Annotated in this window: 46 protein-coding genes (1 of these 46 cut by a window edge); 24 read left to right on the top strand and 22 right to left on the bottom strand. The window is 72.3% G+C overall.

Translation table 11 applies throughout. The annotated features are described in order from the left end of the window. The 3 genes in view from ACH4S8_RS03425 to ACH4S8_RS03415 are tightly spaced (each overlapping or abutting the next) and all read left to right on the top strand, a layout consistent with a single transcriptional unit that may run on beyond the window. Positions 1 to 225: the final stretch of a sugar ABC transporter ATP-binding protein gene (locus ACH4S8_RS03425; protein ID WP_398390450.1), read on the top strand. 1,362 nt of this gene lie to the left of the window's left edge; the window shows 225 of its 1,587 coding nt (coding positions 1,363-1,587); its start codon lies off the left edge, out of view; the stop codon is at positions 223 to 225. Then, entirely contained in the window at positions 218 to 1,180 is a 963-nt protein-coding gene (locus ACH4S8_RS03420; RefSeq protein ID WP_398390448.1) for an ABC transporter permease, read from the top strand. The genes ACH4S8_RS03425 and ACH4S8_RS03420 overlap by 8 nt, the downstream gene beginning before the upstream one ends. After that, positions 1,177 to 2,199 carry an ABC transporter permease gene (locus ACH4S8_RS03415; RefSeq protein ID WP_398390447.1) on the top strand — a complete coding sequence of 341 codons (1,023 nt, stop codon included), beginning with the start codon at positions 1,177 to 1,179 and terminating at the stop codon, positions 2,197 to 2,199. Before ACH4S8_RS03420 ends, ACH4S8_RS03415 begins: the two co-directional genes overlap by 4 nt. A gap of 192 nt (positions 2,200 to 2,391) precedes the next feature. On the opposite strand, the gene ACH4S8_RS03410 is transcribed toward ACH4S8_RS03415, so the two are convergent. From ACH4S8_RS03410 to ACH4S8_RS03400, 3 genes are all read right to left on the bottom strand, one after another. Further along, the gene (locus ACH4S8_RS03410; protein ID WP_398390445.1) at positions 2,392 to 3,294 is read right to left on the bottom strand and encodes a lamin tail domain-containing protein; all 903 of its coding nucleotides are present in this window, start codon (positions 3,292 to 3,294) and stop codon (positions 2,392 to 2,394) included. A gap of 485 nt (positions 3,295 to 3,779) precedes the next feature. Continuing rightward, positions 3,780 to 4,862, bottom strand: coding sequence for a MerR family transcriptional regulator (locus ACH4S8_RS03405; protein WP_398390443.1), 1,083 nt, complete (start codon positions 4,860 to 4,862; stop codon positions 3,780 to 3,782). Positions 4,863 to 5,010: 148 nt separating this feature from the next. Then, positions 5,011 to 7,062, bottom strand: a complete 2,052-nt coding sequence (locus ACH4S8_RS03400) for a serine/threonine-protein kinase (protein WP_398390441.1) — start codon at positions 7,060 to 7,062, stop codon at positions 5,011 to 5,013. 763 nt (positions 7,063 to 7,825) lie between these two features. Here ACH4S8_RS03400 and ACH4S8_RS03395 point away from each other — a divergent pair. Continuing rightward, positions 7,826 to 10,078, top strand: a complete 2,253-nt coding sequence (locus ACH4S8_RS03395) for an FUSC family protein (protein WP_398390439.1) — start codon at positions 7,826 to 7,828, stop codon at positions 10,076 to 10,078. A gap of 48 nt (positions 10,079 to 10,126) precedes the next feature. On the opposite strand, the gene ACH4S8_RS03390 is transcribed toward ACH4S8_RS03395, so the two are convergent. The 4 genes from ACH4S8_RS03390 to ACH4S8_RS03375 all read right to left on the bottom strand — a co-directional run bounded on the left by ACH4S8_RS03390 (position 10,127) and on the right by ACH4S8_RS03375 (position 12,255). Continuing rightward, positions 10,127 to 10,681, bottom strand: a complete 555-nt coding sequence (locus tag ACH4S8_RS03390) for a TIGR03086 family metal-binding protein (RefSeq protein WP_398390437.1) — start codon at positions 10,679 to 10,681, stop codon at positions 10,127 to 10,129. Positions 10,682 to 10,709: 28 nt separating this feature from the next. Beyond that, positions 10,710 to 11,219 carry an SRPBCC family protein gene (locus ACH4S8_RS03385; protein ID WP_398390436.1) on the bottom strand — a complete coding sequence of 170 codons (510 nt, stop codon included), beginning with the start codon at positions 11,217 to 11,219 and terminating at the stop codon, positions 10,710 to 10,712. Continuing rightward, positions 11,216 to 11,578, bottom strand: a complete 363-nt coding sequence (locus ACH4S8_RS03380; RefSeq protein ID WP_398390435.1) for an ArsR/SmtB family transcription factor — start codon at positions 11,576 to 11,578, stop codon at positions 11,216 to 11,218. Before ACH4S8_RS03380 ends, ACH4S8_RS03385 begins: the two co-directional genes overlap by 4 nt. Positions 11,579 to 11,745: 167 nt before the next feature. Then, positions 11,746 to 12,255, bottom strand: a complete 510-nt coding sequence (locus tag ACH4S8_RS03375; protein WP_398390433.1) for a molybdenum cofactor biosysynthesis protein — start codon at positions 12,253 to 12,255, stop codon at positions 11,746 to 11,748. A 157-nt stretch (positions 12,256 to 12,412) separates the two neighbouring features. Here ACH4S8_RS03375 and ACH4S8_RS03370 point away from each other — a divergent pair, with 157 nt between their 5' ends. Continuing rightward, positions 12,413 to 12,991 carry a hypothetical protein gene (locus tag ACH4S8_RS03370; protein ID WP_398390431.1) on the top strand — a complete coding sequence of 193 codons (579 nt, stop codon included), beginning with the start codon at positions 12,413 to 12,415 and terminating at the stop codon, positions 12,989 to 12,991. Positions 12,992 to 13,099: 108 nt separating this feature from the next. Continuing rightward, on the top strand, positions 13,100 to 13,546 hold the full coding sequence (locus tag ACH4S8_RS03365; protein WP_398390429.1) for an SRPBCC family protein: 447 nt from the start codon (positions 13,100 to 13,102) through the stop codon (positions 13,544 to 13,546). Between the two features lie 61 nt (positions 13,547 to 13,607). Here ACH4S8_RS03365 and ACH4S8_RS03360 read toward each other — a convergent pair whose 3' ends face one another. Continuing rightward, a complete protein-coding gene (locus ACH4S8_RS03360) occupies positions 13,608 to 14,840 on the bottom strand; it encodes an AI-2E family transporter (RefSeq protein WP_398390427.1) in 1,233 nt (410 codons plus the stop codon). A 315-nt stretch (positions 14,841 to 15,155) separates the two neighbouring features. Between ACH4S8_RS03360 and ACH4S8_RS03355 the strand changes: the two genes are divergently transcribed. Further along, positions 15,156 to 17,993: a SpoIIE family protein phosphatase gene (locus ACH4S8_RS03355; protein WP_398390425.1), complete on the top strand. Its 2,838-nt coding sequence runs from the start codon at positions 15,156 to 15,158 to the stop codon at positions 17,991 to 17,993. Positions 17,994 to 18,052: 59 nt separating this feature from the next. Here ACH4S8_RS03355 and ACH4S8_RS03350 read toward each other — a convergent pair whose 3' ends face one another. After that, positions 18,053 to 18,880, bottom strand: coding sequence for an alpha/beta fold hydrolase (locus ACH4S8_RS03350; protein ID WP_398390424.1), 828 nt, complete (start codon positions 18,878 to 18,880; stop codon positions 18,053 to 18,055). Between the two features lie 432 nt (positions 18,881 to 19,312). Between ACH4S8_RS03350 and ACH4S8_RS03345 the strand changes: the two genes are divergently transcribed. Further along, on the top strand, positions 19,313 to 20,521 hold the full coding sequence (locus tag ACH4S8_RS03345; protein WP_398390422.1) for a cytochrome P450: 1,209 nt from the start codon (positions 19,313 to 19,315) through the stop codon (positions 20,519 to 20,521). A gap of 72 nt (positions 20,522 to 20,593) precedes the next feature. Beyond that, the gene (locus ACH4S8_RS03340; RefSeq protein ID WP_398390420.1) at positions 20,594 to 21,367 is read left to right on the top strand and encodes a crotonase/enoyl-CoA hydratase family protein; all 774 of its coding nucleotides are present in this window, start codon (positions 20,594 to 20,596) and stop codon (positions 21,365 to 21,367) included. Positions 21,368 to 21,388: 21 nt separating this feature from the next. Here ACH4S8_RS03340 and ACH4S8_RS03335 read toward each other — a convergent pair whose 3' ends face one another. Further along, positions 21,389 to 22,276, bottom strand: a complete 888-nt coding sequence (locus ACH4S8_RS03335) for a GntR family transcriptional regulator (protein ID WP_398390418.1) — start codon at positions 22,274 to 22,276, stop codon at positions 21,389 to 21,391. Positions 22,277 to 22,578: 302 nt separating this feature from the next. Here ACH4S8_RS03335 and ACH4S8_RS03330 point away from each other — a divergent pair, with 302 nt between their 5' ends. Together ACH4S8_RS03330 and ACH4S8_RS03325 are read left to right on the top strand one after the other, a co-directional pair. Next, positions 22,579 to 24,012 carry a cellulose binding domain-containing protein gene (locus ACH4S8_RS03330; RefSeq protein WP_398390416.1) on the top strand — a complete coding sequence of 478 codons (1,434 nt, stop codon included), beginning with the start codon at positions 22,579 to 22,581 and terminating at the stop codon, positions 24,010 to 24,012. Between the two features lie 139 nt (positions 24,013 to 24,151). Further along, a complete protein-coding gene (locus tag ACH4S8_RS03325; RefSeq protein WP_398390414.1) occupies positions 24,152 to 24,604 on the top strand; it encodes a hypothetical protein in 453 nt (150 codons plus the stop codon). 135 nt (positions 24,605 to 24,739) lie between these two features. Here the strand turns inward: ACH4S8_RS03325 and ACH4S8_RS03320 are convergent, their stop codons facing one another. From ACH4S8_RS03320 to ACH4S8_RS03305, 4 genes are all read right to left on the bottom strand, one after another. Beyond that, a complete protein-coding gene (locus tag ACH4S8_RS03320) occupies positions 24,740 to 25,666 on the bottom strand; it encodes an SGNH/GDSL hydrolase family protein (protein WP_398390412.1) in 927 nt (308 codons plus the stop codon). Between the two features lie 177 nt (positions 25,667 to 25,843). Continuing rightward, positions 25,844 to 26,509, bottom strand: coding sequence for an acetoacetate decarboxylase family protein (locus ACH4S8_RS03315; protein WP_398390411.1), 666 nt, complete (start codon positions 26,507 to 26,509; stop codon positions 25,844 to 25,846). Continuing rightward, the gene (locus ACH4S8_RS03310) at positions 26,506 to 28,218 is read right to left on the bottom strand and encodes a GMC oxidoreductase (RefSeq protein WP_398390409.1); all 1,713 of its coding nucleotides are present in this window, start codon (positions 28,216 to 28,218) and stop codon (positions 26,506 to 26,508) included. The genes ACH4S8_RS03315 and ACH4S8_RS03310 overlap by 4 nt, the downstream gene beginning before the upstream one ends. Next, on the bottom strand, positions 28,218 to 28,868 hold the full coding sequence (locus ACH4S8_RS03305) for a TetR/AcrR family transcriptional regulator (protein WP_398390407.1): 651 nt from the start codon (positions 28,866 to 28,868) through the stop codon (positions 28,218 to 28,220). The genes ACH4S8_RS03310 and ACH4S8_RS03305 overlap by 1 nt, the downstream gene beginning before the upstream one ends. A gap of 268 nt (positions 28,869 to 29,136) precedes the next feature. On the opposite strand from ACH4S8_RS03305, the gene ACH4S8_RS03300 reads away from it, so the two are divergent. The 6 genes from ACH4S8_RS03300 (at position 29,137) to ACH4S8_RS03275 (ending at position 35,296) form a co-directional block, all read left to right on the top strand. After that, the gene (locus ACH4S8_RS03300; RefSeq protein WP_398390405.1) at positions 29,137 to 30,474 is read left to right on the top strand and encodes a flavin-containing monooxygenase; all 1,338 of its coding nucleotides are present in this window, start codon (positions 29,137 to 29,139) and stop codon (positions 30,472 to 30,474) included. An 86-nt stretch (positions 30,475 to 30,560) separates the two neighbouring features. Then, the gene (locus ACH4S8_RS03295; protein WP_398390404.1) at positions 30,561 to 31,145 is read left to right on the top strand and encodes a hypothetical protein; all 585 of its coding nucleotides are present in this window, start codon (positions 30,561 to 30,563) and stop codon (positions 31,143 to 31,145) included. Between the two features lie 221 nt (positions 31,146 to 31,366). Beyond that, positions 31,367 to 31,882 (top strand): SigE family RNA polymerase sigma factor, encoded by a 516-nt coding sequence (locus ACH4S8_RS03290; RefSeq protein WP_398390402.1) that lies wholly within the window; start codon positions 31,367 to 31,369, stop codon positions 31,880 to 31,882. Between the two features lie 8 nt (positions 31,883 to 31,890). Continuing rightward, positions 31,891 to 32,424, top strand: a complete 534-nt coding sequence (locus ACH4S8_RS03285; protein ID WP_398390400.1) for a cellulase — start codon at positions 31,891 to 31,893, stop codon at positions 32,422 to 32,424. A gap of 251 nt (positions 32,425 to 32,675) precedes the next feature. After that, on the top strand, positions 32,676 to 33,938 hold the full coding sequence (locus ACH4S8_RS03280; protein WP_398390714.1) for a glycosyltransferase: 1,263 nt from the start codon (positions 32,676 to 32,678) through the stop codon (positions 33,936 to 33,938). Beyond that, positions 33,935 to 35,296, top strand: coding sequence for a hypothetical protein (locus ACH4S8_RS03275; RefSeq protein ID WP_398390398.1), 1,362 nt, complete (start codon positions 33,935 to 33,937; stop codon positions 35,294 to 35,296). Before ACH4S8_RS03280 ends, ACH4S8_RS03275 begins: the two co-directional genes overlap by 4 nt. A 72-nt stretch (positions 35,297 to 35,368) precedes the next feature. Here ACH4S8_RS03275 and ACH4S8_RS03270 read toward each other — a convergent pair whose 3' ends face one another. The 3 genes from ACH4S8_RS03270 to ACH4S8_RS03260 all read right to left on the bottom strand — a co-directional run bounded on the left by ACH4S8_RS03270 (position 35,369) and on the right by ACH4S8_RS03260 (position 37,867). Further along, positions 35,369 to 35,686: an antibiotic biosynthesis monooxygenase family protein gene (locus ACH4S8_RS03270; protein WP_398390396.1), complete on the bottom strand. Its 318-nt coding sequence runs from the start codon at positions 35,684 to 35,686 to the stop codon at positions 35,369 to 35,371. A gap of 89 nt (positions 35,687 to 35,775) precedes the next feature. Further along, complete coding sequence (gap, locus tag ACH4S8_RS03265; RefSeq protein ID WP_398390394.1) at positions 35,776 to 36,774, bottom strand: type I glyceraldehyde-3-phosphate dehydrogenase; 999 nt, start codon at positions 36,772 to 36,774, stop codon at positions 35,776 to 35,778. Between the two features lie 136 nt (positions 36,775 to 36,910). After that, positions 36,911 to 37,867: a GlxA family transcriptional regulator gene (locus ACH4S8_RS03260; protein WP_398390393.1), complete on the bottom strand. Its 957-nt coding sequence runs from the start codon at positions 37,865 to 37,867 to the stop codon at positions 36,911 to 36,913. A 307-nt stretch (positions 37,868 to 38,174) separates the two neighbouring features. Here ACH4S8_RS03260 and ACH4S8_RS03255 point away from each other — a divergent pair, with 307 nt between their 5' ends. Then, complete coding sequence (locus ACH4S8_RS03255) at positions 38,175 to 39,344, top strand: amidase domain-containing protein (protein ID WP_398390392.1); 1,170 nt, start codon at positions 38,175 to 38,177, stop codon at positions 39,342 to 39,344. A gap of 104 nt (positions 39,345 to 39,448) precedes the next feature. Here the strand turns inward: ACH4S8_RS03255 and ACH4S8_RS03250 are convergent, their stop codons facing one another. Next, entirely contained in the window at positions 39,449 to 40,846 is a 1,398-nt protein-coding gene (locus tag ACH4S8_RS03250; RefSeq protein ID WP_398390391.1) for an FG-GAP-like repeat-containing protein, read from the bottom strand. 392 nt (positions 40,847 to 41,238) lie between these two features. On the opposite strand from ACH4S8_RS03250, the gene ACH4S8_RS03245 reads away from it, so the two are divergent. The 5 genes from ACH4S8_RS03245 to ACH4S8_RS03225 all read left to right on the top strand — a co-directional run bounded on the left by ACH4S8_RS03245 (position 41,239) and on the right by ACH4S8_RS03225 (position 50,557). Next, positions 41,239 to 44,814, top strand: a complete 3,576-nt coding sequence (locus tag ACH4S8_RS03245) for an ATP-binding protein (protein WP_398390389.1) — start codon at positions 41,239 to 41,241, stop codon at positions 44,812 to 44,814. A gap of 140 nt (positions 44,815 to 44,954) precedes the next feature. Next, entirely contained in the window at positions 44,955 to 45,329 is a 375-nt protein-coding gene (locus tag ACH4S8_RS03240) for a hypothetical protein (RefSeq protein WP_398390387.1), read from the top strand. Then, complete coding sequence (locus ACH4S8_RS03235; protein ID WP_398390385.1) at positions 45,326 to 45,739, top strand: hypothetical protein; 414 nt, start codon at positions 45,326 to 45,328, stop codon at positions 45,737 to 45,739. The genes ACH4S8_RS03240 and ACH4S8_RS03235 overlap by 4 nt, the downstream gene beginning before the upstream one ends. An 878-nt stretch (positions 45,740 to 46,617) precedes the next feature. Beyond that, positions 46,618 to 49,797 (top strand): hypothetical protein, encoded by a 3,180-nt coding sequence (locus ACH4S8_RS03230; protein WP_398390384.1) that lies wholly within the window; start codon positions 46,618 to 46,620, stop codon positions 49,795 to 49,797. A 277-nt stretch (positions 49,798 to 50,074) separates the two neighbouring features. Beyond that, positions 50,075 to 50,557 (top strand): potassium channel family protein, encoded by a 483-nt coding sequence (locus ACH4S8_RS03225; protein WP_398390382.1) that lies wholly within the window; start codon positions 50,075 to 50,077, stop codon positions 50,555 to 50,557. A gap of 31 nt (positions 50,558 to 50,588) precedes the next feature. On the opposite strand, the gene ACH4S8_RS03220 is transcribed toward ACH4S8_RS03225, so the two are convergent. Beyond that, positions 50,589 to 50,915 carry a carboxymuconolactone decarboxylase gene (locus tag ACH4S8_RS03220; RefSeq protein ID WP_398390380.1) on the bottom strand — a complete coding sequence of 109 codons (327 nt, stop codon included), beginning with the start codon at positions 50,913 to 50,915 and terminating at the stop codon, positions 50,589 to 50,591. 361 nt (positions 50,916 to 51,276) lie between these two features. Then, entirely contained in the window at positions 51,277 to 53,664 is a 2,388-nt protein-coding gene (locus tag ACH4S8_RS03215) for an ATP-binding cassette domain-containing protein (protein ID WP_398390378.1), read from the bottom strand. 191 nt (positions 53,665 to 53,855) lie between these two features. Here ACH4S8_RS03215 and nhaA point away from each other — a divergent pair, with 191 nt between their 5' ends. Then, a complete protein-coding gene (gene nhaA, locus ACH4S8_RS03210; RefSeq protein WP_398390377.1) occupies positions 53,856 to 55,757 on the top strand; it encodes a Na+/H+ antiporter NhaA in 1,902 nt (633 codons plus the stop codon). A gap of 2 nt (positions 55,758 to 55,759) precedes the next feature. Here the strand turns inward: nhaA and ACH4S8_RS03205 are convergent, their stop codons facing one another. Together ACH4S8_RS03205 and ACH4S8_RS03200 are read right to left on the bottom strand one after the other, a co-directional pair. Beyond that, the gene (locus ACH4S8_RS03205; RefSeq protein ID WP_398390376.1) at positions 55,760 to 56,671 is read right to left on the bottom strand and encodes a GlxA family transcriptional regulator; all 912 of its coding nucleotides are present in this window, start codon (positions 56,669 to 56,671) and stop codon (positions 55,760 to 55,762) included. 10 nt (positions 56,672 to 56,681) lie between these two features. Further along, a complete protein-coding gene (locus ACH4S8_RS03200; RefSeq protein WP_398390374.1) occupies positions 56,682 to 57,281 on the bottom strand; it encodes an isochorismatase family protein in 600 nt (199 codons plus the stop codon). Between the last annotated feature and the right edge of the window lie 390 nt (positions 57,282 to 57,671).

Below are 57,671 nucleotides of genomic sequence, written 5' to 3'. Positions count from 1 at the left end.
ATCTCCTCCGACCCCGAGGAGCTGATCGAGGGCAGCGACCGGGTGATCGTCCTCAAGGACGGCGCGGTCGTGGAGGAACTGACCGGCGACGCCGTCACCGAGGACCGGCTGATGCGCGCCATCGCCACCGCACCCGCCGCACCCGCCGCCACGGCCGAGGCCGCCGGCGCGGGCACCGGCGGAGCCGCCGGCACGGCCACCGGCCCGGGAGGCCACGATGACTGACCTGACACTCGGCCGGGTGACCGCCGACCGCGACCGTCTGCTGGCCCTGCTCCAGGAGTACGGCGTGTACCTGGGCGTCGTGGTCCTCCTCCTGGTGAACACCGTCTTCACCCCGCACTTCCTGTCCACCGAGAACTTCCGCACCCAGGCGGTCCAGGTCGCCCCGGTCCTGATCGTGGCGCTCGGCATGGCGCTGGCGATCGGCAGCGAGGGCGTCGACCTGGCGGTGGGGTCGGTGATGGCCCTGTCCACCTCGCTCCTGTCCCTCTATCTCGGCTACGGGCCCGGGATCGCCGTGCCGATCGCGCTCGTGGGCGGTGCCGTGGTCGGCCTCGCGAACGGATCGCTCATCGCGTTCGTCGGCGTCCAGCCGATCGTGGCGACGCTCGCCCTGATGGTGGCCGGGCGCGGGCTGGCCCTGGTGCTCCTCCCCCAGCTCAAGGACGTCCACGACCCGGCCATGGCGGAACTGGGCTCCGGGGACGTCCTGGGCGTCCCGTACGTCGTGCTGATCGCGGCCGCCCTCGCGCTGCTCGTCGGCTTCGCCGTACGCCGCACGACCTTCGGCCGCAGTCTCCTCGCCATCGGGGACAGCCGCCCCGCGGCCCGGCTCGCCGGACTGCCCGTACGCCGGGTGCTCGTCCTCGTGTACGTCTGCTCGGGCGTCCTCGCCGCCGTCGCGGGCGTCCTGGCCACCGCGCGCCTCACCGCGAGCGACCCCTCCTCGCTCGGCAACCTGATGGAACTGTCCGCCATCACCGCGGTCGTCGTCGGCGGCACACCGCTGAGCGGCGGCCGGATCCGGATCGGCGGCACGGTCGCCGGCGCCGTGCTCATCCAACTGCTCACCACCACGCTCATCAAGCACGATCTGCCGCCGTCGTGGACCCAGATCGCCCAGGCCGTGGTGATCGTCCTCGCCGTCTACGCGGCCCGGGAACGAGGAAAGCGATGACGACCGACGTGGACATCCCGGTGCACGCGCAGGACACGGCCGAGGAGGAGACGACCGGCCCCGGCCGCTCCGACCGGCTCAGCGCCCTCGCCCAGCAGCACGGCGCGCTCGTCACGCTGATCGTCGCGATGATCGCGGCGTCGATCGGCTTCGACACCTTCCTGACCGGCGACAACCTGGAGAACATGGCGCTCTCCTCGGCGTTCCTCGCCGTGGTCGCGCTCGGCATGACCTACGTCATCATCACCGGCGGCATCGATCTGTCGGTGGGCTCGCTCTTCGCGCTCGGCGGTGTGCTCGCGGCCTGGGCGTCCCGGTACGGAGTGGTCGCCGCGCTGGTGCTGCCCCTGTTCGTCTGCGGACTGATCGGCTTCGTCAACGGCCTGCTGATCGCCCGTTCCCGCCTCGCTCCGTTCATCGTCACGCTGGCCTCGATGCTGGGAGCCCGGGGCATCCTGCTCTCCATCACCGACGAGGGGTCGAAGACCTACCTCGTGGGCAAGGGGTCGTTCTTCGCGAAGATCGGCCAGGGCTCGCTGCTCGGTGTGGGCGTGCCCGTGTGGATCACCGTCGCGCTGTTCGTGCTCGGCGCGGTGGTCCTTCGCCGCACCAGGTTCGGGCAGTACGTGTACGCGGTCGGCGGGAACGAGGACGCGGCGGCTCTGATGGGCGCCCCCGTGGCCCGTACGAAAATCTCCGTCTACACGCTCTCCGGGCTGTGCGCGGGACTCGCCGGAGCGCTCAACGCGGCATGGCTCGCGTCGGGCGTGACGATCCTCGGCTCGGGCATGGAACTGGACGCGATCTCCGCGGTCGTCATCGGCGGCACCCTGCTCACCGGCGGGTTCGGCTTCATCAGCGGATCGCTCGTCGGAGTCCTGCTCCTGAAGGTCATCCAGAACGTCATCAACCAGATCGGCTCCCTGGACTCCGCCTACCAACAGGTCGTCAGCGGTGCCTTCCTGGCCGTCGTCGTCATCGCGCAGACCTGGCTGGGACGCCGGCGCCGGGTGCTGTGAAGACCGGAACTCCGTTCGTACCCGGAAGCGGAAGACCCGCACCGGTCGGTGCGGGTCTTCCGTGGGCATGCTGTCCTGCGGGCTTCCTGGTTTCACCGGGTCCGGTCGGGCCCGGGACTGCATCCGGTCATCCCACGTGCTGACCGGATGCCACCCGCGCACACCCCGAACGGGTGCGACTGCGGTCGCTGTTCAGTGGCCCTGACCGTGTCCCTGACCCTGACCCTGGCCCTGACCGTGTCCCTGGCCCTGACCCTGGCCCTGCTGGCCCTGGCCCTGACCCTGCTGGCCCTGGCCCTGGCCCTGGCCCTGACCCTGACCCTGCTGGCCCTGGCCCTGGCCCTGCTGACCCTGACCCTGACCCTGGCCCTGGCCCTGGCCGCGCCCGCGGTCGTCACCGCGGTGGTCGCCGCGGTGGTCGCCGCGGTCGTCACCCCGGTGGTCGCCGCGGTCGTCACCCCGGTGGTCACCCCGGTGGTCGCCGCGGTGGTCGCCGCGGTCGTCACCCCGGTGGTCACCCCGGTGGTCGCCGCGGTGGTCGTCACGGCCGTGGCCGCGGTCGTCGCCGTGGCCCCGGTGGTCGCGGTGGTCGTCACGGCCGTGGCCCCAGTGACCCCAGTGGCCGTCACGGTCGTGGTGCCGGCCCCAGGAGACGCTGTCGACGAAGCGGCCGCGCTCGGTGCGCAGGGTGGCCACGTCGGAGTGGTTGTCCCAGACCTCGTTGCGGCGGTCCTGGTACAGGTCACGGCTGGTGTCGCGACCGAGCCCGGTGTGGACGCGGACGCTGGAATGTGCGGCCAGGCCGAAGTGCCTGAAGGTGTAGCGGTTGCCGTCCTCGTCCGACAGCGTCCAGCCGCTCAGGTTCACGCCGTGGCGACCCGAGTTGGTGATTTCCACCCACTCCGCGTTCAGGGAACGGGCGGAGCGGTCCTCAAAGCCCGGCGCGTCGGCCTGCACCCTGCTGATCTCGACGTGCGTGCGCTCGAAGCGGGGCTCCGCGGCCGAGGCCGACACGGAGGCCGAACCGACCAGAGCGCCGGCCGCGATGGCCGCGGCCGCCACGCGGCGGACAGTGACGGACGTGGAAAGGGACATGAAAGCTCCTCAAGGTTCGAGAGCCGGCACACCCCGTGCGGGCGCCCCTTTCGGGGAGCCCGCACGGTGCGACCCTGTGCGAGTCCCGGCCCGGTGGCCGAGGAGTCATAACTTGCTGCACGTCCCCGCCCAGGACGGGTGACACCCGTCCGCTGTTACCAATTACGGACATATCAGTTACAGGCACCTGTATATGGCCTTTAACTACGGAAAGCTGAAAAGTGATGGACTGCCATCCTCAACTCCCTTACTCCTACTGGTTCCAGGCCGAATCGGGGCATCTTCCGCGTCAGCACACGTCACTCGCGGGTCACTCGAAAGTGAGTAACACCGTTCCGGTCCGATCGGGGTGTGCGGGAGTGTGTCGCGTCTTCTCGACACGGAATTCCGGTCGCAGCGAGCACCCGTACGACAGGAACCGCCCCGAGCGGGTCCGTCCGCGTTGCACCGGACCGCTGGTCCACGTGGGGCCGGACTCCGGGCGCTCAGTTCTCCAGGCGGACCGGCATCAGCAGCGTGAACGTGTGCTCGTCGTCCGGCCGTCGGATCACGACGGGCACGGTGGGCGCACCGATCTCCAGGGTCAGCCGGTCACGGGCCCCGGCGTCGAGCGCGTGCAGCAGGTACGCACGGTTGACGGCGACCTGGTTCCGGTCGCTCCCGCGGTCGTCGCCGAGGGCCACCGCCGCGTCGCCCGTCACCTGGAGCAGGGTGAGCTCGGCGGCCGGCTCGCCCGGTCCGCTCGCGTCGTCCGTGACGACGGGACCCTTCACCACCGCTTCCCGGAAGGCCGCCGTGTCGACCTCGGCCCGGGAGCCGTCCGGCGTGCGGACAAGGCGGCGGTAGTCGGGGAAGTCGTGGTCGAGGCAGGGGCCGGCGGTCTGCCCGGCACCGCTCTCCAGCGTCACACGGTCACCGTCGACGGCGAGCCGGACCGGCTCCTCTCCGCTCAGCAGGGCCCGCATCGCGTCCACGAGCGGGGTCGGCACGACGAGCTGCACGCGGGTCCCGTCGTACCCGCTGGTGCCCGTCCGTGCGACGGCCATCCGGTACCGGTCGGTGGCCACGACGTCGAGTGTCCCGCCCTCGATGTCGAACAGGACCCCGGCGAGCATCGGCAGTTCCGGGTCCCTGCCTGCGGCGAAGCGGACCGCGTCCAGGGCGTCGGCGAGTTCCGGCGCGGGCACGGAGAGACGGACGGCGGCGGTACGGGGCGAAGGCATGGGTTTCTCCCTGTTGTCGAGAAGTGCTCGGAGCGCGGAGAACTCCTCGCGGGCATCGGACAGACCCGCCTCGAGACGGCACAGGTGCGCCTGCAGCAGCCGGCGCACCAGGCCGGTGTCCGTGCCGGACCAGCCCGCGAGCACCAGGCGGATGTCCGCCAGCGGCATGGCGGCCCGGCGCAACCGGGCCAGCAGCCGTGCCTCTTCCACCTGCTCGGGGCCGTACCAGCGGTAGCCGCTCACCGGATCCACCCAGGCGGGGACCAGCACGCCAACACGGTCGTAGAACCGCAGGGCGCTCACACTCAGTCCGCTGTCACGGGCCATCTCGCCGATGCTGCGCATCTCGTTCTCCACACCCGAACCCTGTGCCCTCGACCAGGTCGAGGGTCAACCCGGTCGCGGCCGGGTGACCTGCGACCGGGCCCTGCCACGCCCCGGTGACCCGCGACCGGCCTCCGTCACGCTCGTACGCTCCCCGGCCGGGTCCGGGTCAGGCCGGACAGTCGGCCGGCTCCGCGGCCGTGCCCCAACGGATCATCAGATAGCCGGAACCGCCCCACTCCGCCACGGCGTAACGGGAGTAGGGCCACGCGTCGCCCGCTCTGTCCCGCTGCCGCACCAGAGCCCGGCATGCCTCGCCCGCCGCCATGTCCGCCCAGGCCGCGGCCTGCCGCTGGTTCCACATGCCGTAGTCCGACCACACGTACATCGCCGAGTGGCCCGGATCGAAGCCCACCTTGAGTTCCGCGTTGCCCAGCGTGCGATCCGTGCCGAGCGTCGTACGCATCCCGTTGGTCCGCTGGATGATCTTCCGGGTCGCGCGGCCGGCGACGCCGATCTCGTCGCTGTCGGTGCTGGGAACCATGGCCTGCCCGAGGCCCTGTTCGTCCGGCTCCCAGCCCGCGTCGGCGACGGACGTGTTCAGGGTGCCGTCGTCCGCCGGCGCGCACCGCGCGTCGGTGAGGAAGTCGTCGTCCCAGGTCACCTGCGGGCCACGGCCCGCGGTTTCCCTCACCATGACGAAGGTGCGGTACGGCAGGTCCGGGTGCAGGCGCACGACGACGTCCCGCAGTGTGCGGCACATCCGGCCGGCGACCTCCGTCTCCGCGTACAGCGTCCCCGACTCGTCGGCGGTGAGCCGGTACGAGAGGTAGACCTCCCCGCGCGACGCGTGGAACCGCACGGTGCGCGGGGCGAGATCGATGCCGTCGCCGAATTCCTGGACGAGAACACCCTGGTCGTGCAGGACGGCGCGCGCGATGTCGTGCTCGCCCTCGCCCCGTGCCGGCCGGGCTTCGGCCCAGCTCCGCGCACTCGCCGGCCGGACGCTCCCGGCCTGCTTCGGCGTCGCCGACGTGCTCACCGTCGTGCCCGTACCCGGGGCGGACGGCTGCGGGAATCCGGCCGGGGAGGAGGCCGGTGCGGAGGAGGCGGAGGGGACGGGGGCCGAAGAGGCGGGGACGGAGGACGCGTTCGAGGTCCCGTGCCGGCCGCCCTCGGGCTTGCCGGGCATCAGGGCCACCACTCCGCCCGCCAGTCCTCCGATGACCGCCGCCGCGACCACGGCCATGCCCGCCCATGGCCTTCGTCCGCGTCTCGCGGGCTTCGGCCACGCCGGATCGTCCACGGGAGGCATGTCCCAGACGGCCGTGATCATGTCTTCGGCCCGCGTGAACATCGTGTCGGCGCGCATCGCCTGGACGAGCTGCGCGGCCAGGAGTTCGAAGCACTCCTCGGCGGCGTCGGCGGCCGAGGGACGCTCCTCCGGCTCCTTGGCCAACGCCCTCCCCACGATCTCGCGCAGGGGCATCGGGACGCCGTCCAGGTCGGGCTGACCCGATGTCACGCGGAACGCGACCGCGTCGGGCGCGCCGGTCCCGAACGGTGACCTTCCGGTGGCCGCGTAGGCCACGAGCGCTCCCCAGGCGAACACGTCGCCCTCGGACCCGGTGGCCCCCGTCCGGTACTGCTCGGGGCTGATCCAGCCCGGGGTGCCGGTGGTGGCTCCGGGCCGGGTGACGCGGGTGTCGTCGTCACCGTGTGCGATGCCGAAGTCCAGGACGCGGGGGCCGGAAGGAGTGAGGATGACGTTCTGCGGTTTCACGTCGCGGTGCACCACACCCGCGGCGTGAACGGCGGACAACGCCTGCGCGGTGGCGGCCGCAAAAGCGTACAGACCGGGTCCGGTGAGCCGTCCTTGGGCGAGCACCTGCTGGTTCAGTGTCGGTCCCGCGACGTACTCGGTGGCCAGCCACGGGTTCACGGCGTCCGCGTCGGCGGAGAGCAGAGGGATCAGATACGGGCCGGTGACACGGGAGGACATGTCCACTTCGCGCCTGAAACGGGCCCTGAATTCGGGCTCTTGGGCCTGCGAGGGGTGAATCACCTTCACCGCCACACGCATTCCGTCGGAGGCGACACCGGCATGGACGGTACCCATGCCTCCGGCGCCGAGACGACCGACGATCCGGTACGGACCTATTCGGGAGGGATCGCCGGCTTGAGCCGGCTGGACTCTTCCGGAGGATCCGGATTCGCTCACTGATGGTTCCTTCGTGCGGCACTGAACGGTTGAGCAGGCGGAGATGTGACGGTTGGTCGGGAGCGGGACCGGGTCCCAGCAGATTGCCCCAGCATGCCTTTTGGGTGACTTCCCGTCCGGATGTTATGCGCTCGCCCGCCTCCTGGGTAGAGAAACCCCTGATCAGACGGCACACTCTCGCCCGCCGGGTGACGGCACGCTTGCGGACCGTGTCGCGGGCCCCACGGGCAAGAGGCCTCCACCTGGCCCCTTTCCGCTTAACTTCCTTACCGTGACGCTCTGTTACGGCGGCCTCGGGCGGCGGACCCCTGGCCGCCCGGGTCGGAGCCGTCGACCGGCCGGAGCGAGGCGGGCGACCGGACGTGCCGCGCGGCAAGGCCCCGGCCCTCGGTCCCGGATGCGACCACAGCCACGGCGACCCCGACGGCGACAGCGACCCCGACGGCGACTACGACTACGACTACGACTACAGCGACAGCGACAGCGACAGCGACAGCGACAGCGACAGCGACAGCGACAGCCTGGCCGCAAGGGACCGGCCCGCGGGGCCTCGGCCCTTCTCCCTCCCTCACGAGCCCGGCCCTTCCCCGGCGCGCGAACTCACCGAGCGGGCCGTCGGCCTCGGGCGACCGGCGGGCGATGCCCGGTCGGTCGCGCGGATCCGGGACCGGCCGGGCCGCTGCCCGTGCCCCCGTCCCGATCCCGGCCGACAATGGGCGTACGGCGGGGACGGACCCGGGGAGGCGCCGGGGAAGGAACGCCCATGCCGAAGCGGCCCCCCTCCCCCGGTCGCGTACGGGCCGTGCGGCAGTCCGCACGGGTCACGGTCGCGTCCGCCGCGGGCTTCTACTCGGCCCTCTACGCCCTGGACCAGCCGGTCGTCGCCGTCTACGCCCTGTTCGCGCCGATCGCGCTCGGCATCCTCTCCCCGATCCCGGGCGGCGGCCGGGACCGGGCGCGAACCGTCCTGTGCGCGCTGCCGGTGGCGGTGGCGCTGACGGCCCTCGGTACCGCTCTCGCCGTGACGACCGCCTCGGCCGTCGCGGGAATGCTGGTGATCGGCTTCACCATCCTTTTCGCCTCCGCGTACGGGCCGGCCGCGGCGAGTGCCGTCCCGGGGCTCCTGCTCTTCTACGTGCTGGCCTGCTTCCCGCCGTACGCGCCGGACACCCTGCCGCAGCGGCTCGGTGGTCTGCTCGCCGGTGTCGCCCTGCTGGTCCTGTGCGAGCTGCTGCTCCTGCCCGCCCCGCCCGTTCAGCCTTATCGCGTACGGATCACCGCCGCCCTGGACCTCGCGGCCGCTTCCGCGCTCGCGTTCGCCCAGGGCCACCGTCACAGCCCCGAGCGGGCACGGCGTCTGCACGAGGCGGGACTGGCGCTGCGCCTGTCGCAGGCGCCACCGGCCTCGCGCCCGACCGGGGCGGGCCGCAGGGACCGCGGACTGGCGCAGGCCGGGGCCGCGACACGGCGGGTGCTGGGCCAACTGGCCCGGATGTCCGAGCGGCCGGACTCCGCGACGGCCGCCGATCCGCTCTCCGAAGCGCTGCTGCGCGGTGTCGCGGCCGGCTGCACCGCGACGGCGGGCGCTCTGCGGGGCGCACGCGCCGTTCCGGGGCCCGAGGCCCTGGAGGAGATGGTCGCCGACTTCGTCGCCGTGCGCGGACGCCCGTCCGGCACCGGGCTCGACACGGACGCCAAGGCGTCGCAGCGGCTGCTGGAATGCCGGTCCGACCTGCTGGTCACGGCGGTCTCGGCGCTGACCGTCCAGGCGGCGGTGGCCGTGGCGGTCGGTGGGCGCCGTGACGCGGCGGGACTGCCGCCCGAGCAGTTCTGGTACGCGGGGCCCTCCGCTCCGCGGCTCCTGGTGCTGCGTCTGACCGGCAACCTCACCCTGCGTTCGGTGCTGTTCCAGAACGCCGTACGCACGGCCCTGGGGCTCGGTGCGGCCCGTCTCGTGGCCGGGGTCCTGGGCCTCGAGCACGGTTTCTGGGTGCTGCTGGCCGTGCTGACGCTGGGGCGCACGACCGCGGGGGCGACCTGGTCCACGGTGCGCTCGGCGGCGGTGGGCACGCTGGTGGGTGCGCTGGCCGCCGGAGCGCTGATCTTCGAGGCCGGCGGCACCGTCGAGGTGTACGCCGCCGTGCTGGTGCCGGCGATGTTCGTGGCGTTCTCGGTGGGGCCGATCGCCGGCCCGGCCTGGGCGCAGGGTCTGTTCACCCTGGTCGTCGCCGCCGCTTTCAGCCAGCTCGCTCCGGCGAACTGGCGGCTGGCGGAGACACGGCTGCTCGACGTCCTGGCGGGCTGCACGATCGGACTGATCTGCGGGGTGCTCGCCTGGCCGGCCGGGGCCCACGCGGAGGTCCGGCGCGGTGTGGCGGACGTGTTGCGCGCGGCGGCGCCCCTGGTGCAGGTCACCGTGTCCGCCGTGGTCCGCGCGTCCGGGACGTCCGACTGGCCCGACGCACCCGGCACGTCCGGCGCGTCCGGCGACCACGGGCCTCGGCCTCGGTCTCGGCGTGGCACGACCGAGGAGGCGCTCCGGCTGACCCGGCACCGGCTCCGCATCGCCGAGGGTGCCTACGCGCAGTACCGGACGGAGGGCGGCAGGGATCCCGTCGACAGCGGACCGGACTGGCACCTGGCACTCAACTGCGCCTCCCACACGGTGACCGGATCCCATTGGCTGCCGCGGCAGGCGTACGGTCCGGCGCCTCCCGAAGCGGTCCGGTGGGCGCGGGAGTCGGCCGCTCGACTGGCCACGGCGATGGACAGCGCGGCGGACTTCCCGCCCGGTGGCGTACGGGCGACGCCGATGCCGCTTCCGCACGAGGTCGTCTCCGCCGCCCCGGCCCCCGTGCTGCCCGCGCTGGTCGACATCGACAGCTGGCTGCGGACCCTCGCGGCGGAGCTGTCGGCGATCGGCGGAAGCGGTCCGGACGAACCGCCGCCTCCGGTCCGGGGCGACGGAACGCGTCCGGCGACCGTCCGCGATGCCGCGGCACGCCCAGGAGGGTGAAGCGGCCGGACGGTCGGCCCGCGGCCGGTGATCCTCCGGCCGGGTTCCTCAGGGCGTGCGCCCGATGAAGGCGAGCAGGCGGGTCTGTACGTCGGCGGTCTCCGGGACGTCCACCCGCGGCCCGTACTGCCCGCTCGCGCGCAGCACGTCGTCGAGCGGGAGCATGCCGTCGAGCAGCCGGGCGCATCTGCCGGGGTCGAGGCGCTCGTCCTGGCCGCTGGCCCGCGCCAGGTCCCAGGTGTGCATGAAGACGTCGGCGGTGTAGAAGCGGTCGACCGCCTGGTCCAGCGGGACCTCGCCGATGTGCGGGTTCGACAGCGTCCTGTGCTGCGTGGCGGGATCGTCGAGGAGTGCCTGCACCCCGTCGCTGTGCACCGTCCAGGCCTTCACCGGGTCCTCGTCCACCGGCGGCCCTTTGGGCAGTTCGACCCCGGCGCCCGCCTCGAGGAAGCCGGGGAACCACTCGACCAGGTGGCGCACCACGTCCCGGGCGACCCAGCCGTCGACCGGCGCGGGGTCGTCCCATGCCCCGGGGCGCACTCCGCGCACCCGTTCCGTGAAAGCCCCGGCGACGGTGCGGTGTTCATCGGCCGCGCTTGTCATGATCTCCAGCCTTCCGTTCGGTCCTTCGTCACTCGTTTCCGGTCCGCCCGCTGCCGAGCAGTTCGTCCAGGCGCTCGTGACCCTCGCGCACGCCCCTCTGCATGCCGCTTCTGACCATCGCGTCGCGGGCCTCGACGGACCCCATGAGGGAGGTGGTGGTGACCCGGGTCCGGCCGCCGAGGTCCTCGAAGACGGTGGTCTCCAGGCTGACGCCGTCCGGGAACCCGTCGTAGGCGAAGGTCTGCACGATGCGCTCGTCACGGCGCACCTCGTGGAACACGCCGCGGAAGCCGTACTCCGTCCCGTCGTCCTCGCGATGCGCATAGCGGTACGAGCCGCCGGTGCGCGCCTCGTACACGTCGATCCGCATGGTCAGCCGGCGCGGGCCGAGCCACCGCACGACGAGTTCGGGATCGGTGTACGCCCTGAAGACACGCTCCGCGGGGGCGTCGAACTCCCGGGTGATGAGGATCGTGGGCAGCGCCGGGTCGGCCTCGATCCGGGTCTCGTGCCGGTCGCTCCGGTTCGCCGTGCTCATGATGCCGCCCTCTTCGCCGGGGAGCCTTCCTCCGGCCGGTCCGCCATCTCTTCGAGGACGGTGTCGAGCCGGCGGAAACGGTCCTCCGCCTCGCGGCGGTAGCGCTCGATCCAGCGCGTCATGAGGTCGAGGACCTCGCCCTCGAGGTGGCAGGGCCGGCGTTGGGCGTCCCTGCTGCGGCTGACCAGACCGGCGTCCTCCAGCACCCTGATGTGCTTGGACACGGCCTGGACCGTCACGTCGTAGGGCTCGGCCAGTTCGTTGACCGTGGCGTCCCCCGTGGCGAGCCTGGCCACGATGTCGCGCCGCGTCGGGTCGGCCAGGGCCGAGAACACCCGGGACAGCCGGTCGTCGGACACTTCGAGCCTCCATCCGCTCAACCAGACGATTGATCAATCAGCCGGTTGATCAACCATCTGGTTTAACAACCGTACGCGCGTCCCGCCGTTTGTTCAACCATCTGGTTGAACAAACGGCGGGACGATTCGACTCCTCGCGAACGCCGGCCCACGCTCCGCCCCGCGGGTCAGTCCTTCGCGGGCGGAGGCTCCACCACCGCGAACTCGGCGGGCCCGACCGTGAGGACACCGTCGGTCAGCGGGCGGCAGCGGACACCCCCGCCGTCGCGCAGCGCCCGGCGCGCGCCGGGGCCGAGCGTGGCGTCCATCCACCCGCAGGGCCTGGCCGCGCTGCGCACGGCGAGCACCACGGGTCCGGTGCCGCAGTCCAGGGAGATCGTCGCGCCGACGAAGGCGTCGATGTCCACACCCCGCAGCAGAACATTGCGCCGGGTCTGCCGGAGACCGGCTTCCGGGGCCGTCCCCGGCTGGAGACGCTCGGCGGCCATGACGGTGACCGACGCGTTGCGATGGGCCGGACGGTTGAAGTAGCGGTCGCCCACGATCCCGAGCCCGGCACGCACCCGGGCGGTCGTCACCAGGTCCGCCTCGGGCAGCGGGGGCACCCCGTCGCCCGGGCGGCCCTCGAACCGGTGCACGGCCGAGACCAGCAGCTGAAGGACTTCCACACGCCCCATGCCGCCGAGCCTAAGGGGCGACCGCGCGGACGGTCCGCGCGAGCGTTCCGGCGCGGGACACCGAAGGGGTCGCGTGCCGGGCATCCCGCTGACACGGGGACGCCCCGCGTGGCAGGGTCGGTGATGATCGAAGACAACAGCGGCAAAGGGGGCTCGGGTGGACACACGGACGTGGGACGACCTGGTCGGCTCGATGAAGGGCACGTACGCCAAGGAAGTGCGCGAGGGTGTGGTGCCCCGGCCGGTCATCATGCCGCTCGTACGGGGCGAGCTGATCGGGCTGATCTGGGCGCGCCCGACCGATCCCGGGGCCGACGCGCTCACGGCCGTCGCGGCGCTGTCGAACATCGCCGCCGCGGCCCACGCCGACGAGGTCGTCCTGGCCTGGGAGACGCAGCAGGTCGCCACCGCCTGCGAACTGCCCGCCGTCGGCCCCGCCCCGTGTCTGAACATGGTCCGGGCCACCGCGGACGGTCATGTGCTGTACCGGTTCCCCTACAGCGAGGGATCCTCGTCCGCCGGCTCCGGGGAGACGGAGGGGTCCACGGCCACCCTGGACTGGAAGCAGGCCCCCGCGCCGCTGCCGGACGGCGAACTTCCACCGCCGGTCGGGGCCGCCGTCGAGTACTCCTTCACGCCCCTGGAACTCGACCATCCCAACCCGTTCGGCGTCACCGTCGTCCTGATGGAGGAGGACGGCTACACCGTGCGCCTGACCGACGCCCTGGACGACTGAACAATCCCGCGCGACGCGCCGGGCAGGCCCCTGCCCCCTAGGCTGAACGGGCGCGGCGAGGCCGCGCGCCCTCAGCGGGCGGTCCGTGATCGCATCCCAGGAGGCACCGTGTCCGGTCAGTTCGAGGCGACAACCGAGATCAACCGCCCCATCGAGGAGGTCTTCGCCTACCTCGCCGCCGGTACGAACGACCCCGAGTTCAGTCCTCGGGTGCAGGCGATCACCAAGACTCCGGAGGGTCCGACGGGCGTGGGCACCGTCTTCACCAGCACGGTCAAGGACGCCGGGATGAAGACGGGGCGGAAGTTCCGGATCACCGAGTTCGAGCCGTCCCGCCGGATCCGCTGGGCGGAGATCTCGAAGAACGTCGTCATGGCGGCCGAGGGCGGCTACGACCTGGAGTCCACCGGTGCCAAGACGACCCGCGTGAGGATCTTCAACGTCCTCGAGGGCCATGGCATCGGCAAGCTCCTGGTGGGCTTCGCGCTGAGCGCGGCCCGCAAGGACGCGGACGCCTTCGGCAAGCGGATCAAGGCGGCCGTCGAAGCTTCCTGAGGGATACGGGAACGTACTCCCCGAGCGGTGCGGGGATACGCCGTCACGGCACCGCCCGCCGCTACGGTTCCCCGGCCCGGGCACTCCCCGGCGGCTCGGCGTGCGGGCCGGAACGCCGGCCGGGCGGGTCGGACCGGTGCCCCGGTGAGCGCCCCGCGGGTTCCGGTCCGGGGCCCGCCCGCAGCTCGGTGATCACGGACCAGGCGACCGACACCATCGGAACCGCCACGACGGCACCGGTCACGCCGGCCAGGATGCTCCCCGCGATGACGGAGACGGCCACGACCACGGGATGCAGCCGGACGGCCCAGCTCAGGACGAGCGGATGCAGGACGTGTCCCTCCAGCTGGCCGATGACGACGATCAGCGCGAGCACGATGATCGCGACGACCGGTCCCCGGGTGGCCAGCGCGACGACGGTGGCCACGCCGAGCGCGACGGGCGAACCCACCAGCGGGATGAACGCGGCGAAGAACTCCAGCAGCGTGAGCGGCAGCGCGAGCGGGACGCCGAGCACGAAGAGGGCGATGCCGACGAGGATCGCGTTGGTGGCCGCCACGATGATGATGCCGCGCGTGTAGCCGGCGAAGGTCCGCCAGGCCGCCCGCCCGCCGCGGTCCCACGGGTCCCGCGCGCTCTGCGGCATCAGCTCCTGGAACCACCGCCAGAACCTGTCACCGGAACGGATGAAGAACAGCGAGCAGAACAGCGCGAGCACCAGGCCGGTGACGAACTCCACCACGCGGCCGGCGCCGCTGAGGGCGCTGCTGATCAGCACGGAACGGTGCTCGGAGACGAAGGTGACCACCTTGCCCTGGAGACCCGACAACACCGCGTGGCTCAGATGGAAGGGGGAGCCCTCCAGCCATCGTTCGATCCGGCCGAGGCCCCCGGCGAACTCGTGGCCCAGCCGTCCCGACTCCCCCGCGACGACACGACCGACCAGCGCCATCACGCCGAGCACCAGCAGGATGCTCCCGATGATGGTCACGATCACCGCCGGGGTCCTCGGCATGCGCCGTGCCAGCAGGTCGGCGAGCGGGCGCAGAACCGCCGTGACGACCAGGGCGAGGAACAGGGCCACGGCGACGAGCTGCAGTTTGCCCAGGAGGGCGAAGACCACGTAGGCGACGACTCCGACGACGAGCAGCCGCCACGCGTACGCCGCGGCGACCCGCAGCCCGCGGCTGACCGGGACCCGCCGGTGGTCTCCGGCGCGGCGCCGCGCATCGGTACGCGCCCGGGCCACCGACCGGGCGCCACGGGAGGAGCGGTTCCCCACGACGTAGCGCATCCGGCCCCCGCCGTGCCCCTCACCGGGCTCACCCGGCCGCCGGCGAGGACGACGCGATCCGGCGTTCACCTGTGTGCCACCGTCCTCCCGTCGTCGCGCCCGCCCGCCACGCGTGCCCGGACGCGGACCGCCGCGCGACCCCGCGAGGACCGGGCGACCGGCCCCGGGCCGTCGATCACGCGGGCGTCCCGGCCAGCGTGGTGTCGCGCACCGCACCCCGCAACCCGGGGAACCCGCGGTCACCGGCCGGGGGCACGGTCACCAGCACACCCTTCCTTTAATGTGATTTACGGCATTCGCCCCTATATTGGGTCTGTGATCAGGCGGCTGGACCTACTCGACACCGCTGACGACGGCATCACGGAAAGCGAGGTCTTCCGGCTCGCCCTTCAGCACTCCATCGCGGAGCTGGGCTGCGTCGGCGGGGCCGTCTACCTGCGGGGCCCCATGTCGGCCCTGCGTCTGGTGTCCTCGACCGGACTGCCGTCGTCGGTCACCCGCGCCTGGGAGATCGTCGACCAGGACGGGCCCACGGCGACCGCGCGGGCCGTGCGCTCCGGTGAGCGCATGTGGGTGGCCGCGCTCCCCTCCGACCTGACCGAACCCACCGCGCCGCTGCTGTCGCGGTCCGGCTGGTGCTCCGTACCCCTGGCCTATGAGGGCCGCGTCATCGGCGCGATCACCTGTCTCACCGGTGACAACGAGGAGCCCACGCCCGAACAGTGGACGTTCCTCGGCGCGGTGGCCGAATGGACCATGAACCGGCTGAAGAAGATGCCGGCGCCCGTGCGCCTGGGCACCGACCTCGACACGACTCCGGTCGGCTCCTGGGAGTGGGACGTACGCACCGGCGAGCTGGCATGGGACCGGACGGCCATGAAGGTCTACCAGACCGAGCCGAGGGATTTCACGCCCGGTGTCGAGACCTGGATGAAGGTGGTGCACCCCGACGACCTCGCGAGCACCCTGGCCGCCGTCGAACGCACCATCCGCACCCACACGCCGTTCGAGGCCGAGTACCGGGTCCGGCGCAGCGACGGGGGCTACACCTGGACCCGCGCGTCCGGTCATGTCGTGCTCGACGACGAGGGTCAGGTCACGCGCATCGTCGGCAAGGGCTGGGCCAGCGACGCGGCGCGCTCCACCCGTAACGCGCTCAGCCGTGCCCTGCGGCACATGAGTGACGCCTTCCTGTCCGTGGACGACGACTGGCGGATCACCTTCGCCAATCTGGAGGCGGAACGCGTTCTCGGTCCGGGTGACGAGCCGCTCCTCGGCCGGAACCTGTGGGACCTGCCCGCCCTGAGCCAGGTCCCGGACATGGAGGAGCGGTGCCGCAGCGGCACCGCGCGGTCCACGGCCACGGCCTTCGACATCACGCTGGCCGACACCGGACGCTGTTACGACCTGCGGATCGTCCCCGTACCCGGCGGTCTCACGGTGTACTTCACCGATGTCACCGATCGCCGCCGCCGTGAGGCCGAACAGGAGGCGGCCGTACGCGTGGCCGCCGAGCGCGCGAGCCGGACGGCGGAACTGACCACGCAGCTCGCGGCGGCGACCACCTCCGAGGACGTGGTGACGGCCGTCGCGCGGCGCGTCCTGCCCCCGTTCGGCGCCCAGGGCCTGCTCGTGCTCGTCCTCGAGGACGAGCACCTGGTGGACATCGGGTCCGTCGGTTATCCGAGCTCCTTCATGGAGCCGACGCGGGGAGCGCACGGCATGGAACCGGCGGACGCCGGTCCCGCCGGGGAGGTGGTCCTGACCGGCGAACCCCGTTTCGTCTCGTCGCGCGAGGAATGGGCCGCGGCCTTCCCCGACCCCGGAATTCGGCCCCGGTCCGACATGGAGGCCTGGGCGTTCCTCCCGCTGACGGCCTCCGACCACACCTTCGGCGTGTGCGTCATCGCCTTCGACACCGCACGGCGTCTCACGTCCGAGGAACGCACGCTCCTCATCACCATCAGCGCCCTGGTGGCGCACGCGCTGGAGCGGGCCCGGCTCTACGAGGCCGAGATCACCCGCTCCGAGGAGCTCCAGCAGGCACTGCTGCCCCGGGAGCTCCCCGCCCTGCCCGAGACCACCGCGGCGGCCCGCTATCTGCCGGCCGGACAGACCTCCGACGTGGGCGGGGACTGGTACGACCTGATCCCGCTGTCAGCGGGTCAGGTGGCCCTGGTCGTCGGTGACGTGATGGGCCACGGTCTGTCCGAGGCGGCGACCATGGGGCGTCTGCGCACCGCGCTGCACACACTGGCCGCCCTGGAGTTTCCTCCCGACGAGATCATGGGCCACCTCAACGACATCGTGAGCGGCCTCGGCGAGCACGCGTACGCGACCTGCCTGTTCGCGCTGTACGACTCCACCGACGGATCGTGCACCGTGGTGCGGGCGGGTCATCCGCCGCCGCTCGTCGTCCGGCCGGACGGAAGCGCCCACTTCCCCGAGGTCGCCGTCAACCCTCCGCTGGGCGCCGCGTTCCCGCCGTTCGAGACGACGGAACTGGAGCTGCCGGCGGAGAGCCTTCTCGTCCTGTTCACCGACGGGCTCGTGACGTCACCGCGGCGGGAGATCGACCAGGGCATGACCCAGCTCGCCGGTCTGCTCGCCGGCGAGGCGGGATGTCCCGATCTGGAGGAACTGTGCGACTCCGTGACCGCGGGGCTGCTGCCGGGCGGGCCCACCACCGACGACGCCGCGCTGCTGATCGCGCGCCTGCACCACGTGGCCGACCGTCAAGTGGCTTCCTGGGCACTGCAGGAGGGTCCGGAGGCGGCGGGTGAGGCCCGTCGCCATGTACGGGAGCAGCTCGCCCAGTGGCATCTGGACGATCTGGTCATGACGACGGAACTGCTGGCCAGCGAGCTCGTCGGCAACGTCGTCCGGCACGCCAGCGGCCCCATCGGGCTCCGGCTCCTGTGCAGCGGAACGCTCGTCTGCGAGGTGTCCGACGCGAGTCCGACGATGCCCCGCATCCGGCGTGCGACGGACACCGACGAGGGGGGCCGCGGCCTCCAGCTCGTCAACGCCCTCTGCGAGCGCTGGGGCAGCCGCTACACCCCGGAGGGCAAGGCGATCTGGACCGAACAGGCGCTCCCCGACACGGCGGAGGGGGCGGAGGGGGACGCCGAGCCCCCCGGCCTTCCGTTCTGAGGCAGCCCCCGGCAGTGCCCGTCCGGGCCGTCGCGCGGCGCCCTGCCGGGGCAGCCGGTTCAACCGCGCGCGAACTCCAGCAGGTCGGCGTTGAACACCTCGGCGAACTTCGGCACCATGGCGAGGCCGTGGGGAGCCCCCGGGTACACCTTGTAGACCGCGTCCCTGACGAGTTTCGACGACTTGTCGCCGGAGGCCACGATGGGGACGATCTGGTCGTCGTCGCCGTGCACGATGAGCGTGGGGACGTCGATCTTCTTGAGGTCTTCGGTGAGGTCGGTCTCGGAGAACGCCTTGACGCAGTCGTAGGCGCCCTTGAGGCCCACGGTCATTCCCCAGAGCCAGAACTGGTCCCGCGTTCCCTGGGTGACGGTCGATCCGTCCCGGTTGGCGCCGTAGAACGGTGCGCTGAGGTCCTGGTAGTACTGCGACCGGTCGGTCTCGACACCCTTGCGGATCTCGTCGAACACGTCGATCGGCAGCCCTTCGGGATTCTCCGCCGTCTTGAGCATGAGAGGCGGGATCGCACCGACGAGGACCGCCTTGGCCACCCTGCCGGAGCCGTGCCGGCCGATGTAGCGGGTGACCTCGCCGCCGCCGGTCGAATGGCCGACCAGGATGACGTCCCGGAGGTCGAGGGCTTCGATGACCGCCGCCAGGTCGTCGGCGTAGGTGTCGAGGTCGTTGCCGTCCCAGGGCTGGCCGGAGCGTCCGCCACCGCGGCGGTCGTGGGCGACGGCCCGGAAGCCGTTGTCCACCATCACCTTCATCTGGGCGTCCCAGGCGTCCGCGGTGAGCGGCCAGCCGTGCGAGAAGACGACCGGCTGACCGGATCCCCAGTCCTTGTAGAAGATCTGTGTGCCGTCCTTGGCGGTGGCGAAGGGCATGTACGGGTCCTCTCGAATCTGGTCCGGATGTGCGTGCTCCGCGCGATGGCCGCGTCCGCTTCGGGGCTGCCGGCGTCACCGTCGGGCCATGCGTTCCCGGTGGCACGTACGGCAGTTGCTCCGCGCGGCGGCCCTCGGGTCCTCCCCGCCGCGGGACTTCCGTGCGACGCCGCGCATCGGCGGCGGACGCACGGGGCGGAGGGACGACCGGCAGCACGAATGGCCGGAATGAGAACGTTGTCCACATCACCCTAGCCCAGGCGACACGCCGCGTCGCGGCGGAGGACACCACCTCCGTGTCCATGGGCCGGACTGAGCCGTCGGAGCGATCCTGCCTCTCCTGTCGCACGCGATCGCGACGGTTTCCGTATCTTTCGGCCGCGTCCTGGCGTTGGCGCGGTGTCCGAGCCGATCACCGATTCCGGAGCCAGCGTGTCCGCTCCTCCCGTACTGTCCCCGCCCTCTCGCCTCCTGGCCGAACGGGTGCGGAATCCGTATCCGTACTTCGCCTGGCTGCGCCGGCATGCGCCCGTCCACGCGGACCGCAGACCCGACCGGCCGACCGTGTGGCAGATCTCCCGCTACGCGGACGTCCGGGCCCTGTTGACCGACGAACGGCTGAGCAAGGACCCCGATCGGGTGCCCGGTTATGTTCCCGGACCGGCCGGGTTGAACCGGCATCTGGTCCACTCCGATCCCCCGGACCACACCCGTCTGCGGACCCTGGTGAACGCCGCGTTCGTACCCCGCCGTATCGCCCGCCTCGAGCCCTTCATCGCGGACACCGCCGACCGGCTGCTGGACCGGATCGAGCACGACACCCACGTCGACGTGATCGGGGCCTTCGCGGCTCCTCTCACCTTCCGGATGATCTGCATGATCCTCGGTGTCCCCGGGGAACTCGACAACGCGGCGACCCGGGACACGCTCACGGCCACGATCACACCCGGTCCGGGCCGGGACCCGGCCCGGACCGCACAGGATCTGCGCACCCTCCTCGATCGCCTGATCGCGGGCAAACGAACGAGCGGTGAGAACAGCGGAGTCGACCTGCTGGGCGCTCTCGTACGGGCCGGCGACCACAGCGGGTCGATGACCGAGGAGGAACTGCGCTCGACCGCCTACCTCCTGCTGCTGGTCGGCCACGACACCACCATGAACCTCATCGGCAACGGCATGCTCGCGCTGCTCCGAAACCCGGACCAGGCCGCCCGGTTGACCGCATCGAAAGCCGGCCCGGAGCTCGTCGGCACAGCGGTCGAGGAACTGCTGCGCTACGACTCCCCTGTGCGGGACGCGACCTTCCGGTGCGCCGCCGAACCGATCGACCTGCACGGTCAGTTGATCGGCAAGGGGGACATCGTCAGCCTCCTGATCGGTTCCGCCAACCGGGACGAGGCCCGCTTCCCGGACGCCGACCGGCTCGACGTGGGCCGAACCCCCAATGACCATCTCGCCTTCGGCCACGGCCCCCATTTCTGCATCGGAGCCGCCCTCGCCCGTCTCGAGGGCGCGGTCGCCTTCCCCCGGCTGCTCGAACGTCTGGGCCCGGTGCGGCTGGCCGAACCCGACCGCAAACTTCCCTGGCGCCCGGCCCGGGTCATGCGCGGGCTGGCCGAACTGCCTGTCGTACGGGTCTGACCCGGCCTTTCCCGAGAGCGCACGTACCCACGCGCCCGCCTTCCGAACGTCCGTCGACCAGGAGCACACCTCATGGACAGCCGTGAACCCGTAGTGACGACAGCCGAACCACGCCCCGGTGTCCTGCTCATCACCCTGAACAGGCCCCGCGTCCGCAACGCCGTCGACCAGACCCTGGCCGACGCCCTGGACTCGGCCCTCACCCGGCTGGAGTCCGATCCCTCGCTCTGCGTCGGCGTCCTTTCCGGGGCGGGCGGCCACTTCTGTTCGGGGATGGACCTCAAGGCCTTTCCCGACCAGGGCGTTCCGCTCGTCGCCGACCGCGGGCTCGGCGGACTGACCCGCGCCCGCATCCGCACGCCGCTCATCGCCGCCGTCGAGGGCGCGGCCGTCGCCGGCGGCTTCGAACTCGCCCTCGCCTGCGACCTCGTCACCGCTTCCGACACCGCGTTCTTCGCCCTGCCCGAGGTCGCCCGCGGGCTGATCGCCGCCGAGGGCGGTGCCATCCGGCTACCGGGCCGGCTCCCCTACCACGTGGCCATGGAGATGCTGCTGACCGCTGCTCCCCTACCCGCCGCGGACGCGGCACGGTACGGGCTCGTCAACCGGCTCACGCCCGAGGGCGGAGCCCTCGACGCGGCGCTCGATCTGGCCGAACGCGTCCAGGCCCATTCCGGCGACGCCGTCCGCATCACCAAGCGCATCGTCCAGGACACCCGCGGCCTCGACGACCACACCGCCTACACCGTCCAGGATCCGCTGAGCGCGCCGGTCTTCACCACCCGTGCCGCCACCGAGGGTGCGCGGGCGTTCACCGAGAAGCGGCCGCCGGCCTGGAACCGGTGAGCGGCGGCACGCCCGCCGCTCTCACCTCGCGGGGCCACCCTCCCCTCGTCCGCCATCGGGTCCGAAGAGCCCGCCTGCCACCACGCCCCGGGTGGAGAACGTGACGGGTTCGCCCGGCAGGAAGTCTCCCGGCGGGATCCCGGGGTGGTGGCCGTCGCGCGGCGAAGGGTGCCCGGAGCGGGGACCGAGGGCCAGCCGGGAGACGATGCGGTAGCGGTCTCCGCGGTAGATGGAGTGGACGTACTCCACCGGCCGGCCCGAGGCGTCCGAGGTGAGGCGTTCGAACAGCAGGGCCGGGGACAGTTCCGGCACGTCGAGCAGGCCCGCCTCGTCGCGGGTCAGGACCGTGGGCTCGATCGACTGGACCGCCTCGCCGACCTCGATCCCGTGCCGTTCGCCGAGGTGCTCGTACAGGTCGCCGTTCTCCAGTTCGTCACGGGTCAGGTCGGGCACGAGTACGGCGGGGACGTGCAGGTACTCGATGGCCATGGGTGAGCCGTCGACGAGGCGGAGCCGTGCCACGTACCGGATGTCCGCCGCGGGAGAGATGCGCAGCCTGCGGCCCACCCGGGCACCCGCGGGCACCGTGCTGAACTCCAGGAGCCGGCTGGTCCAGGTGCCCGCGGCCCGGGGCAGGCTGAAGGTCCGCCGGTCCGGCACGAGTTCCTGGGTGATCTTCTCGGCGGCCACGAACATGCCCCGCCCGTGTTCGCGAACCAGCAGTCCGGCGAGGACGAGTTGGTCCACGGCCGCCCTCAAAGTGGGCCGGGACACCCCGAGTTGCGCGCAGAGCGTGCGCTCCGAGGGGATGGCGTCGCCGGGGCGGCGTTCCTCGATGAGTTCGAGGATCGTGTCTCGGACCCTCTCCCGCTTGAGTACCGCGCGGGAGGCGGCGGGATCGATCTCCATGCGGGACCCTCACTCGTCGTCGGTGCCGGCCGGCCGGTACGACCTCCGACCCTAACTGGTCAGCTGGTCAAAGGGATTGCTTCCGGGTCTCTTCGCCTCATCGATGACGCGGGAACACCGCTCCGGTCAACTACCGCTTAATCCAAGGGGGTTGACGGACACATTGGTCTATGCCACTTTCAGGCGACGCCAACTGGTAAGCCCGATGGGCCAACTGGTCAAGCACGGCATGTCTCCTCGCGTTCCTGAGCACCCCCACCTCCCGCGGCCTGCCCGGCGGGAGCCCACCGAAGGGAACCAGCATGAGCAACCGCCCCCTCTCCGGCCGCCGCCGCGTGGCCCTCGCCCTGTCCGCGCTCCTGGGCGGCACCGCCCTGGTCGCCGTTCCGATGTCCGCCCCCGCCGCCGCGGCCGGAGGCCTCGCCGTGCAGTACCGCACCAGCGCGAGCGGGGCCACCGCCGACCAGAGCGAGCCCTGGTTCAAGGTGCGCAACACCGGTTCCGCGGCGGTGCAGTTGAGCCAGGTGAAGATCCGCTACTACTTCAAGGCGGACTCCGCGAGCGCCACGTACCGTTTCGCCTGTTCCTGGGCGGTCAAGGGATGCGCGAACGTCACCGGCACGTTCGGCACACCCGCACACCCCACCGGAACCGCGGACAGGTACCTGGAGATCGGCTTCACCTCCGGGGCCGGCACACTGGCACCGGGCGCGGACACCGGTGACATGCAGTTGCGCTTCTACCAGTCCAGCTGGCAGCCCGTGAACCAGGCGGACGACTACTCCTTCGGCGGGGCGCAGACCTCGTACGCGGACTGGGACAAGGTCACCGCCCAGCTCGCCGGAACCACCGTGTGGGGCACGGCGCCCGAGGGCAACGGCCCCACGGACCCGACCGACCCCACCGATCCGACCGACCCGCCCGGCGGCGGCCAGGCCCTGTTCGACGACTTCAGCTACACGTCGTACAGCGACCCCGCGATCTCCGCGCACGGCTGGAACGTCCGCTCGAACTCCGGCGGCCCCGGGGTCCCCGGCGCGACCTGGGACCCGTCCAAGGTCACCTTCCCCACCGTGTCCGGCAACAAGGTCATGAACCTGGAGACCTCGACCGCGGGCACCGCCGAGTCCACCCGGCAGACCGAAGTCGTCTCCAAGAGCATGAAGTTCAAGAACGGCACCTACGCGGCGCGGGTGAAATTCGCCGACGCGCCGAAGTCCGGCCCCGACAGCGACCACCTGGTGCAGACGTTCTTCACCATCAACGACCTCACGGCGCCGATGGCCGACGACTACGCCGAGTACGACTTCGAGTACCTGCCCAACGGCGGCTGGGGCGAGTCGGGCGACATCCTCTACACGACCTCCTGGGAGACGTACAACCCCGACCCCTGGCAGGCCGTCAACCAGCACACCGAGGCCCGCCAGAGCTACGCCGGCTGGCACGACCTGGTGCTCACCATCGACAGCAGCGGCATCAAGTACTACATCGACGGGCAGCTGTTCGGGACCCACGACGCCCAGTACCTGCCCGAGCGGCCGATGTCGATCAACTTCAACCAGTGGCTGATCGACCTCGCCGGACAGACCTCGACCACGGCCCGCGCGTACGACGAACAGGTCGACTACGTCCTGCACGTCAAGGACCAGGTCCTCACCCCGGCCCAGGTCGCCGCGAAGGTGGCCGCCTACCGCGGCGCCGGCACCGCGTTCGTGGACGAGGTACCGGCTCCCTGACACGGCCGTTCCGTACGGGCCCGTCCCGGCGCGGCACGGATCCCGCCGGGACGGGCCCGGCACCACCGGCCCGGTTTCGCGCCGACACACCTGTCCGGCAACCGGGTTGGAGGCGCGGTGGCCGGAGCACAGTAGGTGTGTGGAATGGACCAGCCTTCTCAGCACCACCCTGGGTGCGTTCATCGCGCTCGCCGCCTCCGCGCTGGCGGACCGGAGGCGCTGGCTGCGGGAGCGCGAGCAGCGCTCCAGGGACGAGCGCCGCGCGGTCTACGTCGCCTTTCTCAACGCCACCGCGGAGGCCAGCGAGATCCTCATCGGCATCGCGCGCGGCCACGACCACGACGACCGGGCCCTCGCCCGGGCCGGAACCGTCCTGCGCGACAGCAACACGCTGGCCCGACGGCTGGAGCTCTCCCTGGTGGCCGACGACCACGTCGTACGGCAGGCGGTCCTCACCGTCACGCTGCTGCGTGCGTACCGCGACGCCGTGACGCAGGGGCTGACCCCCGAGACGGACGAGTTGCAGCGCGCCCGCGCCGCCTTCAACGAGCAACGGGACCGTCTCACCCAGCAGATGCGCGGCACGCTGTGACCACGGCCCGCTCCGGTGCGCGTGACGCAGCGGTGGCGGCGACGCCGGGACCGCGGCCCCGGAGACCCTGCCGGTGAACGCGCGGGCGTTCGCCGCCAGGGTCCGTCCCGCACCGGGTGCCCGGGCCGGAACCGGTCAGTGGTGGTGTCCCGCTCCCCGGCCCAGCTCGGCCAGCACCGCGCGGGCCATGGCCTCCTGGCCCTTGGCGTTGGGGTGGGCCGGTGCCGCGGGCGAGGTCGGACGCAGCGGCTCGATCCAGCGGTCGGCGGGCGCCTTGCACATGTCGTGGCCCACGGTCGGCCTGTAGGTGTCCACGTACTCGGCCCGGTTCAGGAACGCCACCGTGCGGAGCATGAGATTGAGCCGCTTGCCGGTGTCGCGCAGATAGGGGAAGTCCTTCGCGGCGAACGGCACCGTCGGGTAGCAGCCGCTGCCGTCGTCGGGCAGCAGGTCCGGGTAGCCGACGACGACCACGCGGGCGTGCGGGGCCCTCGCGTGCACCTCACGCAGCACCCGGGCGACCTTGGGAGCCGTCTGGAGGATGTTCACGGTGAGCTGGTCGTAGCCCGCGGCGTTGTAGTACTGCTGACAGGGGTTGCCCGCGAGGTCCTTCGAACTGAGCCCGGCGCAGGTGGAGATGATCGGGCCGAAGCCCACGTCGTTGCCGCCGATCTGCAGGGTCACCAGGTCGGTGTCCCGCTTCACCGCGTCCAGCTGGGGTCCGTTGGTCCCCTGCGCCTTCCACATCTCGTCGGTCTTCGCGCCGGAGCAGCTGACGTCCGTGAAGGAGGCGACCTTGCGGGCGGCGGCGGTGATCGAGGGGTAGTTGTGGTCGGAGCGCGCGCAGTTCGCGTCGATCTGCTGGGGGATCAGGGGCCCGGACGTGTACGAGTCGCCGAGCGCGACATAGTTCACGCCATGCTCCCCGTGTCCTTCGCCCGCCTCGGCGGGGGCCGCCGCCGCGACGCCCGCGACCAGCGCGCAGCTGCTCAGCGCGGCTCCCAGCGCCGTGGCGCCCCGTCGTCTCGGAACGGCGTTTTCCGGACGCGTGCGATCGTTCATCGTGCCCCTCCCCTGATGCCATGACAGCCTGCCGAACGGGTACCGGCTCTCCGCGGCGCGCGGGATCGCGGCGCCGCGGCGGACCGGACGGCTCCTGCCCGGCAGACCCAACCTGGTCTGTATACCGGCCGGTAGGCCGCCGGAACAGGGTTTGATCGCCCTCCACTTGTCCAACTCTCACCCATCGCGGGCCGGTTCAGCCTTCGTGCGTACGCTCGACGAGCCCCGCGCGGCGTCCCCGAACCGGATGGTGAAGTCGTTCAGGGCCAGGCTGAGCAGGGGCGTGCGACGGCTCAACTCCCCCAGGGGGCTGCCTTCTTGTGCGATCCATCGGGCCCGTGCCATGCGTACGGCGGAGCGTGAGCGGACGGTGCTGGTCTTCAGCGCGCCGTCGAGGGTCTGCGTGACGCGATAGGTGAGGGGCCAGCGGCCCGGTATCCGGCGGCCGGGATCGAAAGCCGCGGTGGCCAGGACGTCCTTCTCCGTGGCGGCTCCGGCCCGTACACCGGCGGTCCGGTCGATGTCGAAGTCCGCCATCTCCTTGGGGATGCCCCACAGTTCCCGGCCGCCGGCCATCGAGGCGGCGCTGTCCACCCAGATGTCGGTGACGCAGACGCGCGGGCGGCGGCCGTCCCGTACGAGGACGGCCCGGAGCAGTTCGTTGTAGTGCAGGACGCTGTCGTTCTCGTAGACGACCCAGGCCGCGCCGACCGCGCCGCGCCCGGCGACGGTGACCGGCCGGGTGCCGTCCGCCACCCGGGGCAGTTCGCGCTCCGGCACCAGCCACAGCGACAGGTACATCTGGCCGGCCAGGTGCCAGGGTTCCTCGGGGTAGCTCGTCACGGGGTGTCCTTTCGTGTGGGGGGGTCCGGCAGCAGGGCGGCCGGTGCGCCGGCGGGCACGGCGGGGTGCCGCGGCGGTACCGGCGGCACCCGGCGGTAGGACAGGCCGGGGGCGGGCCGGGGGTCCTCCTCCCCGTGGTTGGGCCACAGGGCGACGGCCCGCTCGGCGAGGGCGGTGATGGTGAGGGAGGGGTTCACGCCGAGGTTCGCCGAGATCGTGGAACCGTCGATGACGTGCAGGCCCGGATGCCCGTGCAGCCGGTGATAGGGGTCGACCACACCGGTCTGAGGGTCCTCTCCGACGGTGCATCCGCCGATCAGGTGCCCGGTGGTGGGGACGTCGAACAGATCGGCCCAGGTGCCGCAGGCCCGGCCGCCGCCGCGCTCGGCCGCTCTGCGGGCCGCCCGGTGTCCGGCGGGTATCCACGTCGGGTTGGGGGTGCCCTCGCCGGGGCGGCTGGTCAGGCGCCTGCGTCCGGTGAGGGTGCGGCGGAGGTAGGTCGTCACGGAGTTGTCGAGGGACTGCATGACCAGCAGGACGACGGTCTGCTGGGACCAGCGGCGCGGGTTGTGCAGGGCCGGCAGGTCGCGCAGATTGCGCGCCATCGCGGCCAGACCGGTGAGCAGCCGGGAGCGGCCGGGGACGGGGTCGACGAGCATCGCTCCGAGCAGCCCGAGCAGATTGCTGCCGCGGCCGTAGCGGACGGCTTCGACGTGCGTGTTCTCGTCGAGGTGCACGGAGGAGGTGATGGCGACGCCGTGGCTGAAGTCGGCGGCCCTGTCCTTCGACCGGACGCCGAGGATCGCCTCGGAGTTGGTGCGGGTCAGCCGGCCCAGGCGGGGTGAGACCCGCGGCAGGGAACCGCGTTCCCGCAGCCGGTGCAGCAGCCTCTGCGTGCCGAGCGCGCCCGCGGCGAAGACGACGTGCCGGGCGGTCAGGGTCCGTCTGCGGCGCGTCGGGCCCGCCCCGGTGCGTACCGAGGTGACGGCCCAGAGCTCACCGTCCCGGGTGACGTCGGTGACCGTGCGCAGGGCCAGAACCTCGGCACCGGCGCGTTCGGCCAGGCCCAGGTAGTTCTTGGGCAGGGTGTTCTTCGCGTTGTGCCGACAGCCCGTCATGCAGGCACCGCAGTGCAGACAGGCGTTGCGGTCCGGCCCCGCGCCGCCGAAGTAGGGGTCCGCGACGCGGGCTCCGCCTTCCGTGCCGGGCGGTCCGAAGTGCACGCCGACCGGCACGGCCCTGAAGGTGTCCGCGCAGCCGAGGTCCTGCGCCGTGTCCCGCAGGAGCCGGTCGGCGTCGGTGAGCAAGGGGTTGGGGGTGACGCCGAGCATGCGGCGGGCCCGGTCGTAGTAGGGCGCGAGTTCGCCCCGCCAGTCGGTGATGTCGGCCCACGGCGACCCCTGGTAGAAGGCCTCGGGCGGCTCGTAGAGCGTGTTGGCGTAGCCGAGGGAGCCGCCGCCGACGCCCGCGCCCGTGAGGACGAGGACGTCGCCGAGCAGGGTCATGCGCAGGATGCCCGTGCAGCCGAGGCGCGGGGCGAACAGGTAGTCGCGCACCTGCCAGGAGGTCCGGGGGAAGTCGGTGTCGGCGAAGCGGCGGCCGGCTTCCAGGACCCCGACGCGGTACCCCTTCTCGGTGAGGCGCAGCGCGGTGACGCTGCCGCCGAATCCGGAACCGATGACGAGCACGTCGTAGTCGGGTGCGTCCATCAGGGCCCCTTCGGTACGAAGTCGGCGAGGACCGGGCCGATCAGGCGGGCGATGTTCGCCCGGCGGACTTCCGGGTGTTCGCCCGCGAGGCGCACCGGTCCTTCGAGGCCCGGCGTGTGGACCGCGAGCGCGAAGTACGGCAGCAGGACGAGCAGCAGGGACAGCAGGGCGTCGACGTCGGCGCCCTTGCGCAGGCCGCCGGTCTCGACCGCCCGCTCGACCAGGGGGCGCAGGCCGGCGAGGTAGATGTCCTGCACCGGAGCGCGCACGGCGTTACGGACGGCCGGGTCGAGCTCCATGTTGGTGGCGGCGGTGACCCCGCGTTCCAGCGGATGGCTCGCGAAGTAGTCCAGCCACGCTTCCAGGGCGTCGGTGAGATGGCGGGAGAACTCCGTGGAGCCGTCGTATCCGTCGAGCCAGGGCCGCATGGCGGCGTAGATGCGCAGGGAGGTCTGCTCGGCGACGTAGGCGAACAGGTCGAGCTTGCCCTCGAAGTACTGGAACAGCGAGCCCTTGGCCACGCCGGCCTCGCGGGCGATGACGTTGAGGCTTCCGGTGGAATAACCGTGGGTGCCGAACTCGTCCATCGCGGCGACCAGGACCCGTTCGCGCCGCACCGGTGACAGACGGGTCCAGGTGGAAGTGGGCATGCGTGCTCCTGCGTATGACCGGGCGGTCATGTGACCGCCCGGTCATCGTCGGTGCGGTGAACACGCCCTGTCAACGAGTCCGGCACGAAACGCGCGACGGGAACGCGCCGACGGGAAAGGGGCGGCCGGACAGTGCCGTTGGGCCGCAGCGCACCCGAACTCCTGCTCACGTCAAGGTCATTGACACGGGCGGCCGACACACAGCAGCCTGTGACCACCCGGTCATGTGACCGGGTGGTCACAGGCGAGGTCACAGGAAGGGGCCGGCATGGAGAGGGTGTGTGTGATCGGGGCGGGCTCGTCCGGGATCGCCGCCTGCCAGGTGCTGGCGGCGCGCGGGATCGCGTACGACTGCTACGAGACCGGATCCGAGGTCGGCGGCAACTGGCGCTATCTGAACGACAACGGGATGTCGTCCGCCTACCGCTCACTGCATATCAACACTTCGCGCCAGATCATGGAATACGCGAGCTTCCCCATGCCGGAGGACTGTCCGGTCTACCCCGGCCATGTCCACATCGCCCGGTACTTCGACAGCTTCGTGGACCACTTCGGGCTGCGGCCGTCGATCGCCTTCCGCACCGAGGCGGTGAGCGTCGAACCCGCCCCCGGCGGACGGTGGAGCGTCACGACCCGCCACCTGGATTCGGGCGAAACCTCGGAACGCCTCTACGGTGCCGTCCTGGTCGCCAACGGCCATCACTGGAAGCCCCGTTGGCCCCGGCCGGCCCTTCCGGGAGCCGAGGAGTTCACCGGCACCCAGACGCACTCCCACGACTACCGGACACCGGAGCCCTTCGCGGACAAGCGCGTTCTCGTCCTCGGCATCGGCAACTCGGCCTGCGACATCGCGGTGGAGACGTCCCGGGTGTCCCGGCGCACGGTCCTCGCGATGCGCCGCGGCGCGCACATCCTGCCCAAGTACCTCTTCGGCGTCCCCACCGACCATCTCACCGGCTCCTGGCTGGCCAGGGCCCCGCTGGCCGTGCAGGAGCAGGGCCTGCGGCTCCTGCTGCGGCTCAGCCGGGGCCGGCTGGAGGACTACGGGCTGCCGCGGCCCCGGCATCGCGTGCTGGGAGCCCATCCCACCATCTCCGACGATCTGCTCTCGCGCCTCGGCCACGGCGACCTCACCGTGCGGCCCGCTCCCGTACGGCTGGAGCGCGACCGGGTGACGTTCGAGGACGGGAGCACGGAGGAGATCGACGCGATCGTCTACTGCACGGGGTACGACATCGCGTTCCCGTTCCTCAAGGACGAGGTGATCGATCCGTCGGACAACGACATCGACCTCTACCACCGGGTCGTCGCGCCGGACCGTCCCGGCCTCTACTTCATCGGGCTGGTCCAGCCGCTCGGCGCGATCATGCCGCTCGCGGAGGCGCAGGCGCACTGGGTGGCGGATCTCCTCCAGGGCCGGTGCGCGCTGCCCGGACCGGAGCGGATGCGCCGGGAGACCCGGGCGTACCGCGCACGGCTGGCGCGCCGCTACGTCGCCTCCAGGCGGCACACGATCCAGGTGGACGCGGGGGCCTACCTGCGGGAACTGCGGACGGAGCGGCGCAGAGGCGCGGCCCGGGCCCGGCAGGAGGCCGCCGGCCGCTGAGAGCCCGCGCGGGACGGCCGGCACCCACCGGCCAACGGCTGTTCGGCGCAGGGGATCGGGAGTCCGGTGGAGGCATCGTCCGCTGGATGGAGTCCGTGACCATGGAATCCGGTGGACGCCCGAACGACAACGCCCACGTCGTGCGCTGGGGCCGGAGGCGGTTCCTGGCCCATCTGCCGGGCGCCCTGGCGCTGTCCGCGATGGGTGTGCTCGGGGTTTCCGCCCTCGTCGCCGGTTCCGCCGTCGGCGCGCTGTTCGTCCTGCCGATCCTGGCGTACGCGTGGTGGATGCGGCCCGCGTGGCGGCACCGCAAGGACGTCATGGCCTTCGACATCAACGGCTTCTGGTGGCTGCGCGGTCAGGACGCCCGGCTGATCCCCTGGGATTCACTGGCCGGCGTCACCATCCACCAGGACCACAGTTTCTTCAGCCACCAGAACATCAAGACGCTGGAACTGTGCCCGCTCGGCGGCGACGAGAACGCGGCCCCCTGGATGAGACCGTTCGTCCGCGCCCGGAAACCGCTGCGTCCCGGCCTGCCCGGCTTCAGTTACACCATCGACGTCACCCTCTGCCACAGCCGGTGCGAGAGTGCCCTGTGGCGGTGGGTGCCGCAGAAGCTGCGGCACGAGGCCAGAACCGCGGCGTGGAGCTTCTTCGACGCCCGGTGACCCGGGCGTACCGCACGCGGCCGCCGGCACCCGCCGTGTCCCGCGGCCGGTGACTCCGCCGCCGGCCCGCACCGGCGGCCGCGGCAGGAACCCGTCCTGGCGCGTGCCCGCGTCCCGGCCCCACCCGGCGTGACCCAGATCACGTGACACAAGTGCATAGTGAGGCACCCGCCAGCGTCTTTCCCCAGGTGTACGAGCTGGCAAGTGCGGGGACGGTGCGGATGGGACAGGCAAGAGCCGAGGGGACCGACGGCTTCGACGGGTTCGTCGCGGCCCGTTGGTCGGCGCTGTTCCATCTCGCCCGCCTGCTCTGCGCGGGCGACCGGCACCGCGCGGAGGATCTGCTCCAGGAGGCCTTGGTCAAACTCTGGTTCGCCTGGACGAAGGTGGCCGACGAGGCCCCCGAGGCGTACGTACGCAAGGTCATGGCCCGCGCCGCCGCCCGCTCCGCACGGCGGCGGTGGTGGGGCGAGCGCCCTGTGGAGACGCTGCCGGATCTCGCGCACATCGGCGACGAGTCCGCGGCCGTGGTGGAACGGTCGCGCCTCGAAGCGGCGCTCGCCCAACTGCCTCCCCGGCAGCGGGCGGCCGTAGTGCTGCGCTATTACCAGGACCTGCCCGAGAAACAGGTCGCGGAGGTCCTGGGCTGCCCGCTCGGCACCGCCCGCTCCCACGCGTCACGCGGTGTGGCGCGGCTGCGCCAGATCCTGGCGGATGTCATCGAGCCGGTGGGGTGAAGGGAAGAATGGACCACTTCGAGCGGGAGTTGGCGCGGATGATGCGCGACTCCCAGGAACACACCCCCTTCGAGCCCGCACAGCAGAACAACCTCCGCGACGGCGTCCGCGTCCGGCGCCGGATCCGCGCGGCGCAGCGGGCCGCGAGCTGCGTCCTGGCCGCCGCCGGGATCAGCGTCGGCCTGTTCCTGCTGCCGCACACCCCGGACCACGACCGGCCCCTGGGCCCCGTACCACGGCCCACGGTCACGCCCACCTCCCCCTACGCCACCCTGTCACCGACCCCGTCGTCGAGCGGGACCCCCACCGAGTCGGCCACCGCCACTTCCACCGCCGAGAACACCGCCGGCACGTCCGGCCCGCCCGAAACGCCGACCACGACGGGGAGTTCGACGTCGTCCGCCTCCGCCCCCGAGGGCCGGGGGACGGCGACGACCAGTACGCCCGCCACCGAACCGGCGACGCCGAGCGGAACCCCGACGTCCTCACCGCCGCCGTCAGGACCCGAACCGTCCTCGTCGGCCGAGACCAGCACCGGGTAGGCCCGGCACCCGGCACATCCGCCATCGGGCCGCCACCCCTGTCCGTACAGCACGCATATCCCCACCCTGTCAGCGCGGTTCGGCCGTGAGCGTCCTCGGCCTGCCTCGCGACAGGGAACAGAACAGGACACACCATGACGAAAGTGTTTCCGTCCACCCCCACGGACTTCGGGAGCCTCGCGGACTTGGAGAACTTCGAGGAACAGGACAGCGGGCCGCCGCCGGAACGCACGCCCGCACCCGGCGAGCCCATGCGCCCGAAGGGGCTTCCCGCCGGCCGCGCACCCCTGGACCGCCTGCCCGCCCGGCTCCCGTTGCCCGCGGACCACACGGAACCCGTTCTCGACGTGGTCGTCCCCGTGTTCAACGAGGAGACGGACCTGGAGCCGAGCGTGCGCCGCCTGCACGCCCATCTGCGCGAGACGTTCCCATACCCGTTCCGCATCACCGTCGCCGACAACGCGAGCACCGACGCCACCCCGCGGATCGCCGCCCGGCTGGCCGCCGACCTGCCCGAGGCCACGTGGATACGGCTCGACGAGAAGGGACGCGGCCGGGCCCTGCGCACCGCGTGGTCCGGCTCGAACGCGCCGGTGCTCGCGTACCTGGACGTCGACCTGTCCACCGAACTGAACGCGCTCCTGCCGCTGGTCGCCCCGCTGATATCCGGACACTCCGACATCGCCATCGGCACCCGGCTGGCCCGCGGTTCCCGGGTGACCCGCGGCCCCCGGCGAGAGATCATCTCCCGTTGCTACAACGCCCTGTTGCGGTCCACGCTCGCGGTCGGCTTCTCCGACGCGCAGTGCGGTTTCAAGGCCGTCCGCCGCGATGTCGCGGAACGTCTGCTGCCACTGGTCGAGGACTCGGGCTGGTTCTTCGACACCGAACTGCTGGTGATCGCCGAACGCGCCGGACTGCGGATCCACGAGGTGCCGGTCGACTGGGTGGACGACCCCGACAGCCGGGTCGACCTGGTCTCCACCGCCGTCGCCGACCTGCGCGGCATCGCGAGGATCGGCCGCGCGCTCGCCCGCGGCACGCTGCCCACGGCGCGGCTCGGCCGCACCACCGAGAGCGCACCACCGGCGTCCCTGACGGCCCAACTGCTGCGATTCGGCGCCGTGGGCGCCCTCAGCACGATCGGGTACGTCCTCCTGTACGCGGCGCTGCGCCCGGTGACGGGTCCTCAGACAGCCAACCTGTGGGCGCTGTTGGTGTGCGCCGTCGCCAACACGGCCGCCAACCGGCGGATCACCTTCGGGCTGCGCGGCCGGGGCCAGGCGCTGCGCCACCAGGCCAAGGGACTGGCCGTGTTCGGCCTCGGTCTCGCACTCACCAGCGGCTCGCTGGCCGCGCTGCACCACGGGACGCACGCACCCGGGCGCTCCGCCGAGATCACGGTCCTCGTCATCGCCAACCTGGCGGCGACACTGCTGCGCTTCCTGCTCCTGCGCACCTGGGTGTTCGCCCCTGCCGCCCGGGGCGACGCCACGGGAAGCGGACCGCGATGAACGGGCCCGCTCTCGCGGCCGCCTCGGCCCATCAGGACGACAGGCCCCGGACCGGCGTCCGCTGGCCGACGGTCGTCCTGCCGGACAGCACGGACCCGGACGGCGACCGCGCCCTCCGGCACCGCCTCCGCCGCACGGTTCGACGGCACGCTCCGGTCGTCGCCCTGTACGGCACCATGAAACTCGTCGGCTTCTGCGTCTTCATGTACCTGCTGGACTCCTCCGGGGACTTCCGCAGGAAGAACCCCCGCTTCGGGGGCGGCGCCCACGCCTGGGACGTCCTGGCCACCTGGGACGGCTGGTGGTACCAGCAGATCGCCGCGCACGGCTACCACCCCGCCCTCGTACCGGTACGCGGCGCCACCGGCCTGATCACACTGGAGGGCAACTCCGCCGCGTTCTTCCCGCTGTACCCCGCCCTGATGCGCCTGGTCTCCTCGTGCACCGGGCTCGGTCTGCTCGGTGCGGGCCTGGTGGTCTCCGTCGCCGCCTCGTTCGTGGCCGTCCTGGGCATCCACGCCGTGACCGCCCGCATCAGCGGCCGGCGCGCCGGGCTGGCCGCCGCCGGGCTGTGGGCCGTGTGGCCGGGCTCCGGCGTGGAGTGGTCCGGCTACTCGGAGTCCCTCTACACCGCCCTCGCCGCCTGGGCCTGTTACGCCGTCATGCGCCGGCACTGGCTCACCGCGGGCCTGCTGACCTGTGCCGCCGGACTCACCCGGCCGACGGCCACCGCGCTGATCGCGGCGCTCGCCCTCGCCGCGCTCGTGGAAGTGGTCCGACAGCGGCGCGCGCTGCGCCGCCGGGGGGATCCCCCCGTCCCGGAAGGAACACAGAACTGGGAAGCGGTCCTGCGCCCCGTGGCCGCCGTACTGATCGCCCCCATCGGTCTGGCCGGCTACCTCGGCTGGGTGGGCCACCGGATGGGCGACTACGGCGGGTACTTCACGCTCCAGGACAAGGCCTGGGCCCACTCGTTCGACGGGGGCCGGCACACCGTCAAGGTGTTCGCGTCCCTCGCGGTCGGCCACTTCGACTACCTCTTCGCCTACCCCTACGAAGACGTCGTCGCCGCCGGCACCGTCCTGCTGGCCCTGATGCTCCTGCCCCTGCTGTTCCGGCTGCGGCCTCCCCTCGTACTGACCGTCAGCACCCTTCTGACCATGGCACTCGTCCTGGGCAGCCAGCAGATCTTCGGCAACGTGTCCCGCTACCTGCTCCCGGCCTTCCCGCTCGTCGTCCCCTGCGCCACCGCCATGCGCCGGCTCAGCACTCCGGTCCTGTGCACGGTCCTCACCGTCGCGGCCCTCGCCTCCGGCTCCTACGCCGGGTACGTCCTGTTCGAGGTCGGCATTCCCTGACGGAACGCGCCCCGCACCCGATCCGCGGTGCGGGGCGCGCTGCGTGCGGGGCACGTTCGTGCGGGGCGGATGTCACCCGTTCTTCGGCGCCGCCTGCTGCACGACCTCGAAGGACCAGACCGAGGACCCGCTGGCGGCGGGCTTCGGGCGGTCGGCGCCACCCTGGTGGGCCGACTTCATCGGGCCCTCCATCCACGCCTGGAACGAGGCCTCGTCACGCCAACGCGTGTACACCAGATAGTCGTCGGTGCCCTCGACGGGGCGGAGAAGCTCGAACCACTCGAAGCCGTCGGAGTTCTCCACGGCACCGGCGCGCGAGGCGAAGCGCTTCTCGAGGGTCTCCCGCTGCTCGGCGGGTACGGTCAGGACGTTGATCTTGACTACGCTCATGGGTCCATCCTGCCGCACCGCGGTCGGCGCACGGCTCAGGGGCCGTCCGGTGCCCCGATCGGACGGCCCCCCTTCACTCCAGCCCCGGTTCAGCCCGCGGTCAGCAGCTGCAGCGTGTCGATGACGCGGTTGGAGAAGCCCCACTCGTTGTCGTACCAGGCGACCACCTTGATGTGGCGGCCGTCGACCCGGGTGAGGGCCGAGTCGAAGATCGACGAGGCCGGGTTGCCGGTGATGTCGGACGAGACGAGCGCGTCCTCCGAGTATTCGAGAACGCCCGCGAGCGGGCCCTCGGCCGCGGCGCGGTAGGCGGCGAGCACCTCGTCGCGTGTCACGTCGCGGGCCACGGTGGTGTTGAGCTCGACGATCGAGCCCACCGGCACCGGCACCCGGATCGAGTCGCCCGACAGCTTGCCGTCGAGGTTCGGCAGCACCAGGCCGATCGCCTTGGCGGCGCCGGTCGTGGTCGGCACGATGTTGACGGCGGCGGCACGGGCCCGGCGGGCGTCACGGTGCGGACCGTCCTGCAGGTTCTGCTCCTGCGTATAGGCGTGCACCGTCGTCATGAAGCCGTGCTCGATGCCCGCGAGATCGTCGAGCACCGCGGCCAGCGGGGCGAGCGCGTTGGTCGTGCACGACGCGTTCGAGACGATCGTGTGCAGGGCCGGGTCGTAGGCGTCGTTGTTGACACCGAACGCCAGCGTCACGTCGGCGCCCTCCGCCGGTGCGCTGACGAGGACCTTGCGCGCACCGGCGTCGAGGTGGGCCCCGGCCGCCTTGGCCGAGGTGAAACGGCCGGTGGCCTCCAGTACGACGTCGACGGCGAGCTCGGCCCAGGGCAGCTGCCCCGGTTCACGCTCGGCCAGCACCTTGATGCGCCTGCCGTCCACGACGAGGGTGTCCCCGTCGACCGTCACCGGGCGGCCGAGCCGGCCGGACGTCGAGTCGTAGGCGAGCAGCCGGGCGAGGGCGGCGGGCTCCGTCAGGTCGTTCACCGCGACGACTTCCAGGTCCGTGTCGCGTTCCAGCAGGGCACGCAGAACGTTGCGTCCGATGCGGCCAAATCCATTGATGGCGATACGTGTCATGAGTGTTGTCCCTTCGGCTCCCTTCCAGATTCGCGCGCCGCCGCGGGCGGTGACAGCGGCGAGATCGCCATGGTCCGCAAGGATCGCGCCAGCCCCCCGACGGGCCTCACCACCGGCCGGGGACGGTCCGCGGGGGCTATTCGCCCTGGGTGAAGGTGCGCCGGTATTCACTCGGGGAGGTGCCGAGGATCCGGTGGAAGTGCAGCCGCAGATTGGCTCCGGTGCCCAGGCCCACGCCCGCGGCGATCTGCTCGACGCTCCACTGCGATCGCTCCAGGAGCTCGCGGGCCATGTCGATACGGGCTCGCATGACCCATTGCATCGGCGTGTACCCCGTGTCCTCCGCGAAGCGCCGCGAGAAGGTGCGTGGCGACACGGCCGCGTGCTGGGCGAGCGTCTCCAGGGAGAGCGGTTCGCCGAGCCGGTGCAGTGCCCATTCGCGGGTGGCGGCGAACCGTTCGCCCAGCGGTTCCGGCACGCTGCGCGGCACGTACTGGGCCTGGCCGCCGCTGCGGTACGGAGCCGCGACCAGACGGCGGGCCGCGTGGTTGGACGCGGCCACGCCGAGGTCGCCGCGCAGGATGTGGAGGCACAGGTCGATGCCGGAGGCGGCGCCGGCCGAGGTGAGCACGCTCCCCTCGTCGACGAACAGGACGTTCTCGTCGACGTCGATGAGCGGGTGTTTCGCCGCGAGCGCCCGTGTGTAGTGCCAGTGTGTCGTGGCACGTCTGCCGTCGAGCAGCCCGGTGGCGGCGAGCGCGAACGCGCCGGTCGAGATGGCCGCGAGCCGCGCGCCCCGCTCGTGGGCCGCGATCAGCGCGTCGACGACGGCGGGCGGCGGGTCCTCACGGTCCGGGGACCGGTAGCCGGGGACGAAGACGAGTTCGGCCCAGGCGAGTTGTTCGAGGCCGTGGGCGACGTGGTACGACAGGCCGTCGCCGCCGGTCACGAGACCGGGTTCCGCGCCGCACACCCGGACCTCGTACGGCATGCTCGCCCGGGTGGTGAACACCTGGGCGGCAATACCGACATCGAGTGGTTTGGCACCGTCGAGCACGAGAACGGCGACGCGATGCAAGGGGGATGCCGGCACGGTGAAGAGAGTACGCGGACGGGCGGATCGGACCCGTTCGACGGGGCGTCCGTTCCTCCGGTACGCCTTCTCACACCGGTATGTGATGCCCCGGCACCGAAATCGGCGTATGTCCGTCGCCGCGGTCCCGTCGTCCCCGGGGACGGCGCCGGTCCGGCCGGCCGCCGGGATTGCCCTTGCACGCGCGGAGCTGCGGCTTTCCGGCGCGGTGCCTCGATATCGCTTCGGCAACCCCCTTCACAGGAGCCACACACGCCGTGCGAGGATGCGGCTCCGGTATCGAATACCGGTGTAGAGGGGAACCCCATTGAAATCAAGGAAACTGAGCCGTAAGCGGCAACGCGCAACCATAGTCACCGCGGCGGCGGCTTCGGTCGTCGCCGGCGCAGCCCTGCTGCCCAACTGGTCCGCGGGCGCGGCGAGTGTCGCCGACCCCACGGTGGACGCCGCCACGAAGGCGACCTTCCAGCGGCTGGCCGACGCGGTCTTCACCGACCGCACCGACGCCCTGGTGGGCGATGACGGAACGAAGCAGAAGACGTCGCGGTTCTCCGGCGACGTGCGGCTGTCCTCGACCCAGTCGCGTGCCGAGAAGTCCGCGCTGGCGAAGCTGGAGAGCCGCAAGGCCCGTCTGGCGGAGCTGGGCGAGAAGTACCGTTCGGCCAACACCAAGGTGACGCTGGACCGTACTCGGGTGAAGGGCCGTCACGCCACGGTCGACGTCACCGAGTCGACGACCCTGGCCTACGACAAGGCCAAGGGCGACGAGCCGAAGACCACCGGCTTCGAGGCGCACCACACGCTGACGTTCAAGGCCGACCGCGAGGGCGACTGGCAGCTCACGGGCATCCGTGACACGGACGACGGGGTCGCGGTCAACCAGGTCCAGGCCACGACGTTCGTCGCCACGCCGATGACCGGTGACAGCACGCCGCCGTCGGCGACCAAGGCCGCCACCACGTGGCCGGCGCCGGCCAAGGCGAAGAACTTCTCGGCGACCGGCTACGACTACAAGGCCATGGCCGCGTACGCCGCGAAGTACTGGAAGAACTACAACCCGGCGTACCCGAACTTCAACGGGGAGGGCGCCGGCGGAGACTGCACGAACTTCGTCAGCCAGACCCTGAAGGCGGGCGGCTGGAAGCACGTTCCCGGTGACGGGACCGACTTCCACAAGTGGTTCGGCAACTCCGAGATCCAGTCGGACTCGTTCGTCGGTGTCAACGAGTTCTCGTGGTTCGCGCTGTCCTCGAAGCGGGTCACCAGCCTCGCGAACGTCTATCAGGCCGACGTCGGCGACGTCATCCAGATGGACTTCAACAAGGACGGGTCCAAGGACCACACGATGATCGTCACGTACCGCAGCCCGCAGGGTGTGCCGTACCTGTCGTACCACTCCACCAACACCTACAACCGGTCGTTGGCGAGCATCATCGCGTCGTACCCGAACGCCGCGTACTACGCCTACCGCACCTGAGCGGACGCGTTCCCGGGGCGGGAGCCCGGCACCCTGTGCCGGGCTCCCGCCCTTTGCCGTACCGGGCGGGTCGATGCCGGTGGGGCCGGGGTTCCACCGCGGCCTCAGCGCTGGAAGGCGGCCCCCAACCGGGCTCCGGTCCCGGGCGCGGCGAGTGCGTGCGGGCCGTAACTCACCGATCCGGTCGCGGTGATGCCCGAAGCGGTGCCGGGGAAGACCCATACGCCCCCGTTGCCGCTGTTCTCCTTCGGCGCCGACACGACGGCGTATCCGCCGACGACGGCGGTGCGGGCGCCGAACGCGTCGCCGTTCTCCGCCGTGCCGGGCACCCCGGCCGTGTTCTGGCCGAAGACCTGGACCGCGCTGCCGGACAGGCCCGTCCGGCTCCCCCGCAGGACGGCGAAGGTGCCGGCGTCGGTCCGTCCGGCGTGGTCCTCGCCGGGCACTCCGGCGACGACGTCGTCGTATCCGTCCCCGGTGACGTCCCCGACGGAGACGTCGGTGCCGAAGCGGTCGCCGCTCTCCCCCGTCCCGGGGACGCCCGGGGTGTTCTGGCCGATGAGGGCGGCCCGTTCCGCGAATCCGCCGGCCGTGCCCCGCACCACGCCCACGAGCCCGCCGCCCGGGGCGGTGCTGCGGCCGAAGACGACGTCGAGGCGGCCGTCGTGGTCGATGTCCCCGAGGGCGACGCTGTCCGCGGACACCGTGTCGGCGGCGGCTATGAGTGGGCCCGCCACGAGGCCGTGCGCGGTGCCGCGCAGCAGTTGCAGGCGGGGCGGCGGGACCGTCCGGCCGTCCGAGTCCCACGATCCGCTGCTGACGACGAGGTCGGTTCTGCCGTCACCGTCCACGTCGCCCGCCGCCATCGCGTGGACGCGGACGTCCACGTCCACGAGGGGGCCGGTGCGGGCCGGGACACCGGTACGGCCGATGGGTCCGTACCGCGTCTCGTACGCCGTCGCGAGGTCCAGGTGGCCGTCCCCGTCGAAGTCGCCGGCCCGGGTCGCCGCCCTGCCCTCGCCGGCGATCGCGGCGGTGACGAGACCGCCCACGCTTCCCCACAGCACGGTCTGCCGTCCGACGTCACGGGCGCTGCCGATGTCCTCGCCGGGAGATCCGACGATCAGGTCGGTGTAACCGTCGCCGTCGAGGTCCGCCGCGGTGAGGTCGCTGCCGAAGCCGTCGCCCGCCTCGGCCGTGCCGGGGATTCCGTAGCGGTTCTGGCTGATCACCTGGCGTTTGACGCCGTCGGGACCGTGGCCCATGCCGTAGACGACGGTGAAGTAGCCCGCCCCGGCGTGGCCGTCGACGGTGCCGCCCGGCGCGCCGATGGCCACGTCGGGATATCCGTCACCGTCGAAGTCGGCGTGCACCGGGCCCGTGACGGCGGCGGCACCCGCGGAGGCGTTCCCCGGGGAGGCCACGACGGGGGCGGCACCCGTGACGGACAGGACGAGGGCGGCCGTTGCGACCGCGGGCAGGCGGAGACTTCGCGAGGACAAGACGCACTCCTTGAGGACGGTGATCGCGCGACGGGCGTCCCGACGGCTGGTGTCCCGCAAGACCCGCGCCCGGCACCGATGGTTGTACGCCGCCGCGTCACCTCGGATCCACCGCGATGCGGCCGTCCGGAGGGGTAGGGCGGCACCAACCCGAGCGGCTCTTCGCCGCCTGCTGCAGCGCGTGTTCCCACGCCTCGACCGGGATCGTCGCCCGGACGCAGAAGATCGGCACCACCGGCTCCGGCGTGACGGTCCGTGTCGGGACGGCTTCCCGAAGCACAGCGCCGGCTCCGGTCCTCGGCTCCTGCGGCATGTCGGTCCCTCGCGGCCCCCGTCCGCCCTGCCTACGCTCTACAGGAGGGCGCAGCGGAGAAGGACCGACGAGGACTGCCATGGTGACGGGCTTCCCGTTCGTGGGACGCGAGGACGTACTCGGCGCGCTCGAGGCGGCACGGGAGCGAGCCGCCGCGGGCCGGGGTGGGCTCGTCACCCTGACGGGGGTGGCGGGTGCGGGGAAGACCCGTGTCGCGGAGGAGGCCGCCGACCGCGCCGAGGGCTTTCGCACGGTGTGGACGTGGTGCCCGCCGGACGCCGTGGAACACGCGCTCAGGCCCTGGTCGCGGCTGCTGCGCGAACTCGTCGTGGACGACGTGCGCTGCGGGCGGCTGGTCGCCGCGTCGCCCTCGCTGCGGGCGGTGCTAGCCGGGTCCGCGGCGGGCGGGCGGACCGAGGCGGACCCGGAGGCGGCACGGGTGAGACTGGCGGGGGACGTCGCCGAGATCCTGACGACGGCGGCACGGCGGCGGCCGCTGCTGCTGGTCCTGGACGACGTCCACGCGGCCGACGCCTCCTCGCTGCGACTCCTCCTGGAGACGGCGGACGCCGTGCGCGGTGCCCGGGTCCTGCTCCTGGCCACGGCCCGCGACGACGACACCGCGTGGCAGGACCGCGCCTGGGCCCGCGCCCAATTGCTGCGCCGCGGAACCGCTCTGCCGGTGGGACCGCTGCGGGAGGAGGACGTGGCGGTCCTGCTCGACGCGGCGACGGACGGCGCTCCCGCGCCTTCGGCCGTGCACGCGCTGGCCCGGTACACGGGTGGTGAGGCGTTCTTCGTGACCGAACTCCTCCGGTCGGGCGGCGGCCTCGAAGGACCCGTTTCCGGGATCCCGGCGACGGCCGTCTCCGTGCGGGTCCGGGACGCGGTCCGTGCCCGTACCGCAGAACTGTCGCCCCGTGCCGCGCGGTTGCTGGATCTCGCCGCCCTGCTGGGAACACGGTTCCGGCTCGACGTGCTCGCCGATGCCGCGGCCGTGCCGCTCGACGAGGTGCGTGCGCTGCTCGCGGAGGCGGCGGGGGCCGGACTGCTGGCGGAGGCCGGGGCGAACGAAGGACGCTTCCGGCACGATCTTCTGCGCGAGGCCCTGTCCGACAGGCCGGCGCCCGCCGAGCGGGCGGGGCTGCACCGCACGCTGGCCGCCGTGCTGGCCGGCCATGCCAGGCGCGGCCGCGACACCGGCCCCGCCGAGGTCGCCCACCATCTCCTCCTCTCCGGCCCGGAACACGCCCGGGAAGCCGCCGGGTACTGCCGGGAGGCCGCCGACCGCGCCGCCGCGCTGCTCGCGTTCGAGGAGGCTGCCCGCTGGTACGAGAGAGGTGTACGGGCGTTCGCGACCGCAGGCTTCGACACGGCGGAGCAGGCCGGGAACGACGACGGTGCCGGGTACACCTTCGGCGGCGGCTTCGACGGCGGGGGTGGTGTCCGTGCCCGTGCCAGGGGGAGCACCGAGGCCGTCGAAGGCGGCGGGGCGGCCGGTCAGGAGCGCGACGACACCGGGGCATTTGTCGAGGTGCTGCTCGGGCTCGGGGCGGCGCGGCTCGGGTCCGGGGACTGGGCGAAGGCCCGTACCGCGCTGCTGCGCGCCGCTTCGCTCGCCCGCCGGGCGGGCCGCCCCGATCTGCTGGCGCGGGCCGCGCTGGGCCTCGGCACGGGTCCCGTCGGCTTCGAGGTCGATGTGGCCGACCGTGAGCAGGCCGACCTGCTCGGCGAGGCCCGTTCCGCTCTCGCGGGCGATCCGGCGCACGCCGCGCTGCGTGCCGCCGTCACCGCCCGGCTGTCCCTCGCGGCGGCGCTCCTCGAACCCGAGGAACGCCGGGTCGCTCTCGCCGAGGAGGCGGTGGCCGCGGCACGTGAGGCCGACGACCCGGCGACGCTCGGACCGGCGCTGGCGGCACTGTGCGACGCCCGGTCCGGCCCCGACCACTGCCGCGACCGTCTCGACCGGTCCCGGGAGATCATCGCCGTGGCCCGTGCCCGGCGCGACCTCCCGCTCGAACTCCTCGGCCGGCGGCTGCGGTTGGTCGCGCTGATGGAGACCGGCTCGTTCGCCGGGGCGGACTCCGAGGCAGCCGCGTACGACACCGCGGCCCGGCCGCTGCGACAGCCGCTGTACGCGTGGTACGTGCCCCTGTGGCGCGGCACGCGGGCACTGATGGAGGGACGTTACGGCGACTGCGCCACCGCGCTCGACGAGGTGGAGGCGCTGGGAGGAGCGGCGGGCAGCCCCAACGCCGTGCTGCTCGCGGAGACACAACGCTGGTGCCTGTACGCGGAGACCGGAGACCGGGACAACCTGCGAAGGCTGCGGGAACGGGCGCCGCTGGAGCGGATGCCCGGGGTGTGGCCGCGTGTCACCCTGGCGCTGCTCGCGGCGCAGTTGGGGCACCGCGAGGAGGCCTCGCGTCGCCTGGCCGGGGTGATGCCCTCACTCGTCGGGGCTCCACGGGACAGCGAATGGCTGCCGATGATGGCGCAGGCCGCGGAGACCGTCGGCTCGGTGGGCACCCATCCGTCCGCGTCTTCGCTCTACGACGCCCTGGCGCCGTACGCGGGGCTGTTCGCGGTGGAGGGCATCGGCGCGGCGATCCGGGGACCGGTGGACCGTCATCTGGCGCTTCTGGCCCGGTCCATGGGCGACGACCGGACAGCCCGCCACCACCGCGACCGCGCCGTGCGGGCCGCCGTGGAGGCGGGAGCGGTCGCGCTCGCCGAGCGCATCGCGGAAGAGACTCCGGGGACGGCGGGAACGACGGGGGCGGCGGAAACCACGGAAGCCGCGGGGACGACGGGGACGACACGGGCGGCGGCAGGAACGGCCGGTGCGGTGGGAACGGCCGGGACAGTGGAGGCACGGGGGGCTCCGGGGAGCGGGAGCGTGCCCGGGACCGCCGTTCCGGCACCGCCGGAGTTCCGCGGCGGCACCGTGCGGGCGCAGGACGGCACGAGTGACGGCACCCCGATCCGGGGCTTTGCCGACACGCGGCCCGAGGGTCCGGCGGGCCCCGCCGCGACGGGCCCCGCCGCACGCGGGCGGCAGCCGGACTCTCCGCTGCCCACGGCGCAGTTCCGCCGCGAAGGACCGCTGTGGCACCTGGTGTACGCCGGCCGGGAGGCCCGCCTCCCCGACAGCAAGGGCCTGCACGACATCGCGGTGCTCCTCGGCCGCCCGGGAACCCCGGTCCCGGCGGTCGATCTGGCGGCATCCGGTGACACTGCCGGTGGCACCGCCGACGGCGTCGGAACGAGCGCCGACGGCCTGCACGCTCCGGGCGATCTGGGCGAGGTCGTCGACGCCACCGCGCGCGCCGCGTACCGGCGGCGGCTGCGGGAGCTGGAGGAGGAGGCCGAGGACGCCGACGCGGGCGGGGACGCGGTGCGGTCGCGCCGGATCGCGGAGGAGAAGGACGCGCTCGTCCGTCAGCTGTCCGCCGCCTACGGCATCGGCGGCCGCGTCCGCCGCGCCGGTTCCCCCGCCGAACGCGCCCGTACGGCCGTGACGGCCCGCGTCCGCGCCGCCGTCCGGCGTGTCACGGCGGTTCATCCGGAACTGGGACGCCATCTGGGGACCTCCGTACGCACGGGCACCCTGTGCGTCTACGAGCCCGAGAACCCGCCCGCCTGGCACCTGTGAGCCCCGGGGCCGCGTTCCGGAGGCGGCGGGAACGGGGACCGGGTGAGCCGTCGCCTCACATCGTGCCGTCCGGCCTCACGCCTGAGGGGTGAAGGCGCCGTACGGAACCGGGTACGGCCGGGGAACGAAAGGCGGACGTCATGCCGCGCACAGCCAAAGCAGAGGCGGAACTGAAGGTGGACGAGCCGGTGATCGAGGGCCGGTACGCCGAAGTCGGCCCGTACACCGTCTCGTACGAGACCATGAAGGCCGACATGGATCCGGGACCGCTCTTCCGGGGACTGCCCGACGACCGGTGCCAGTGCCCGCACTGGGGCCAGGTGATCTCCGGAAAGATCGTGTTCCGGTACGCCGACCACGACGAGGTGTTCCACGCGGGCGACGCCTACTACGGCGCTCCGGGGCATCTGCCCCTCCTCTTCGCCGGCACCGAGGTCGTCGAGTTCAGCCCCACCGCCGAACTGGACCGCACCATGCGAACCGTCGGCCGCAATCTCGCGGAGGCGACGTCATGAGCGCCCTCGACGCCCGCCGGGCCAAGGAACTCGCCGATCTCTTCGTGGAGTTCCTGCAGACGAACAGCGCCCCTGACGGGCTGTTCACGGACGATGTGTTCGTGGACCTCAGCCTGCCCCAGTGGCGGCTCCAGACAGCCGGCCGCGACAACCTCGTCGCCCTGCGCCGCAGCAGCCACCCCGCCCTCGGCACCGTTCCACGCCACCGCGCGGAGGTCACCGGGACCGGGATGGTCATCGAGTTCGAGGAGCGCTGGGAGGACGCCGAAGGCACCTGGTACTGCCGTGAGATGGTGCGCGCCGAGGTACGCGACGGCTCGGTCGGCGAGGTGTCCGTCTACTGCACCGGCGATTGGTCCCCCGAGGTGCAGGAGGCCCACCGTCGCGAGGTGACCCTCATTCGGCAATGAGGCAATGCGGTGATCAGGGCGCGGGAGCGGGGCGCGGGCGGGACGGTCCGAGCCTGGACCGGGCAGTTCGGCCGGATCGGTCGGGCCGGGACAGGTCGCCCAGGTGTGCCGGCGGTCGGTGCCACGAGCACGGTCGCTGCACGCGAAGTCGCCTGAGCGAAGGACGAGTTGAGACCGTCGCTCCGCTCCCCCGCCACCCGGCCGCCGACAAGGATGCCTCAGGCGACTCATGCGACCTACAGCTAATCGCCTCGAATCTCTTGATCACGACGCCACGCCCTGATATTCATGATCACATCTTGCTCACATGATCTTCACATGCAGGTGACTTGAGAGAGCCCTTGACGACCCGTCCTTCCCGCGCGCCACGGTTAGCGCCGACCGCACCCCGAGCGACGCCCCGGGATCCTCGGCGGCACGCTCCGACGGGGGACTGACCTCGGGTCACCGAGGCGGTCACGACACCGCACGTCAGCCGTCCTCCAGGACCGTCGACCGGGTCCGGCCGCGCCGGTCTCCAGGTCCTTTTCACTCCCTCGCTCCCGGCGGGCCGTTCCCGGCCCGTCCGGGCCCGAAGATCCCACCGGACCTTCGGGAGAGGGACCGTCCCATCACCGACGGGCCCGCCTTTCCCTTCCGCCTCCCACGACGAGGCCCGCTTCGGCCTTTTCGCCACCTTCACATCTGCTCACCTGTTTTCACCGAGGGAATCGATGCCTGCTTTCTGCCCGCATTGCGGCGGCTCCGTGGCCCACGAGGCGCGCCACTGCGTTTCGTGCGGCCGGCCCACCGCCGCCCCGGCGCCCGCTCCGTCCCCGGCGGCGCCGCCACCCCTTCCCTCCGCGCCGCCCACCGCTCAGGCTCCGTCCGCCGCGAGCATGGCGCTGACCCGCCTGCTGAAGGGCGACTGGATCGGGCCCGCCCGCATCGCCGCGCTGCCCGCGGCCCTCCTGCTGCTCCTGTCCCTGCTCCTGGCGCTGACCGCCGAGGACGTCCCGTTCGGCGGCGCCTTCCCCACGGCACTCGCCGTCGTCCTGTCCGCCCTCGGCGCCCACCCGGGACTTGATCTGACAGGACAGGACTCGACTCCGCCGGCGTCGCTGGAACTCTCCCTCATGCCGCTCGGAGTGACACTGCTGTGGGCGGCGGCCCTGTGGTTCGGCGCCCGGCTGTACCTCCGTGGCGCGGCCGGCGCAGGAAAGCACCTCGACACCGCGGAAACCCTGTTCCTGGGCGTGCGCAGCGTGCTGGCGGCCGTGATCGGATCCGTCCTGCTCGCCTGGGCCGCCGGTACCTCGGTCACCGTTCCGTCGTCGGACCCTTCCGATCCGTTGGCGGCATTCCTCGCACCCTTTCTGGGCCCGGACCTCACCCTGTCCGTGACCTGCTCCCCGCTCCGCGCGGCCTGGTGGACGCTGGTGCTGGCGTCCGTGGTGCTCTTCCCCACCCTGTGCCGGACATCGATGTCAGCCTGGACCGCCCGCCGGCCGGGACTCGGTGACTGGCTCCGCGCGACCCGCCGGGCGGGCGTGGCACTGGCCGTGCCCCTCTCGCTGGCCGGTCTCGCCGCCGTGGTGTTCCTGGTGTCCGAGGGCGGCTTTCCCGCGCTGATACCCGCGGTGCTCCTCGCCCCGAACCTCGCCGTGACCCTCCTGGGTCTGGGTTCCGGAGCGTCCGTCGACTTCGCCGACACCCTCGTCATCCCGGACTCGGACAGCGAGGGCACGGCGGCGTCGGCCGTTTCCCTGTTCGACCTCCAGGACCTCAGCGGCTGGGTCTGGGTGTCCGTGCTGCTCGGCGTGGTGGCCGCGGTGGTGCTGGGCGCGGGTGTCCTCCGTGAGGCGGCGCGCCCCGCCGCCGCCGTGCGCGCCGTGGTGTGCTTCGTCTCGGGGTTCCTGCTGCTGGCCGTGATGGCGGGGATCGCGGTCGAGTTGTCCTCGGAGATCGACGATTCGTCGAGCCTGGCGCATGCGCTCGCCGAACAGAACATCTCGCCGGTGGACGGCAGCACGATGTCGATCGGGCTGGGCATCCCCACCGTCCTGCTCGCGGCGACGGTGTGGGCCGTGCTCGGCGCGTTCGGTGTACCGGCCTTGGCTCGTCGGCTCGGCATCACGCGCGTCGAGGACGTGCCCGCGCTCTCGGCCCTGCGTGAGCGCCTGAGCGGTCGGCCCGGACCCGTGCCGTCGGCCATGACGGTCCCCGTCGCGGCCTCCGCCCCGCTTCCTGCCCCTGTTCCGGCCACCGCTCCCGTTCCGGCCTCCGCCCCCGTCCCCGTCGTCGCCCCTGTTCCCGTCGCCCCGCCCTCGGCCCCACCGGTGACGGCGCAGGCATCGGAGGCCGCGCTCGCCGACGCCGCCCCGCACCTCGGCGCCGCATCGACGCCCTCGACGGAGGACCGGGCCGCGGAGGTACCGGCGGAGGAAACCGCGGACGCGGCCGTGACCGCCCGAGCCACGACTCCCCCCGCACCCGCGGCGGCCCCGGCGAAGTCCCCCGCCGTGAGCACCGTGAAGGAACCCGGCGCGGCGGAAGCCACCGCCCGGCCCGTGATCGCCGACGAGCCGACCGGCCCGACGACCGCCGAGGCCGCCGCTCCGGCCGAGTCCGCACCTGGCCCCCTCGCCGGAGCCGGCCAGGAGACGGCGGACGTGGCCGCCCCCGTGGAGCCGCGAACGACCGTCGAAGCCGCCGAGGTGACGGAACCGGCAGAGGCGAGCGAGGCGACCGAGTCAGCGGATGAGCCGACGGAACCCGCGACGGAACCGGCCGCCCGACCGACGGACGAGCTCACCGTGTCGGCGGACGGGTCGGCCGCGTCGGCCGAAGCCGGGACCGAACCGACGGACGAGCCGACCGCACCGGCGGACGAACCGGCCGGGCAGGCGGACCGGTCGGCCCAGCCGACGCCCACCGAAGTCGACATCCCGGTCGACTCCCCGACGACAGCCCCCGACCACACCGAGGACTACCCTGCGGAGGAAGCCGCGGTGGGACGTGCGGAAGAGGCCGCCCCCTCCCCGTCGACAGCTCCCCCGGTACCCCCGGCGCTTCACCCCGCCGCCGGTCCCGCCGCAGGTCTCCTCAAGACCCCCGCCGCGGTACAGCCCGGCGCGCAGTTCCAGCCCGCTCCGGCAGGCGGCGCGGGGAATCACGCCGCCGCCTTCGCCAGCCTGCCCACCGGCAACATGGCGTACCCCGCCCCCGCACCTCAGGTCGTTCACGGTCCCGTGCCGCAGGTCGTTCACGGTCCCGTGCCTCAGGTCGTTCACGGTCCCGTGCCTCAGGTCGTTCACGGTCCCGTGCCGCAGCCGGGGCGACGCAAGATCGGCTGGGGTGTCGTCGCGCTGACCCTCGTGGCGAGCGCGGTCCTCGCCGGGGGCGTCACGGCGGCGGCCATCATGCTGGCCTCCGACCGGTCGGCCTCCCCGTCGCACACGACGCGCGCCACCGACGATGCCGTGGTCCCGGGCACCGCCACGTCCGGCCCGCCTTCGGCACCGGCCTCGGCCGCGCCGACGGGCACGTCCGCCGTGCCGTCCGATTCCGGAGCGTCCCCGTCCGCGTCGGTCGGTTCACCGGAAGACATCGTCAGAGAGGTGCAGAGCCTGCTGGACGAGAACGACCCGCTGCGCACACGGGTGCAGAAGGCCATCGCAAGGGCCAAGGACTGCTCCGAGGGCGCAGGTCCCGTCAGAGACGCGCGCGACGACCTGGAAGCGGTGGCGGAGGCGCGCGAAGGCTTCGTGAAGAAGCTCGCCCCGCTCACACCACAGGCGGACGGCGACCTCGCCGAGGCCTTGAACGCCCTGTCCCTTGCCTGGACGGAGTCCGCGGAGGCCGACCGGGCCTACTCCCTCTGGGCATCGGACACCGTCGAGTTCGTGACCGACGATCCGATCTATGGATGTGGGCACGACGGCCAGCCGGGCGCGGACTACAGGGCCGGAACCCACAACGCCGAGGCGACCAAGGCGAAGGAGCGGTTCGCCACGCTGTGGAATTCCATTGCCCTGCAGTACGACGGCCTGACGCCGGTCGACGCGGACCACATCTAGCGGATCGAGTCCCGTTCGGGCCGCGCCGCATCGCCCACACCACACGTGGGCGATGCGGCGCCGTCGTTTCCCGCAGAGGACACCGCCATCCCGGTGACCCCATGGTGTGCCTGCAGCGGGCCATCCGTGGCATCGGGAAGGCTGGACCCGCCAGACGGCACGGTCGCACGGTCACGGCAGAAGGCAGCGGGGCACAGCGGTGATCAGGGGTCCGAGGAGGAGTCACCGAGAGGCGATCCGCTCGGCCCTGCGCTCACTGCTGACTTCGGCGGTTCTCGTGACCGCCTACTACCTGCTCCCGCTCGACAAGACCTTCACCCCGGCCACCGTCATCACGCTCGTCGGCGGCATCGTGGCCGTGGCCCTGCTCCTGTCCTGGCAGATCCGCGAGATCACCCGGGCCCCGCGGCCCGAACTGCGGGCCATGGAGGCACTGGCGACCAGCGTTCCGCTCTACATGCTCCTGTTCGCCGTCGTCTACTACCTGATGGAGCGCAGCGCGCCGGGCAGCTTCAGTGAGACGCTGACGCGCACCGACGCCCTCTACTTCACCGTGACGGTCTTCAGCACGGTCGGCTTCGGAGACATCACCGCGCGCAGCGAAACGGCCCGGGTGCTGGTCACAGGGCAGATGGCGGTGAACGTCCTGCTGATCGGTGTGGCCGCGCGGCAGCTCGTGTCGGCGGTTCAGCAAGGCAGGCACCAGCAGCAGGCGTCCCGGCCCGGCGCGGAGGACGACGGGCCCCCGCGCGAAGGGTGATCGACGAGTCGACGCCCTCGGCTGCCGAGCCCTATCCGTCGGCTTCGAGCTCCGCCTCGGCCACCGCGATCGCCATGCCGAACGCCCTGGCGATGTTGCCGGCCGCCGTCATGACACGGGCCGTACCCACGATGGGGGCGATGGCCACCAGCACGTCCTGCACCTGAGCCATGGTCAGGTCGGCCTGGATGGCGGGGTCGATGTGCGCGAGGTAGGAGATGGGAGGCGCGTCCGAGGCCGCGAGTGCCGCGATACGCGTGAGGAGAAGCTGGTCCGTGGGCAGTTCGCACCGCTCGACCGAGTCGACGGTCATGGCGGCGATGGTGTCCAGGACAGGGGTGTCGGATGCTGTGGTCATGGCTGCCGGTCTCCTGATGCGCGGACGGGGGCGCTGCAGGCGGAGGGAATCGGTGTCCGCCGGCGCCACTTGATGCGTCAACCGTAGGTGCATTTCGGGCAGGGCGCGCGCGGAGGAGCCGGGGGCGGCGGCGCCCGTCATGACCGGGACCGGCGGCCGCTCCGGCCATGTGACCCCTGAGCGCAGCCGGGCCCCGCCTATGGTCGGGCGGGCCCAGCTGCGCTCAGGGCACGGGCCGTTCGGCGTACGGCGCTCATCGGCTCATCGTGGCGACGGCCGCGGTCCTCCCCCGGCCGACGACCGCGTGGGACGGGTCCCGGCCGCTGCCCGGACGTCGCCCCACGTGTCGGTGCCGGTCCGGTCAGGCGCCGACGTACGCCGCCAGGTGTTCCCCGGTGAGGGTGGAGCGGGCGGCGACGAGGTCGGCCGGGGTGCCCTCGAACACGAGCCGGCCGCCGTCGTGGCCGGCTCCGGGGCCGAGGTCGATGATCCAGTCGGCGTGTGCCATGACCGCCTGGTGGTGCTCGACGACGATGACCGACTTGCCCGAGTCGACGAGCCGGTCGAGCAGGCCGAGCAACTGCTCGACGTCGGCGAGGTGCAGGCCCGTGGTCGGCTCGTCGAGGACGTACACGCCGCCCTTGTCGGCCATGTGCGTGGCGAGCTTGAGCCGTTGGCGCTCGCCGCCGGACAGTGTGGTGAGCGGCTGGCCGAGGGTGAGGTAGCCGAGCCCGACGTCGGCGAGGCGCGCGAGGATCCGCTGCGCGGCCGGCGTGTGCGCCTCACCGGCGCCGAAGAACTCCCCGGCCTCGTCGACCGACATCGCGAGGACCTCGCTGATGTCACGGCCGCCGAGGTGGTACTCCAGGACCGAGGCGTCGAACCGCTTGCCCTCGCAGTCCTCGCAGGTGGTGGTGACACCGGCCATCATGGCGAGGTCCGTGTAGATGACGCCGGCGCCGTTGCAGGTGGGGCAGGCGCCTTCGGAGTTGGCGCTGAAGAGGGCCGGTTTCACGTCGTTGGCCTTCGCGAAGGCCTTGCGGATCGGGTCGAGCAGACCGGTGTACGTCGCCGGGTTGCTCCGCCGTGAACCGCGGATCGGAGCCTGGTCGACCGACACCACGCCCTCGCCGGCCGGGACGGACCCGTGCACCAGCGAGCTCTTGCCGGAGCCCGCGACGCCGGTGACGACGACGAGCACCCCGAGCGGGATGTCGACGTCCACGTCGCGCAGGTTGTTGGCCGACGCGCCGCGGATCTCCAGCGCCCCGGTGGGCTTGCGCGGCGTCTCCTTGACCTGGGACCGGTCGTCGAAGTGCCGGCCGGTCACCGTGCCGCCGTTGCGCAGTTCCTCGACCGTGCCCTCGAAGCAGACGGAGCCGCCGCCCGTTCCGGCGCCGGGGCCGAGGTCGACGACGTGGTCGGCGATCACGATCGTCTCCGGCTTGTGCTCCACGACGAGCACGGTGTTGCCCTTGTCCCGCAGCCGCAGCAGGAGGCCGTTCATCCGCTGGATGTCATGGGGGTGCAGGCCGGCCGTGGGCTCGTCGAAGACGTAGGTGACGTCGGTGAGCGAGGAGCCGAGGTGGCGGATCATCTTGACGCGCTGCGCCTCGCCGCCGGACAGGGTGCCCGCCGGGCGGTCCAGGGCGAGGTAGCCGAGACCGATCTCCACGAACGAGTCGAGGGTCTGCTGGAGCGCGGAGAGCAGGGGCGCGACCGAGGGCTCGTCGAGACCGCGGACCCATTCGGCCAGGTCGCTGATCTGCATCGCGCAGGCGTCGGCGATGCTGATCCGCTGGATCTTCGAGGCACGGGCGCCCTCGCTGAGCCGGGTGCCGTCGCACTCGGGGCAGGTGGCGAAGGCGACCGCCCGGTCCACGAACGCCCGGATGTGCGGCTGCATCGCCTCCTTGTCCTTGGAGAGCATCGACTTCTGGACCCGCGGGATCAGCCCCTCGTAGGTCATGTTGATGCCCGCGATCTTCATCCGGGTCGGCTCGTGGTGGAGGAAGTCGTGGAGCTCCTTCTTCGTGTACCTGCGGATCGGCTTGTCCGGGTCGACGAAGCCCGACTCCTTGTAGAGCCGCATGTTCCAGCCGTCCGAGCCGTAGCCGGGGATGGTGATCGCACCCTCGTTCAGCGACTTGGAGTCGTCGTAGAGCTGGGTGAGGTCGATGTCGGAGACCGTGCCCCGGCCCTCGCAGCGCACGCACATGCCGCCGGTGCGGTTGAAGGTCGCCTTCACCGCCTTCTTGGCACCGCGCTCCACGGTGATGGCACCGCTCGCGCTGACCGAGGGGACGTTGAACGCGTACGCGCTGGGCGGGCCGATGTGCGGCTCGCCGAGCCTGCTGAACAGGATGCGCAGCATCGCGTTGGCGTCGGTGGCGGTACCGACCGTGGAGCGGGGGTCGGCGCCCATCCGCTGCTGATCGACGATGATCGCGGTGGTCAGGCCTTCGAGGACGTCGACCTCGGGCCGGGCGAGTGTGGGCATGAAGCCCTGCACGAAGCTGCTGTACGTCTCGTTGATCAGCCGCTGCGACTCGGCGGCGATCGTGTCGAACACCAGGGAGCTCTTGCCCGAGCCGGACACGCCGGTGAACACCGTCAGCCGGCGCTTCGGGATCTCGATGCTGACGTCCTTGAGATTGTTCTCGCGCGCGCCGAGCACACGGATCAGATCGTGGCTGTCGGCGCCGTGCGGCGCGGCCGGCCGCGTATCCGTCCTCGTGGCCTTGCTCATCGTGTCTCCATCTGTCGGGCGGGGCCCGCCTTCGCGGGTCCCGCCGGCATCGCCTGCACCGATCCGGCCGGCATCACGCGGCCCGCCGGGCTCACCTTGCGCCACGCTAGGTGAAACAGGGCCGTGGGCGCTTCTCAAATCCTGACCGCGTGGGGAAGTACCGGATCCGGGGCGAGAATCGGAGGGTGACCATGCCTTCCGACACGTCGCCCCTGTCAGGTCGCACCGAGTGCGGCAGCCGCGCCCGCAGTCCGCTGCACGCCTTCCTGCGGACGGAGACCGGCAGCGCCGCCGTACTGCTGGCCGCCGCCCTGGTCGCGATGGCCTGGGCCAACATCGGCCCCGGCACGTACGAGAAGGTGTGGAGCACCGAGCTGTCGGTCCGTATCGGATCGGGCGGTGTGTCGATGGACCTGCGCGCGTGGGTGAACAGCGGGCTGATGACGTTGTTCTTCTTCGTCGTCGGTCTGGAGGCGCGCCGCGAGTTCGACCTGGGCGAGCTGAGGGAGCGCCGCCGGGTCACCCTGCCGCTGCTGGCGGGGCTGAGCGGCATGGTCGTGCCCGTCGTCGTGTACCTGGCCGTCACCGCGGGCCACGGCTCGGCGGCGCACGGCTGGGGTGCCGCCATGTCGACGGACACCGCCTTCGCCCTGGGCATGCTCGCCGTCTTCGGCTCCCGGCTGCCCGGCGCCCTTCGGGTCTTCATGCTCACCATCGCCGTCGTGGACGACTTCCTGGCCCTGGCCGTCGTCGTCCTCGTCTACAGCGACACCATCGAGGTGCCCGCGCTGCTGACGGCGCTGGCCCTGTTCGCGGTCGTCCTGCTGCTGCGGCGCACCGTCGGCGCCCGGATCCCGTCGCTGTACGGCGTGCTGGGCGTGGCGATCTGGGTGGCGCTGCTGAAGTCGGGCGTCGACCCGGTGGTGACGGGTCTGGCGATGGGCATGCTGACCTACGCGTACACGGCCGAGCGCGGCGATCTGGAGCACGCCAGCCGGCTGTTCCGGCGTTTTCGCGAGCAGCCGACGCCGGAGCTGGAGCGCACGGTGCGACGCGGTCTCGCCTCGACGCTCTCCCCGAACGAACGGCTCCAGCAGATGTTCCATCCCTGGACCAGTTACGTGATCGTGCCGCTGTTCGCCCTGGCCAACGCCGGCATCACGCTGAGCGCCGGACAACTGGCCGACGCCTTCACCTCACCGGTCACCCTCGGCATCCTCTTCGGCTACCTGCTCGGCAAGCCCGTCGGCGTCATCGGCGGGTCCTGGCTCACCACGCGCGCCGGGCGGGGACGGCTGCACCCGCCCGTGGGCTGGGGTGCCATCACCGCGGGGGGCACACTGGCCGGGGTGGGCTTCACCGTGGCCCTGCTGATCGCGTCGCTGGCCTTCACCGGCGACCGGCTGGAGCAGGCGAAGATCGGCATCCTGGCCGCGGTCGCGGGCTCGTTCCTGCTCACCTGGGTCGTCACCCTGGTGCTCGGTGCCCTCACCGGGCGCTCGCGCGCGCGGGCCCTGCTCGGCACCGGCCAGGCCATCGTCGACCTGAGCGAGCCCGTCGACGTGGAGCGTGACCATGTGCGCGGGCCGCTCGACGCGCCGGTGACCCTCGTCGAGTACGGGGACTTCGAGTGTCCGTACTGCGGTCTGGCCGAGTCCGTGGTGCGCGAACTGCTCACCGACTTCGGTGACGTCCGCTATGTGTGGCGCCATCTGCCGCTCACCGATGTGCACCCGAACGCCCAGCTCGCCGCGCAGGCCGCCGAGGCCGCGGCCCGCCAGGACCGCTACTGGGAGATGCACGACCTGCTCATGGGGCACCAGGGCGACCTGGGGCCGAAGGACCTGTTCCGGTACGCCGCCCGGCTCGGCCTCGACAGCGGCCGGTTCCGCGAGGACCTGCGGGGCGGCGCGGGCGCGGCCCGGATCGCCGTGGACGTCGAGTCGGCCGACCTCAGCGGTGTCTCGGGCACTCCGACGTTCTTCGTCAACGGCCGCCGTCACTACGGCGCCTACGACATCGCCTCCTTGGCGGAGGCCGTGCGCGCCGCGCGCCAGCGGACGACGCTCACGGGGGCGGGTCAGGAGGGCTGAGTTCAGGTCGCGCGGGCTCGCAGGCGGCGCAGCATGCGGGCGTCCTCGAAGCCCACGGCGCGGGCGGCGGCGTCGACGGTGACGCCGTGGCTGATGAGGTGCTCGGCGCGCTCCAGGCGCAGGGACTGCTGATAGCGCAGGGGTGTGAGACCACCGGTCGCACGGGCGAAGAGGCGGGTGAGGGTGCGCTCGCTCACGCCGACGGCCGCGGCCAGTTCCGGCAGGGGCAGCGGCCGGTCGAAGCGGGCGTCGAGGAGGTCCTGGGCGCGGTGCACGGTGTCGTCCAGGTGGGACCGGTACCGGAGCATCGCGCTGGCCTGGGGTTCGTGGCCGTTGCGCCGTGCGTAGACCACCATGTCCCGGGCCACCTGCGCGGCCACCGCGGGGCCGTGCCGGCCGGCGATCAGGTGCAGGGCGAGGTCGATGCCGCTGGCGATGCCCGCCGAGGTGACGACCCGGTCGTCCTGCGTGTAGAGGACGTCGCGGACGACGACCGCCCCGGGATAGCGGCCGGCGAGTTCGTCCTGGACGTCGTGATGGGTGGTGCACCGGCGGCCGTCGAGCAGCCCGGCCCGGCCGAGCGCGTCGGCCCCCGCGCAGACACTGGCGACGGTGCCGCCCCGCGCGTGGTGGTTCCGGAGGACCCGCAGGGCGGCCTCACCGATGGCAGGCCCGTCGCCGAGGGTGAGCGCGCGCCAGCCGGGCACGACGATCAGGTCCTCGGGGCCCAGCTCGGGCCAGTCGAGCCGGGTCACCAGGGGCAGCCCCTGGGCGGTGACGATCAGCGGCTGCTCGGCGACGTAGCCGAGGGTGTAGGGGTGCCCGAAGTCGGCGGCCGTGGAGAAGACCTGCGCGGGGCCGGCCAGGTCCAGCAGATGGACTCCGGGCACCAGGAAGAAGACGACGTGGCTCACGATCCGGTCATCATGCCCGAGTGGCCGCGGAGGTTTCCAGCTCGTCGACCGTGGCGATGGTGGCGAAGCGTCCGGCCAGGGCGTACTCGGTGCGCCTGATGACGTCCTCGGCGCCGAGGGTGCGGGGGTCGGCCAGCAGTTCCGCCACGCTCTGCCCGGCGGGGGCGTCCCGGTGCGGGATGGGGTTGGTGGCGGTGGCGTCGGAGACGAAGGTGACTTGGTAGCCGAGGTCACTCGCGAGGCGGGTGGTGGTCTCCACGCACTGCTCGGTCCGGATCCCGCAGACGGTGAGCTCGCGGACCCCGCGTTCCGTGAGGAGTTGCTGCAGGTTGGTGGTGGTGAAGGCGTTGTGCGAGGTCTTGTGGATCAGCGGCTCCCCGTCCTGGCGCGTGAGCTCGTCCATCAGCCGGACATGGCCGAGGGCGGGGTCGAAGACGCCGTCGCTGCCGGGCTCCGAGTGCAGCACCCACACGACCGTGTCCCCGGCCCGGCGGGCGAGCCCGACGAGCCGGTCCACCTGCTGGGCGATCTTCGGGTCGGAGATGGTCTCCCACAGAGGGTGGGCGCGGAAGGATTCCTGGACGTCGATGACGATCAGTGCTCGGGTCATGCCTCCACTCTGACCGGTGCGTAGGGCACGGGGACAGGCCGCATCGGGTCGGGGTGCGGACCGATCCGGTCACCGCAGGAGCCGGTCCGGGAGCCGTTCCGGCGCCGGACGACGGACACATGAACGGCGAGGGACACATGAACATGGAGGGCGCCGCACACATGTACATGGGACAGACATGAACACTCGAGAACATGGGACATGAACACCGGAGGACATGGGACAACCGGGGACATGGGACATGGGACCCGTGCGGCACCGGGCCCGGCATTCGTCGCGGGTGCCCGCGGGCCCGCGCCCGGGCGCCCGGGCCCCCCCCCCGGGGCGCACCCCCCGGGGGCCCCCGCCGCGGGCCCCGGGCCCGCCGGGGTGGGCCCCCCCGGCCCCGCC

It is taken from the genome of Streptomyces sp. NPDC021080, from assembly GCF_044333225.1.
Classification (GTDB): Bacteria; Actinomycetota; Actinomycetes; order Streptomycetales; family Streptomycetaceae; genus Streptomyces.
The sequence above is the reverse complement of the archived record's forward strand: the minus strand, read 5'-3'. Positions and strand labels throughout refer to the sequence as shown.

Coding starts and splice junctions, on each gene's coding strand:
- ACH4S8_RS03360 (WP_398390427.1), bottom strand. CDS start 14,840: ATGCGCTACGTCGTGGGGAACCGCTCCTCCCGTGGCGCCCGGTCGGTG.
- ACH4S8_RS03335 (WP_398390418.1), bottom strand. CDS start 22,276: ATGGAGATCGATCCCGCCGCCTCCCGCGCGGTACTCAAGCGGGAGAGG.
- ACH4S8_RS03320 (WP_398390412.1), bottom strand. CDS start 25,666: ATGAACGATCGCACGCGTCCGGAAAACGCCGTTCCGAGACGACGGGGC.
- ACH4S8_RS03305 (WP_398390407.1), bottom strand. CDS start 28,868: ATGCCCACTTCCACCTGGACCCGTCTGTCACCGGTGCGGCGCGAACGG.
- ACH4S8_RS03270 (WP_398390396.1), bottom strand. CDS start 35,686: ATGAGCGTAGTCAAGATCAACGTCCTGACCGTACCCGCCGAGCAGCGG.
- ACH4S8_RS03245 (WP_398390389.1), top strand. CDS start 41,239: ATGGTGACGGGCTTCCCGTTCGTGGGACGCGAGGACGTACTCGGCGCG.
- ACH4S8_RS03300 (WP_398390405.1), top strand. CDS start 29,137: ATGGAGAGGGTGTGTGTGATCGGGGCGGGCTCGTCCGGGATCGCCGCC.
- ACH4S8_RS03295 (WP_398390404.1), top strand. CDS start 30,561: ATGGAGTCCGTGACCATGGAATCCGGTGGACGCCCGAACGACAACGCC.
- ACH4S8_RS03385 (WP_398390436.1), bottom strand. CDS start 11,219: ATGAGCACGGCGAACCGGAGCGACCGGCACGAGACCCGGATCGAGGCC.
- ACH4S8_RS03375 (WP_398390433.1), bottom strand. CDS start 12,255: ATGGGGCGTGTGGAAGTCCTTCAGCTGCTGGTCTCGGCCGTGCACCGG.
- ACH4S8_RS03230 (WP_398390384.1), top strand. CDS start 46,618: ATGGCGCTGACCCGCCTGCTGAAGGGCGACTGGATCGGGCCCGCCCGC.
- ACH4S8_RS03390 (WP_398390437.1), bottom strand. CDS start 10,681: ATGACAAGCGCGGCCGATGAACACCGCACCGTCGCCGGGGCTTTCACG.
- ACH4S8_RS03275 (WP_398390398.1), top strand. CDS start 33,935: ATGAACGGGCCCGCTCTCGCGGCCGCCTCGGCCCATCAGGACGACAGG.
- ACH4S8_RS03240 (WP_398390387.1), top strand. CDS start 44,955: ATGCCGCGCACAGCCAAAGCAGAGGCGGAACTGAAGGTGGACGAGCCG.
- ACH4S8_RS03405 (WP_398390443.1), bottom strand. CDS start 4,862: ATGCGCAGCATCGGCGAGATGGCCCGTGACAGCGGACTGAGTGTGAGC.
- ACH4S8_RS03280 (WP_398390714.1), top strand. CDS start 32,676: ATGCGCCCGAAGGGGCTTCCCGCCGGCCGCGCACCCCTGGACCGCCTG.
- ACH4S8_RS03395 (WP_398390439.1), top strand. CDS start 7,826: ATGCCGAAGCGGCCCCCCTCCCCCGGTCGCGTACGGGCCGTGCGGCAG.
- ACH4S8_RS03340 (WP_398390420.1), top strand. CDS start 20,594: ATGGACAGCCGTGAACCCGTAGTGACGACAGCCGAACCACGCCCCGGT.
- ACH4S8_RS03350 (WP_398390424.1), bottom strand. CDS start 18,880: ATGCCCTTCGCCACCGCCAAGGACGGCACACAGATCTTCTACAAGGAC.
- ACH4S8_RS03285 (WP_398390400.1), top strand. CDS start 31,891: ATGGACCACTTCGAGCGGGAGTTGGCGCGGATGATGCGCGACTCCCAG.
- ACH4S8_RS03200 (WP_398390374.1), bottom strand. CDS start 57,281: ATGACCCGAGCACTGATCGTCATCGACGTCCAGGAATCCTTCCGCGCC.
- ACH4S8_RS03415 (WP_398390447.1), top strand. CDS start 1,177: ATGACGACCGACGTGGACATCCCGGTGCACGCGCAGGACACGGCCGAG.
- ACH4S8_RS03290 (WP_398390402.1), top strand. CDS start 31,367: ATGGGACAGGCAAGAGCCGAGGGGACCGACGGCTTCGACGGGTTCGTC.
- nhaA (WP_398390377.1), top strand. CDS start 53,856: ATGCCTTCCGACACGTCGCCCCTGTCAGGTCGCACCGAGTGCGGCAGC.
- ACH4S8_RS03330 (WP_398390416.1), top strand. CDS start 22,579: ATGAGCAACCGCCCCCTCTCCGGCCGCCGCCGCGTGGCCCTCGCCCTG.
- ACH4S8_RS03310 (WP_398390409.1), bottom strand. CDS start 28,218: ATGGACGCACCCGACTACGACGTGCTCGTCATCGGTTCCGGATTCGGC.
- gap (WP_398390394.1), bottom strand. CDS start 36,774: ATGACACGTATCGCCATCAATGGATTTGGCCGCATCGGACGCAACGTT.
- ACH4S8_RS03420 (WP_398390448.1), top strand. CDS start 218: ATGACTGACCTGACACTCGGCCGGGTGACCGCCGACCGCGACCGTCTG.
- ACH4S8_RS03220 (WP_398390380.1), bottom strand. CDS start 50,915: ATGACCACAGCATCCGACACCCCTGTCCTGGACACCATCGCCGCCATG.
- ACH4S8_RS03410 (WP_398390445.1), bottom strand. CDS start 3,294: ATGTCCCTTTCCACGTCCGTCACTGTCCGCCGCGTGGCGGCCGCGGCC.
- ACH4S8_RS03235 (WP_398390385.1), top strand. CDS start 45,326: ATGAGCGCCCTCGACGCCCGCCGGGCCAAGGAACTCGCCGATCTCTTC.
- ACH4S8_RS03215 (WP_398390378.1), bottom strand. CDS start 53,664: ATGAGCAAGGCCACGAGGACGGATACGCGGCCGGCCGCGCCGCACGGC.